Source organism: Roseofilum sp. Guam (genome assembly GCF_017746735.1).
In the GTDB taxonomy this organism is placed as follows: Bacteria; Cyanobacteriota; Cyanobacteriia; order Cyanobacteriales; family Desertifilaceae; genus Roseofilum; species Roseofilum reptotaenium.
In genome coordinates, this window is the sequence record NZ_JAGHZN010000008.1 from 57,672 (window position 1) to 113,431 (window position 55,760).

Here is a 55,760-nt window from a genome sequence, read left to right on the forward strand (position 1 = left end):
AGATGGTTTCTGGATCTACTCCAGCAACAGCATGAGCCTCTGAAATAACTGCTGCTTGACCTTCTATGCTAGGTGCGGTGTAGCCGACTTTTAAGGAGCCATCGTTATTAATTGACGATCCTTTGATTATGGCCTGGATAGAATCTCCGTCGGCGATCGCCTCATTAAGGCGCTTGAGAAGTATAATGCCCACACCATCACCGGGTATTGTACCTTTGGCTTTCGCATCAAATGTTCGACAGTGCCCATCAGGAGAGAAGATCATCCCCTCTCGATATAAATGTCCAGCTTTCTGCGGAACCTGGATAGAGACACCACCAGCAAGAGCGAGATCGCATTCCCCATTGAGCAAGCTTTGACAAGCCATGTGGACTGCAACCAATGAAGTTGAGCAAGCTGTTTGAACGTTGATTGCAGGGCCTCTTAAATTTAGCTTGTAAGCGACACGAGTGGCCAGGAAATCCTTATCACTGTTAATCATTAACTGATAAGAGTTTGATGGATTATTAGAATCGTGGTTTGGATAAAGATTCTTTAATAAGTAGTGGTTCATGCCAATACCAGCATAAACTCCAATTAAACCTTCATAGGTCTCTGGATTGTAACCTCCCCTTTCTATCGTTTCCCAAGCACATTCAAGAAACAAACGCTGTTGCGGGTCTATGTATTCAGCTTCCTTGCGACTGTAGCTAAAGAAATTAGCATCAAACATATCGATGTCTGACATCATAGCACGAGCTTTTACATAGTTAGGATCGTCGAGTAATTCAGCTTTAATACCAGACTTTAGTAATTCTTGATCTGAGAAAAAAGAAATAGATTCAACACCATCCTTAAGATTCTGCCAAAATTGATTGAGGTCTTGAGCTTTTGGAAAACGACCGGACAGGGCAATAATGGCTATACCTAGATCATCTACTGAATTGGCTTCATCTTGTAGATTCATTTCTGGCTCCTCACTTGTCTTACTAATTTCAATCCATTCATCAACACTGCGTGTTCAATACTTGCATTAATCCTTAGACTGAGGTCGAGAACGATGCTTTTGTCTCCGTTCTAGTCTTTGTTTCATCATATTTTTACCTTCTTTTAAGTTGGTATTACGAATATTGCGGGCTTTCTTCGAGTCATAATCGCTAATACTTTCACCTTTTATATACTGACTCAAATGATAAATTGTTGGATATTTTAAAAGATCGACTACTTGGAGTTTGGTCTTAAATATTTCTTGAAGTATAGCACTTACTTGTATCAATAGCAAGGAATTTCCTCCCACTTCAAAAAAATTATCATAAATTCCTACTTTTTCCAGTTGAAGCACATCTTGCCAAACTTTAGCAATCTGTTGTTCTATTTCCGATTTAGGGACGACATATTCAGTATAAGACCGATTGTTTATCTTGGAGCTGGGGAATTTTTTACGGTCTACTTTGCCGTTGGGGGTCAAGGGCAGAGACTCTAACAGTACAAAAGCTGAGGGAACCATATACTGAGGTAGAAGCTTTTCCAGAAAAGTTCGTAGTTTAGGAACGAGCTGCTGAGATAAATTCTGTTGTAAAGGATTGTTGCCGTAAAGTGTCCAAGATTTTGGCTCGCACTTTTCTCTCGGTATGGACGGGAATCGATTCTCAATTAGTGCTGATAATTTTTTCCAACATATAACATCATAGCAATCAGGGGTCTCAAGATCTGACCACGTAATGTAGATGCGATAATCTAACTCATCACTCAAGCTCCAAAAATCTTCAGGATCTATTCCTGTTTCTAGAGTGTTTTTTTCTAAGGTTTTTCGGAGTTCTCCGACCTTAATCAATTGATCTTTTCTGGTCAAGAGTTGCTTGAGCTTGATTGGAAATTGGAGGCGTGCATTGGGAACATTTTTGACGATCAGCATCTCTGGCTGCTTTTGTGCCAAAATATGCTCGATAGAGGGTAAGGTTAGTTGCTCCTGTTGCCAATTGAGCAATTGAGGGCTGCTACTGGAGGACAAAACGTCCTTTTCTATATGAAGAATCACATCATAGCGAAACGTGGTCATTTCATTATGGGTGCGACCGCGCTTGAGTTGAATCTCTACCTGACTAATCTGGGGTAAATGCTGCTGTAGCGCTTGGAAAAAGGTTGGATCGATTACCAATTCCTCTTCTTCTTTTAATTTTTTTTGTACTCGATCCCATAAATCTTCTAGGGTTAGATCGTCAGCAGCTTGGCTCAATAATATATCAGTATGGAAGGTTTCTAGTAGTCGTAGACTTCGCACATCTCCGATAAAGATTTGACCCCCAGGTTCGACTAATTTGATTGCATTTTCTAATACTTCTACTAAGTATTCAATACTGGGAAAATATTGGATAACTGAGTTAAGGATTACAGCATCGAAGGATTCTTGCTCCACGGATTGAAAATCATGGGCAGGTTGGTTGTAGAGTTTAACATGAGACCCATTGCCCTCTAGGGTTTCCAAGTGCTGTTCAATATAAGAAATCGCTTTGTCGGAAATATCGGTAGCACAATAGTTGGAAGTGTGGGGAGCAATCTTAAAGAGCAACAGACCCGTACCACAACCGATCTCTAGGATGCGATCGGGTTTGAAATCGAGGATGCGCTCAATGGTATAATTTAACCATTGAGACATCTCTTGTTCAGGGATGGGCTGACCAGTATAACTATCTCTCCAAATCAGAGGGTTGAAATTTGAGGCTCCATCAATGGTGGTCTGTTGATAGATATTATTCCTGAGTTGTTGCCATTGTAATATGCGATCGCGGTGAGCTTGATTGATAGAGTCACGAGAACTTGGGTCTTGACCTTGGAAGTTGGGAACAATATAGGCGATCAAGGGCTTGTCACTCAAGCGATCGCGATCGGTAATGACGACTGCTTCTTGCACCTCTGGGTGCTGAGTCAAGGTTGATTCAATTTCTCCGAGTTCAATACGGAACCCTCGAATCTTGACTTGGTTATCTATTCGACCTAGATAATCAATAGTGCCATCCGGTAAATATCGAGCTAAATCGCCGGTTTTATACAATCTTGAGCTTTGATTGTGAATGTGCAAACCCTCAAAAGGGTTAGGAATAAATTTCTCTTGAGTTAATTCGGGGCGGTTAAGATAGCCACGAGCCAAACCGACTCCACCGATATGGAGTTCCCCCGGTACACCAATAGGGGTAGGTTGGTGATAACTGTCTAGGATATAAATTTCGGTATTACCAATGGGACAACCAATGGGTGTAATCACCGAACTCTCTTCTGTTGGCTTTAGCCGATCGCCTACCTTATAAATGGTTGACCAGATTGTCGTTTCCGTAGGACCATAAAGATTCCAGACTTCCTTAGCTATCTCTCGAAGTTGATCCGCCAATTGGGCAGGTAAAGCTTCACCTCCAGACAATAATTTCGCGTCCAGCTTGTGATTGGCTAAACCTGCCATTAATAGCATTTTCCAAGTAGCAGGGGTTGCCTGCATCACTGTGGCTCCAGATTCTAATAACTGGGGTAAGAGCCTGTTGCCATCTATGGCAATTTCACGGGGAACTAATACGACTGATGCGCCTACGATGAGGGGCAGATAAAGTTCTAATGCTGCAATATCAAATGAGATGGTTGTAATGGCGTTAAACGTATCGACTCTTGTCAATTCCAGATAATGGTTCATGGATACGAGGAAATTGACGAGAGACTGATGACAGATTTGAACTCCTTTAGGTTTACCTGTCGAGCCAGAAGTATAAATAACATAAGCTCGATTCTCTGGAGCCACTGCGCTGGTGGGATTTTGCTCAGGATATGATGCGATCGCCGGCCAATCCCGATCCAAGCAGACCATTTTAGCCTGATGTTCTGGTATAAGCTCTAACAATGACTCAGTGGTGAGCAAGACCGGCACAGCAGAATCTTCTAACATATAAGCTAACCGTTGCTGCGGATAACTCGGATCGATGGGGACATAAGCGCCTCCAGCCTTCAGTATCCCCAAAAGTCCCACTAACATTTCTATAGAGCGATCGATACATAAACCGATCAGCACTTCTGCTCTTACGTCCAAACTTTGCAGATAATGGGCTAACTGATTCGCACGTTCATTCAAATCTTGATAAGTCAACCGGCGATCGCCAAAAATCACTGCCACAGCATCCGGAGTGCGCTTAACCTGCTCTTCAAACAACTGATGAATACAGCGATCCTGTGGATATTCCGTAGCCGTGTTATTCCATTGCTCAAGTAACAGGTGCTGTTGTGCCTCCGGCAACAAAGGCAGTTGCCCCACATTTTGCTCGGGATGATGAACAATTCCAGCTAACAACGCCTGATAATGGCTAGCCATCCTCACAATCGTTTGCTCATCAAATAGATCTGTATTGTATTTGAAGAATCCCATCATAGATGAATCTTCCTCAATCATTTCTAAAGTCAAATCAAACAGACTTTCATACTGAGCCAATGCAAACGGCTCCACTTTCCATTTTCCCCAATTGACTACAGTTTTCTTTCGGCTAGATAACAGCTTTTGTACCGTTTGAGCGCCTTGAAAATTTTGCAGCATAAAGTAAGCTTGAAAAAGAGGGGAGCGACTCGAATCTTGCTCTACATTTAATCGCTGGACTAACAAAGAAAAAGGATAATCTTGATGAGCTAAGGCCTCAATAACCGTTTGGCGCACCTGAGACAGGAAGTCTTTGAAACAAGGATTTCCGGAAAGACTTCCCCTCATCACAACTTGATCGACAAAGTACCCAACAATCGGTACAAACTCAGGTTTAGACCGACCAAAAGTAGGAGAGCCGACCAAAATATCTTCTTGACTGGTGTAACGAGATAGAAGAATTTGAAAAGCCGCCAAGAGAACCATATAAAGAGTCGCCCCTTCCTCCTGAGCGAGTGCTTTCAGGTTTTCAGTCAGTTCTTGAGGCAAATTGAAAGGATAAGCAGCACCGTTATAGGTTTGTATGGGAGGTCGCGGTTTATCGGTCAGTAAATTCAAGACCGGCAAATCCCCTCCCAGTTTTTGTTGCCAATAACTCCAAAGACGCTCTCCTTCAGTTCCGGCTAATAAATCCCTTTGCCAACTCACATAATCTTGGTAAGAGTTATCTATTGAAGGCAGAGATATTTCAACACCCGCCTGTTGAGCTTCGTACAGTTCTGGTAGCTCTTTGACAATAGAGCTCATTGACCAACCATCCCAAGCAATATGATGTATGGTCAACAACAGGATAGAGTCTTGTGGCGAGTGGCTAAACCACCTGATTCGCATGACGGGTTTGGTCTCCAGATCGAAGGGTTGACGATGAGTTTGAAGAACGTTTGCATACAACTCATCGTCATTCCAACTCGAAGCATCAATCTCCAAGAAATCTAAGGATTGATTGTGATGGACTTGTCGAACCATGTCTTGAGCCAATTTGGGGAACGTACTTTGCAGCATGGGATGGCGGTGTCTTAATCCCTCAAAAGTTTGCTGCAAAATAGCCAGATCTACCGGAGAATAAATACGAACCGCAAATGACAAATTGTAAGTATAGCTTTGTGGGGCAAGTTCCCATAAAAATCTGAGACCTCTTTGACCATAGGATAGAGGATAGACCTGCAATAAATCGGGCTGTTCCCGCAATAACTGCACAATTTGAGTTTTGTACTGCTTCAGTTGAGCAATAACATCAGGGGTTAATACCTCTTGGGAACCTCCAGTACGCAGTTTGTCACCAGCACACCATAACTTGACCCCTTTGAGAGATAGATCTTGTAAAAAATCCACTAAGTTCATAGTTCCACCTCTATCCAATTACTCTCTTTATTTTCATCCGGTTGCTCTTCCTTACTCGATTCAATCCTTGGCTGGTTATCTGTTTGAATCCGTTGTTGCTGAATCTCAGTTGCTAGAAGCTCAATCGTAATTCCTTCCATAAATCGGGTCGCTGGAATATCGACTAAAAGCTCAGTTTGAACCTGATTTCGCAATTCCACAGCCATCAATGAATCAAGTCCCATCATAGTTAGAGATTTTTGTAACTCTATTTGAGAAACCGTCATCCCCATAATATGAGCAATTTTGGTTTGGAGATAAGTGGTCAATACTGTTTCTTGTTCACGATCAGAAGCAAGATCGAGCTGTTCTAAAATCCGAGAGTTCTGATCCGGTTCTCCTGATTTTGTGGTAAACGCTTCTAAAAATGGGAGTTTTGCCAATCCTGGCATCTGTCTAAAAAACTCCTGCCAATTCACCGGAAACACCCCGACTTGGCTTTGAGATCCTGACAACAATGAACCCAATGCTTGCATTCCTAATTCGGGTTTAATTGCCACTACTCCGCTACTGTGCATTCGATTTTGATGTTCCCTGGCCAAACGAGCCGCCATTCCTGCTGTTGCCCAGGCTCCCCAGTTAATACTCAATCCGGGTAAACCCTGACCTTGGCGATAGTGAGCGATTGCATCCATAAAACCATTAGCCGCAGCATAATTGCCTTGGCCAAAATTGCCCAACATCGAAGCCATTGACGAGAAACACACAAAGAAATCTAAAGGTAAATTCTGAGTCAGTTGATGTAAATACCAGGTTCCTGACACCTTGGGAGCCATCGCGTTCATAAATTTCTCCCAGCTCATCTTTTGTAATACCCCATCATCCAACACTCCAGCAGCATGAATCACTCCTTTGAGCGGAGGTAGCGAAGTCGATATTTCTTCTAAGATGTTCATTACAGACTCTTGAGTAGAAATATCCCCTAATAAAACACTGACCGATGCTCCTGCTGCTTCTAACTGCTCGATCGCGTTTTGTGCCGTTTCATTCGGACTTCTTCGCCCCGTTAATACGATATGCTTGGCTCCTTCGGATACCATCCATTGGGCGACTTCCAAACCTAAAGCCCCTAAACCTCCTGTAATTAGATAACTTGCGTCTGGTTTGATCGATTTTTGGTCTTCTCCAGTTTCTGGCAGAGAAACGACCACTTTCCCGATATGCTTGCCCTGTTGCATGTATCGGAAAGCCGCTCGCACTTCTGTACTTGGGAATACTTTATAAGACAATGGCTTCAGTGTTCCTGATGAACATTGTTGGTTCAATGCTTCTGAAAATTCCGCAATTAAACTGGGTTGTTGTTGGATCGTCACTCCAATATCAAAAGGCAAGTATTCAGCATCTGGCCGCGTCTCCATTACCTTTTGTTTGTCCCAAATTCCGATTTTGCCAATTTCTACAAATCGTCCTTTGTTCCCTAAAACCGCAAAACTCCGATCAATGAAGTCTGCATTCAGACTATTTAAGACGATATCTACACCTTTCCCCCCAGTAAGACTCATTATTTCATCGGCAAACTCTAAAGTCCGGGAATTCATGATGTGTTTGACCCCCATAGACTTGAGAAACTCCCACTTTAGAGGACTCGCTGTAGCAAAGACTTCCGCTCCTACTTGGAGTGCAATTTGAACTGCCGCTTGCCCTACCCCTCCAGCCGCAGCATGAATTAATACGCGATCGCCGGGCTGAATTTTAGCTAAGTATTGTAATCCATAGTAAGCTGTAGCAAAAGTTAAGGGTAAGGTGGCTGCTTCCGTAAAGCTCAGATGTTTCGGTTTAGCCATCACTAACTCAGCAGGAGTAGTAACAAAACTACTAAAGCCATTGTGAACGATCGCCATGACTTCATCTCCAACCTGCCACTGAGACACATTGTCTCCCACAGAGGTAATAACACCGACACATTCTAAGCCAAAGTTAAGTTGAGCTACGTCAGTAATCCCCAATACCTGAGCATAATAGTCTTTCAGTAAACCCAAAGAATTGAGTACATCTCGGAAGTTTAAACCGGCTGCTTTGACTTCAATTTCAACTTCATTCTCTTGTGGAGTCCGACGTTGCATGACGTGCCAGTTGAGGTTGTCTATCAGTCCATATTCAGACAACTTCAACTCTAGGGGTTGACGTTGTAATCCTAAGTTTTCTTCTGAGCTAATTTGTGGTTTTTGTTGTCGGATTAAGCGAGCTACATAACGAACTCCCTGACGAATTGCGATCTGGTCTTCATTACTCTTAGCCAAGAGTTCATCGACTAAACTAGGGAGCATTTCAGAAAGACTCGATTTGGGATCTAAATCTATTCGGCAACATTTTAATTCTGGGTGTTCTAGACGAATCACACGCCCTAGTCCCCATAAACTTCCTTGTTGGGGTTGGACTACTTCTGTTTCATCCCATATCTTCTGAGTCCCTTGAGTCACTAACCACATTGGTGTTGCATGACTGAGTCCAGCTTCCGTTAAAGCTTGCACTAAATGTAGAGCTGTTGCACAACCGAGTTCTTGAGCTATTTGTAAATCCTCAGTTTCATTGATACCCCATAAGTGCAAAATACCTTTAATGTCAGAATTCTCTTGCAGCAGTTTGCGGAAGTGTTCGGCAACAGTGGGATTAATTTGATAATGTTGAGCATCTAGCTGCTGATAATCTGAGCCTGGGGATATCCCGATATAGTTCTGTCCTCTTGCTTGTAAATACTGCCCAATAGACTCTGTAAATTCATCAGTCAATGCAAAGACTAACCATTGACCAGCATTTTCACTAGATTGTGCAGTTTCGGTTAAAGGTTGAGCTTCCCAGCTAATTTCATAATACCAATCACTTAAATCGGAATCTAGACTCTTGAGTAAGGTTTCCGGTGTTGCTTTCCTACCCTCAAAACCATTGACTTCAGCTACTAATTTCCCCGTTTGGTCAAATAATTGTATTTCGGCTTTGAGCAGTTTATCCTCTGATTCTCCTTCTTTCAATCCACAGGTATAACACCAAAGCGAACCGTTCTCAGGACGCTGATAAAACGTAAATCTCTTGATATTGAACGGAACAAACGTTTCAGTTTGATCCTCAGAAAGACTGAGGTTAAGTGCAGCCACTGACTGAAAGCAGGAGTCAATTAATGCGGGATGTATTTGATAATCTTTTGCATCTAAGATCGTCTCTGGTACTTTCATTTGGCACAGGATTTCCCCTTCTCCTAACCAGACTCGATCGATCCATCTAAAACGCTCCCTTAATTGAACCTGTCTATCCCATAGATTCTGGTAAATTTCTCTGCTTTCAATGTTTTGAGGACAACGAGCTTGAATTTCGGCGATGGTTTCTATAGACTGCTGCGACTCAATATGGGTCGGATGGATTTTTCCGGTAGCATGAACAGCCCAAGAATTACTCTCCTTAGAGCTATCCAAACTAATCACTTGAAATGAATAGTCGCTCTCCTGTGGAGTTAAGGCGACCTGAACCGTTCGGATTCCTTCTTCGGGAATCGCTAAGGCTTGGGGGAACAGAATATCCTCCAGTTGACATCTAGTTGCAGCAAAGGTTAGAGAGGCACTTCCTAACAATAGGGAAATGTGACTGGCACCAGGAACGACCACTTTTTCATATATTCGGTGGTCTGATAAAAAGGGTAGAGCCTGGGTGCTAAACTCTGATTCAAAAAAGATATCTTTTGATAACGGAGATTGAAATTTTCGATCGATTAGAGGATGAAGTTTAGGTGTAGAGATAGCTTGAGAATTTCCGGTTTCTACCCAATATCTTTCCTGCTGAAATGGATAAGTTGGCAAGATTACTTTCTGGTAGCGATAATCTGGGTTAAACCCTGACCAGTCTACTTGAGTCCCCCGTACATATAACTGCCCTAAACTTGAGAGGAGCTGTTGCCATTCATCCACTCCAGGACGTAGAGAAGGTAACCAGACTCCTACATCTTCTGGTAAACATTGACGACCCATTCCCAGTAATATGGGTTTAGGGCCAATTTCTAGGAATAATTCATACCCTTGCTCCTTTAGAGTGTTCATACTCTGGGCAAATTTTACGGGTTGTCGGACATGATTGACCCAATATTGAGCTGTAGCCATGTCTGAACCTACTTTTTGACCGGTGACATTGGAGATGATGGGTATCCGAGGCTGACTATAGGTGACTTCCTGAGCGACTGCTTCAAACTCTGCTAACATTGGCTCCATCAATGGGGAATGGAAAGCATGGGATACTTGTAACGGCTTGGTTTTAATACCTTGTGATTCTAATTTATTACAGATGGTGGCGATCGCCCCACTCTCCCCGGAAATTACTATACTCTCCGGCCCATTGATAGCTGCAATGGTCACCTGGGAATCAGACTCATCAATAGCTTCTCTGACTTGAGATTCTGATGCTAACAAAGACACCATTTCACCACCCGGAGGTAACTGTTGCATCAACCTTCCCCGCATAGCAATTAATTTGAGACCCTCTTCTAAACTGAATACTCCTGCTACAGTTGCTGCCACATATTCGCCCACACTATGACCCATGAGCGCATTGGGTTTAATTCCCCAAGATTCCCATAACTTGGCTAGGGCGTATTCTATAGAAAACAAAGCCGGTTGAGTATAAGCGGTTTGGTCTAATACCGTTGAGTTTTGTGCATCTTTAGGGTAGAGAATTTCTAATAGAGGGACTTCTAGATAGGCGTGTAAAATTTGGTCGCATCGGTCTAAAGCTTGACGGAAACTTGGCTGAGTTTCATACAGTTTCCTTCCCATATTCACATATTGGGAACCTTGACCTGTGAAGAGGAACGCTATTTTTGGACTTTGGCTACTTCCATCGAGTTGTCCAGAATATACCCCTACGACTTCTTTCTTCGTTTTCCAGTCCACCAGTTTTTCTGTTAATTCCTTTGGCTCAGAAGCAATAACACCGAGTCGATGATTAAAATGCGCTCTGCCTGCATTAGCTGTATAACAAATATCTGCTAGGGGTAACTCTGGATGATTTTCTAAATAGTTGTGATAACGACTGACTACATCTTCTAACGCTTGTTCTGTTTTAGCTGAGAGAGTTAAGAGATGAACCGAACCTTTCAAGTCATCTTCACTCTTGCCTTGGTCACTGAGAGGGGTCGAAGTGTGCCTGTCTTCTTTGGGTGCTTCTTCTAAAATAATATGAGCATTGGTACCACTAATTGCAAAAGAACTTACGCCTGCTACTCTTTTCTCCCCTGATGAGAGCCAAGGGGTCAGTTGAGTTGGAACTTTTAAAGGTATATTCTCCCAATCAATATAGGGACTAGGATTAGTAAAATGCAGATTAGGGGCAATTTTTTGATGTTGCAGTTGCAAAACCACCTTGATTGCACCAGCAATTCCAGCCGCAGCTTCTAGATGACCGATATTGGTTTTAACTGAAGCAATGTGCAATGGATTTTGGCGATCGCGTCCCGGCCCAAACACGCTACTTAATGCTCTCACTTCCATCGGGTCTCCCAGGGACGTTCCCGTACCATGAGCTTCTACATAGCTCACGCGATCCGGTTCTACTTTAGCTGCTTTCAGAGCTTGCTGAATCAGTTTTTCCTGAGCCAGTTTATTCGGTACAGTCAGTCCGCTACTTGGCCCATCATGATTAACGGCTGAACCCCGAATGACTGCCTGGATATTGTCCCCATCCTTGAGTGCATCCGACAAACGCTTCAGCACCATGATGCCACATCCCTCTCCCCGACCATAACCATCAGCAGCAGCATCAAACGTTTTGCACTTGCCATCGGGTGATAGAGCCTTTAATTTTGAGAGTGCAGTGGTCACTTGAGGAGAGAGAATCAGTTGAACCCCTCCAGCTAAAGCTAGATTAGACTCACCCTGACGCAGACTCTGACAAGCTTCATGTATAGCGACCAAAGAGGATGAACACGCTGTATCTATTGCCATGGAGGGGCCTTGCAACCCTAAAAAGTAAGATAACCGACCGGCTGCAAAACAAAATCCATTTCCGGTGGCATCGTAAGGGCTAATATTCTCGACTTGGCTCAACCCCAAGTTCGCATAATCATTTTGACCGATCCCCATAAACACTCCAGTCTGAGTGTTTTCTAAGTCCTGGGGATTAATACCCGCTCTTTCTAGAGCTTCCCAAGTTACTTCTAAAATAAAACGTTGCTGTGGGTCAAGGCTGTGTGCTTCTTTGCCAGAGATACCAAAAAATTGCGGATCGAACCGATCCACCTGCTCCACGAATGCTGCGTGCCGGATATACATTTTCCCTGGAGTATCAGGGTTGGGGTCGTAGTAAGACTCTATATCCCAACGTTCTAAGGGAATCTCTCTAACCGCGTCTTGACCCTTTGATAACAAGTCCCAGAATAGCTCTGGTGTGTTGGCATTTCCTGGAAACCGACAACCGATACCGATAATCGCGATCGCTTCATTTTTTGAGCGCTCCATCCTCTCCAATTTAGCTTCAGCTTGTTTTAAAGCTAAAAACATCTGTTTGGATAATGAGAGTTGCTCTTTTTTCGTAGTCGGTTCCATAAAATTTTAGCCTTAACGTATAGGGTTAACTTTAGAGCATATTTTTTAGGTTTTCGAGTTGTTGAGCAGCTAGGGCTTCAAAATCCTCTTCTGAAATCTCTTCGAGATCTGGAAATACATCGTCTTCCGAAGCCTCCATTTGACTCTGTCCACCAGAAACCTTCTCCTGTTCTTTTGCCTGCCATTCCATTAACTCCTCTACATATAAGGACAGTTTTGCGATCGTTGGATATTCCATTGCTATGGTCTCAGGTAAATGGGTTTCCAGTTGAGTTTGCAGTCGATTTTTTAATTCCACTGCCATTAAAGAATCCATGCCCATTTCCATAAACCCTACATTCATTTCTAGTAAGTGGGATGAACTTAAACCTAGCACCTGAACAACTTGCCCTCGAATGTGTTCAATTAAAATTTCTTGACGTTCCTCTGGTGATGCTGCCTCTAACTTAACTAAAATATTGGCTTTGACGTTCTGCTTCAGTGTCTCCTGTTCTGCACATTCCTCTTTCTCTAATAATTCTCGTAGTAACGAACTGTTTTGAATCCCACTCCAATGCTCTGCTAATATCGACCACTGTATGGGGATTACGCCCACCCGATCGATAGAAGATAGATTGCCTAACAGTACCTCCAAGGCATACATTCCTTCTTTTGGGCTAATCTCACTGATGCCACTGCTTTGAATTCGGTTTTGATATTCCACTGCTAAACGAGCCGCCATTCCCTCTGATGCCCAGGCTCCCCAATTAATCGCTAGTCCGGATAATCCTATGCTCCGACGATAACCCGCGAAAGCATCCATAAATGCATTGGCCGCCGCATAATTTCCTTGACCGGGGGAACCGATTAAGGAAGCTATTGAGGAGAAACAGACAAAGAAATCTAAGGGCAGATTTTGAGTTAATTGATGTAAGTTCCAAGTTCCTGTCACCTTGGGCGACATGACTTTGGCAAAACGTTCCCAATTCATCTGTTGTAGGGTTCCATCATCCAGCACTCCTGCTGTATGAATAATTCCTTTAAGTCTTGGCATTGAGGTCTGAATCTGCTCCAGAATTTGGGCGATCTGTTCTTCAATAGAAACATCTCCTAATAACACCTTGACTTGGCATCCTGCTTGTTCTAACTGTTGTATGGATTCTTGGACTTTTTCTGAAGGAGGGCGGCGACCAGTTAAGATAATATTTTTAGCTCCCTTTTCTACCAACCATTCTGCGGTATGTAGTCCTAAAGCTCCTAACCCTCCGGTTATTAGGTAACTCCCATTTGATGATAAGGATAGGGATTGAGGAAATTCTGGAGGCTCTTGGTTTGCTAGACGAGCTACATAGCTCTGTTCTCCCCGTAAGGCTAAATTATCTTCTTCTTGCTCATTCCCTAATAATTGCCACAGCATTTCTATTTCGTCTTCTGCTGAAGCTTGTGGGTCTAGATCTACTAATCCTCCCCATAATTGGGGATGTTCTAGGGATATGGCTCTACCTAATCCCCACAGAGGCGAGGTGGCTAATCCTGGTATATTTTTCTCTTGAGATAATACGCACTGAGAGCCACGAGTTACTAACCACAGTGGGGAGAGGCTGGCGTTTTTAAGCAAAGTTTGTACCAGGTGCATCACGCTGCCACATCCCCATAATTGGGTTTCTTGTAAAGCATCAAGGGTTAAGTCTTTAGATTCTGGAGCGTCTAAACTCCACAAATGAATTAACCTTGACAAGGGCAGTTGATTCCCGTCTTGAATTTCTTGATACAGTTGATCAAATTCTTCAGGAATGGAAGGATTGAGTTGATATTTTCCGGCGGCTTGTTTTTGATAACTCTTTCCCCGATAAACTAAGCTGTATTGATGGCCCTGTTGTTGTAATTTTTGGGCGAATTTTTCAGCTATGCCTGTGCGATCGGCAAAAATCAACCAATGACTCGGTTGCATATTGTTTGGAGAGCCAGATCGATTTAAAGGTTTCCATTGAATTTCATAGAACCAATTTGCGATCGCTGCTGCGGCTAATTGTTCCTGATGTTGTTTAGCTAATGCCTCTAAGAGTTCGGGTAAAAGTTTAAGCTGTTCGGGTGAAAAGTTTACGGATCTTTCCAGTTGTTGAGCAATCGCCTCTGTTTTTCCTTGACTGAGTAATTTTACCATTGGAGTCTCGGTGATTCCCCCGGATGTTTGAGGTTCCTTCTGTTTATTTATTTCTACCCAGCAGCGTTCTCTTTGGAATGGATAGGTGGGCAATGCTACTTTCTGACGAGTATAGTCTTGGTCAAACCCTGACCAATTCACGGTTATGCCTTTGACATACAACTGTCCTAAGCTGGATAGCATTGGTTGCCATTCTTCTACACCAGGACGTAATGATGGCAACCATACTCCTACATCTGCTAAACATCGAGACCCCATGCCGAGCAAAATGGGTTTCGGCCCTATTTCCAAGAAGAGTTCATTTCCCTGATCGTGCAACGTTTTTATACTTTGATAAAACTGTACGGGTTGTCGGATATGATTGACCCAATATTCTGCTTTAGTGACTTCATTTCCCGCTTTTTGTCCAGTTACATTGGATACGAACTTTATTTTCGGTTGACGATAAGTTACTTCCTGAGCAACTGCTGCAAACTCGGCCAGCATTGGCTCCATCAGGGGGGAATGGAAAGCATGGGATACCTGTAGAGGTTTGGTTTTAATACCCATTGCTTCTAATTTACGGCAAATGGTGGCGATCGCCGCACTCTCTCCAGAAATCACTATACTTTCCGGCCCATTGATCGCGGCTAGGGTTACTTGGGAGCTATATTCTGCGATCGCCTCTTGCACTAGAGATTCTGATGCCATCACTGCCACCATCCCTCCACCAGAGGGTAACTGTTGCATCAACCTTCCCCGGGCAGCAATTAACTTCAGACCCTCTTCTAAACTGAACACTCCTGCCACAGTTGCTGCCACATATTCTCCGACACTGTGACCCATGACTACAGTCGGTTTAATTCCCCAAGATTCCCATAACTTGAACAAAGCGTATTCAACCGAAAACAAAGCCGGTTGCGTATAACCGGTTTGGTCTAACAAACTAGAGCTTGACTTTTGTTCTTCTTTCGGGTAAAGAACTTCTAATAAAGGATAGTCTAGATAGGGCTGTAAACTTTGGTCGCATCGATCTAAAGCTTGGCGAAAAGTTGGCTGACTTTCATACAATTGCTTACCCATATTCACATACTGGGAACCTTGCCCGGTAAATAGGAAAGCTATTTTAGAGCTTGCGCTACCGCGATCGAATTCTCCACAAGAGAGGCCAACAACTTCCTGTCCTCTTTTCCAACCCAGTAGCTTTTCTGCTAATTCCTTTGGGTCAGAAGCAATCACGGCTAGTCGATGCTGAAAATGTTGCCTTCCTGTATTGGCCGTATAACAGACATCTGCTATTGCCAAATCTGGATCGGTTTCTAAATGCTTTTGATAACGACTAACTAAATCTTCTAAAGCTTTTTCTGTTTTACCTGAGAGCGTCAAGATGTGCAGCGAACGTTCTAAGTCATCTTCACTGTTGCCTCGGTCACTGAGCGCAGTCGAAGTGTGCCTATTGCCTTCTCTTGGTGCTTCTTCCAAAACGATATGAGCATTAGTACCACCCATCCCAAAGGAACTCACCCCTGCTATTCTGGGTTTTCCCTCGTCAGACCAAGGCATTAATGAAGTCGGAATTTTGATGGGTAATCGATCCCAATCTACATGGGGATTCGGTTCTTTCAAATGCAAATGAGCAGGGATTTCCTGATGTTGAAGAGCTAAAATCACCTTCATCAAAGATGATACACCGGCTGCTGCTTCCAAATGCCCAAGATTCGTCTTGACTGACCCCACAATTAGAGGGTCATCTGCTGGACGTTTTTTGCCATATACTTCTGCCAGGGCTTCTATCTCAATGGGGTCTCCTAAAGACGTTCCTGTACCGTGAGCTTCCAAATAGCTAATTTGATCGGGTTCTAACTTGGCATTGCTCAAAGCTTGTTGAATCACCTTTTTCTGAGCCATTCTATTGGGAACGGTCATCCCACTACTGGGCCCATCATGATTAACCGCAGAACCTCGAATCACGGCTGAAATTAGATCCCCATCCCTCACTGCATTAGACAAGCGTTTCAAAACCAGGACACCACATCCTTCTCCCTGACCATAACCATTGGCAGAAGCATCAAATGTCTTGCACCGACCATCCGGGGCTAGTGCCCTCAGTTGGCAACGACCAATCGTGCTGAAGGGCGATAAGATTAAATTCACTCCACCGACTAAGGCTAAGTTGGATTCTCCCGATCGCAAACTCTGACAAGCTAAATGGGCCGCCACTAAAGAACTCGAACAAGCGGTATCGACCTGTATATTAGACCCTTGCAAACCCAAGAGATGAGAAATACGACCGACTCCAATACTTCTATTACTTCCCAGAGTCGGGTAACTTTTGGCTTCGTTGAAAATGACGGAAGAATAGTCATCGGTGGAGATGCCCATGAAGACACTGGTCTGACTATTCTTCAGGTTTGTCCAGGTTTGCCCAGAATTTTCCAGTGCTTCCCAAGTGACTTCTAAAAGTAATCTGTACTGAGGGTCTAAACTCACGGCTTCTCTGGGAGAGATGCCAAAAAATAGGGGGTCAAACTGGTCAACTTGCTCAATAAATCCACCCTGTTTTGTGTAGGCTTTTCCTGAAACTTCTGGATCGGGATCGTAATAAGCACTGACATCCCAGCGATCGCCAGGAACGGGGGTGATAGCATCTATGCCATCATGCAACAAACTCCAGTATTTTGAGGGGTCAGTCGCTCCTCCAGGAAATCGGCAGGCCATTCCCACAATGGCGATCGGTTCAGTTTTGGCTTTATTGACCGCTTCAAGCTTACCCCGCATTTCCTTCAAAGTTTGAAGCACTTCTTTGGATATGCTCATTTTAGCTTTCCTCCTTCAGTAAAGCTTGAATTTCTTCTAACTCTGAAGCAAGCTCACTATCAATTTCTCCTTCCAACTCCGTTTCTATCTTCTGGGGAGGAGCGATATTGTCAATCTCTTCAACCCCAATTTCTTCCTCTGGCTCTTCAGAGAAAATTTCTTCAATCAAGTATTCAGCTAAGTCTTTAATATTAGACTTTTCAAACAAGGTGGCTGTGCTGATCGAGAAACTAAAAGTAGCCGTCAACCGATTTCTTAACTCAACCGCCATCAAGGAATCCATCCCCATTCGGAAAAATCCTAATTCGGGATCGGGAAGTTTGAATTTCGATAACCCTATAATCTTAGCGACATCAGTTTGCAGATGCTCGATCAGTATTTCGAGCCGTTCGCTTTCTGGAACTTCATAAAGTTGTTGTAACACTTCGGATTTCTGTTCCGAAGAGCGTTCTCTATCTGTTGCTTCTGAGTCCAGGGAAATTTCGGACAGAAATGACCGTTTACCTCCGAGTTCATAGAGATCCTTAAATAAATCCCAATTGATATCTGCGACTACGGTTTGAGGACTATTACTGGCTAAGACTTTCTCCAAAGCGGCGATCGCTCTTTCTGGCTCTAGAGGTTTTACGCCCATTTGGTTTAACCAATCCATGGACTCTCCTGCTGCCATTCCGCCTCCTGACCAAGGCCCCCAATTGATGCTATAGGTTGGTAATCCCAGAGATTGCCGATAATCCGTTAATCCATCCAGAAAATGGTTAGCTGCTGCATAATGAGCTTGGCCTTTAGAACCCCATACTGAGGCAATGGAGGAGAAATTCACAAAAAAGTCTAGCTCAAGCTTCTGAGTTAATTGATGTAGTACCCATCCTCCTACTACTTTGGGACGCAATATGGCTTCAAGTTGAGAAATTTCCATCTCCTTAAGCAGGTTAAATCCTACAAGTCCTGCTGCATGAATTACTCCTTTGAGAGGTGGCATTGTTTCTTTCACTTGCTTGAATACCTTCTCCATATCTTTTTGCACAGATACATCGGCTTGAGTTACAACTACCTCTGCTCCTTGCTTGCGTAAACTCTCAATTCTCAATTGTGCTTGCTCTGATGGCTGAGAGCGACTGATTAACACTAGATGTTGGCATCCCTTCTCTACCAGCCATTGACCTACACTCAATCCTAATGCGCCTGTGCCCCCAGTAATTAAATAACTTCCTTCCTCACTCAAGGATACGGGTTTAGACTCTGCTAAAAGTTGTCTTTCTAAACGAGCTACATAGATTTCTCCATTCCGAATCGCCAGTTGATCTTCTTCTGCTTCATCTTCTATAACTTGTAGTAGGATTTCTGCTTCACTTGTGGAAGATTGGCGATCTAAGTCTATTAATCCTCCCCATAATTGAGGATGTTCCAAAGATAAGACTTTTCCGAGTCCCCAAAGTGGGGTTTGGGCTATTGCCACTTCTTCGGAAGGCAGGATTGACTGGGAACCTTTAGTCATTAACCACAGTTGAGGTGAGGATGAGTTCCAGTGTTTTTCCATAGCTTGCACCAGATGCAAGACGCTACCACAACCATTCTTTTGTCTTGACTCTAAAGCTGACTGCGTGAGTTGTTGAGAAGGTGTAGTTTCCAGACTCCACAAGTGAATGATTCTCGGACTTTCCCCAACCTTTGCCTCTTGGCAAAAACGCTCAAAATCGGCTGGATTAGATGGGTTTAGCTCCCAACTTCCGGTTTCCTTTGGCTTGTAGGTTTCCCCCATAAATACCGTCAAACAGCGATCGCCTCTTTCTTCCAAGCTATTTTTCAGTTTTTCCCCTACACCCTCTTGATCGTGGTCACTGAGCGAAGCCGAAGTGCTGAAGATAATCCAAGTTCTTGGCTGTGGTCTTTTTTTCCGCTGTTGCCGAGCGCCTACCTTTTGCCATTCTATGCCATAGAAAAATTGTTGTAATGAAACATCAGAGTAACGTAGGGGATTTTGGAGAATTTCTTGGTTCCACTGGTAAATTTCGTCTACTGACAATGAGTCTTGCTTTTGGGCTGTCATGACTACATAGCTGACTAGCCCCTTACGCAACATCTTGTAGAGGTTGTCATAAGATTGCAGCCCGACTCTGGCATTCTCGTTTAAATTACTTTTTCTACATACATAGTCGAGATTCTCTGGGAAATTAGGATCGTCTAAACCATTAGCCATCTCATGACTAATATCTACATAACGGACGATTTTGATATGACTTTCTGATAATAGATACAGCCACTCTTGTTGAGTGATCAGATAAGATGAGTGAGCATCATAATCAATGTTAAATGAGGCATTAGAGATAAAGTCTGATATCACGAAATGTCCCTGGTCATTTAAGTGATTTTTGATATTGACAAAGAGTTCCTTTTTCTTCTTGATGTGACAAATTACTTCAAATCCATATATCAAATCGTAACGATCTGGAAACTCATCCTGAGAACTATCTCCCTTAACAATTCTTGCCCGTTCTTCTAGGCTTAATTCACGGATTTTTTTGTTTCCTAATTCTACTTGCCCTTCTGATATGGTATAGCCACAAAGCTCTAAGTGATTATACTTCTGACCTAAAGTCATTAAATCAGTTCCATGGCCACAACCAATATCTAGAACTTTACGACAAGCAGAAAAATCGACTTTCTGCCAAGCTATATTTCTAATCTCTTGCTGGGCGGTTGATGCTAATTTGTGATATTTTTCTTGTATTTTTAATTTGGCGAAAAATAGAACCCATGAAAATCCTTTGATAATCCCTGGCAAAGGAATGTAGTTCAAAATTGCTTCTTCATCTGTCAACGAAGCTAACTCATCATAAAAATCACCCACTACATCACCCTGTTCTTGCAGATGCTTTTGATACTTAGCTTTCAAAACACTTAACAATTTCGGTAATACTTTTTCTTCATCTTCTGTTAATTCTTCCGATAACTTCAGCTCTTGAATTAATTCCTCTGAATCCCCTCGACTAATGAGTTCAAGAAGTGGATTTGAACTTTGATCAGTCATATTCCGATCTTGATTTTCAGAAGTATCTATCCAATATCTTTCTCGCTGGAATGGATAAGTTGGTAATGCTACTTTCTGACTGGTATAATCTTGATTAAACCCAGACCAATCCACCTTGAAACCTTTGACATACAATTGTCCTAAGCTTAATAGCATTTGCTGCCATTCTTCTACTCCAGGACGTAACGAGGGCAACCATACTCCCACATTTTCTGGTAAACATTGTCTTCCCATTCCTAACAATATGGGTTTGGGACCAATTTCTAAGAAAACTTTATACCCTTCTTCATGGAGAGTTTTCATACTCTGGGCAAATTTCACAGGTTGTCGGACATGATTGACCCAATATTGAGCAGTAGTCATGTCTGCATCAACTTTTTGACCGGTGACATTGGAGATGACGGGTATCCGAGGCTGACTATAGGTGACTTCCTGAGCGACTGCTTCAAACTCTGCTAACATTGGCTCCATTAGTGGGGAATGGAAAGCATGGGATACTTGTAAAGGCTTGGTTTTAACTTCTTGTGATTCTAATTTACTAGAGAGGGTTGCGATCGCCCCACTCTCCCCAGAAATCACGATACTTTCCGGCCCATTTATGGCTGCTATTGTTACTTGGGAACTATATTCAGCGATCGCCTCCCTAACTTGAGATTCTGATGCCATCACTGCCACCATCTCTCCACCACGGGGTAACTGTTGCATCAACCTTCCCCGCATGGCGATTAATTTTAGACCCTCTTCTAAACTAAAAACGCCTGCCACTGTTGCTGCCACATATTCTCCCACACTATGTCCCATGACTACATTGGGTTTAATCCCCCAAGATTCCCATAACTTAGCTAGGGCGTATTCCAGAGAAAATAAAGCGGGTTGCGTATAAGCCGTTTGATCTAATAAAGAAGCGCTTGACTGAGAATATATAACTTCTAATAGAGGGATTTCTAGATATTCTTTTAGAATTTCATTGCATTGGTCGAGAATTTTCTGAAACGTGGGTTGAGTTTCATAGAGTTGTCGTCCCATATCCACATATTGAGACCCCTGCCCAGTAAACAGAAAAGCAATCTCTTTCTCCTGGCTTTCTGCCTTTCCTCTTACCACACCAGTTCTTTCATGATTCTGAAGGAAATCGGCTATTTTCTCCTGTAAATCGCTGTTTGAATCTGCTACTATGGCTAATTTTTCTGCAAAATGTGTCCGCCCCGTATTGGCACTGAAGCAGATGCTTTGTAGTAATTCTTCAGGCTTTAATTCTAAATGAGTTTGGTATTTTGTTGCCAGCTCTCTCAGGGCTGGCTCTGTCTGTGCTGATAAGGACAAAATCTGTTTTGGACGTTCGAGATGGCTATCAACTTTGACTGCTTCTCGGTATTCTTCCAATACAACATGAGCATTAACGCCACCGATCCCAAAAGAACTTAAGCCAGCACGTATCGGGATCTCTTCTCCCGATTCATTTTTTAATCGCTTCCACGCTTGATTTTCCTCTAGCATATAGAACGGAGTATCTTTAAGGTTAATGCGTGGATTTAAGGCTTTGAAGTTCACTATGCGGGGCAGTTTTTTGTGCTTCATTGCTAATAGGACTTTGATTAATCCCGCAATTCCTGCTGCTCCTTCTAAATGCCCAATATTGCTTTTTACTGCTCCTATCCCACAGTAGGGTTTCTCCGTTTTTTCGACTCCATACTGTTGATAAAGTTGTCTGTAGGCTCTTTTCAGGGCATTAATTTCGATCGGGTCTCCCAATGGTGTTCCTGTTCCATGAGATTCTATGTAAGATATTGTATGAGGAGAAATATTGGCTCTGCTATAGGCTGAACGAATGACTTGAGCTTGGGCATAGACATTGGGGGATGTGATCGTTCTGGCTTGTCCTCCGTGATTAATCGCACTTCCTTGAATGACACCATAAATGCGATCGCCATCTTCTATAGCTTTGGTGAGAGGTTTTAATAAAACGACTCCAGCTCCTTCTCCCCTAACATAACCATCCGCATCACTACTAAATGTTCTACATTGTCCTGTGGGCGATAACATGCCCAGTTGACTCATCTGGATGTAGGTTGTTGAAGTAAATAACACGCTCAGTCCACCGACCAATGCCATGTCACATTCTGATTCTTTGAGAGATTTGAGGGCGTAATGAAGAGCAACCAGTGAGCTTGAACAGGCTGTATCTATCGGAATACTTGGGCCGTGTAGGTTAAAAAATGAAGAGATACGGTTGGGAATCATACAAGTCCAAGTGCCTGTTCCACTATGACCTTCTACATTCTCTTGATTTTGGTTCATCAACAAAATAGAGTCATAGTTACATGCCCCGATAAAAACACCGATATCTTTTCCTGAAACTTGAGAGAGTGAGTAACCTGCATCTTCGATACAAGACCAGGTCAATTCCAACATAATTCTATGTTGTGGGTCTACTTTTCCTGCTTCTCGGGGAGAGATGCTAAAAAACTCGGCATCAAACTCATCTATCCCTTCGACTAATCCGCCCCACTTACTGATCGTCTTATTCGGTTGATTAGGAATAGGAGAATAATGCTTTTTTACGTCCCACCTTTGGGGCGGAATTTCACTGATACTATTGACTCCTTTTTCCAAATTTTCCCAATATTGGTTGTAGTCATCAGCTCCAGGAAACCGACAAGCCATACCAATAATTGCAATATCAGCACCATTCTTCTGTTCAATGGAATATTTCATAAACTCAACTGATTCCTGATGCACTGGAAAAACGTTTTGATTTAATTTTCGATCCACATTAGAAGAGCCAACAATACAATGATAACTATAGGATAGCTTCGCTATGGAGTTGCAATTGTATTCTGGATCTTGAGCCACTCTAGCACAAGAACCCCTTTCTCTTCACCTCTTAACAAAAATTAACAATTGATTGTCAAGAAGTATTGACAGAAACTAGAGATTACTTAATTTCAAGGCTAACATGGAATATTTGGGATTAACTTTAGGGCACTGAAGTTACTGCAAATCCCTTGATAATGCTGTCTCCTTTTGATTTAGAGGAACTAACTGTGAGTCCAGAAACTTTAACCCCGACCGATGCCCCCCCAGTTTCAGAAAAAGCTTATGATCCATCAGAGTTTAATCAGTATGTAATGTCTACTTATGGGCGGTTTCCGATCGCCCTAAAACAAGGGAAAGGTTGCCTGGTTTGGGATACTCAAGGTCGAGAGTATTTAGATTTTGTGGCGGGAATTGCCACCTGCACCCTCGGTCATGCTCATCCAGCTTTAGTGGAAACAGTAGTACAACAGATTAGCAAGTTGCACCATGTCTCGAATCTGTACTATATTCCTGAACAAGGGGCATTAGCCCAATGGTTAGTCGAGCATTCTTGTGCCGATCGCGCTTTTTTCTGTAATTCTGGTGCGGAAGCCAATGAAGGTGCGATTAAATTAGCGCGCAAATATGCCCATACGGTATTGCAGATTGAAGATCCGATTATCCTGACAGCAAAAGCGAGTTTTCATGGTCGTACCCTAGCTACTGTTACCGCAACCGGTCAAGCCAAATATCAAAAAGGGTTTAGTCCCCTGGTTCCTGGATTTGCCTATGTGCCCTATAACGATTTTGAAGCCGTAAAAGAAGCGATCTCCTCCCTGGATGCCCCAGAACGGCGTGTAGCTGCCATTTTACTGGAACCTTTGCAAGGTGAAGGAGGGGTGCGTCCTGGAGAATTGGAGTATTTCCTGCGCTTGCGCCAGTTGTGCGATCAGACCGGAATTTTGCTGATTCTGGATGAGGTGCAAGTGGGAATGGGACGTACGGGAAAACTGTGGGGATATGAGAATTTGGGTATCGAACCGGATATCTTTACCTTAGCCAAGGGGTTAGCCGGTGGTATTCCCATTGGTGCTCTGCTCTGTAAGCAGTTCTGCGATGTGTTTGAACCGGGAAACCATGCCAGTACGTTTGGCGGTAACCCCTTTGCTTGTGCCGCAGCACTAACAGTCTGCCAAACTCTGGAGCAAGATCGGTTAATTCAAAATGTGCAAGAGCGGGGTGAGCAACTGCGGAAAGGCTTAAGAGCGATCGCTGCTAAATATCCCCAACTCATTGCAGAGGTGCGCGGATGGGGCTTAATTAACGGCATGGAACTGCAAGCGGAAAGTCCTTTAACCTCGATTGAAATTGTCAAAACAGCTATGGAACAAGGCGTTTTATTGGTTCCCGCAGGGCCGAAAGTAGTGCGCTTTGTGCCTCCGTTAATTGTGTCTGCGGAGGAAGTAGATCGGGCAGTTGCTGAGGTAGACAAAGCGATCGCCAGCCTTGCATAAGCGGAATTTCCTGTAGGGACTTTCTGGCTGGAAAGCCCCTACAACATGCGCATTATCTATAATTGGGTTAGATCTTTTGCATAAGTGGGCAGAAAATCAGTTGTAATACAGTCTAATGCTCATGCACCCATGTATTGCAACCTATCTGCTCTATTCTCTAGCGCGAAGCGCTGTATCCTGTAAGAAGTTCTCTTGTAGATGTCCGAGTCTTCTGTTATGTCACAACAATCTACACGCATTTGTATCCTCGGTGGTGGTTTTGGCGGGTTGTATACTGCCCTACGTTTGAGTGAGTTGTCTTGGGAGGGACAGGAAAAACCAGAGATCGTTTTGATCGATCGCCAAGACCGATTTTTGTTTATGCCCCTATTGTATGAATTGATTACGGGCGAAATGCAGACTTGGGAAATTGCTCCCCCTTATGCAGAGCTGTTGGCAGACACTGGAGTCAGGTTCATCCAAGCAGAGGTCAGTCAAATTAATTTGGAGACTCAAGACGTTACCCTAGACTCAGGACAGTTTCTGCACGGCGATCGCATTGTGTTAGCGTTGGGCGGAGAAACCCCCCTAACTTGGGTTCCTGGATGTCAGGAATATGCCATTCCCTTTCGGACGCTCGAAGATGTCTATCGCCTAGAAGCCTGTTTGGGTACTTTGATCGCATCGGAAGAAGAGGTCATTCGGGTAGCGATCGCGGGCGGGGGCTACAGTGGCGTAGAATTAGCTTGTAAATTAGCCGATCGCTTGGGTGAGCGCGGACGTATTCGTTTAATCGAAAAAGGGGATTGCATTTTAGCCAACTCTCCAGAGTTTAACCGCAAAGCAGCCGAAGCCGCCCTAAAACAAAAAGGAGTGTGGATTGATTTAGAAACCACCATTGAAGCGATCGCCCCTGATTCCATTTCTCTATTGTATAAAGGTCAAGAAGATACGATTCCCGTGAATATGGTGTTATGGACAGTGGGAACCCAAATTCCGCCGAGTATCCAAGGTCTAGAGCTGAAAAAGAATCCTCGCGGCCAGATTACCACGACAGCCACCCTACAGGCGATCGACTATCCCCATTATTTTATTCTGGGTGACCTTTCCGACTGCTGCGATGCTGAGGGTCAAGTCTTACCGAAAACTGCCCAAGCAGCCATTCAACAGGCAGATTATTGTGCCTGGAATATATGGGCCTCTTTATGCGATCGGCCCCTGCTCCCAGTCCGCTATTCTCACCTCGGTGAAATGATGGCTCTTGGTATCGATAATGCCACCTTAACCGGTTTAGGACTTCAGCTCGATGGCCCCCTGGCCCATGTTGCCCGTCGTCTCGTTTATCTCTATCGTCTGCCCACCCTAAACCATCAATTAAAAGTCGCCTTTAACTGGCTTACCCAACCCTTACAAGAGATAATGTTAAATTAGATCATCAAAGGCATCACTATGTCAAAACCAAAGGTTATCTTTTTAGATGCTGTGGGTACGCTCTTTGGAGTACGCGGCAGTGTAGGAGAAATTTATAGCCAATTCGCACAAGGATTTGGAGTTCAAGTTTCTGCCGATCTGATCGATCACACGTTTTTCGAGAGTTTTAAAAAGGCTCCACCAGCCGCCTTTCCAGACATCGATCGTCAAGAGCTACAGTCCCATGAGTTCGACTGGTGGAAGGCGATCGCCTTTGCCACCTTTGAACAATCTGAGGTCATAGATCAGTTTACTGATTTTGATCGGTTTTTCAATGAACTCTATCATTATTTCTCTACCTTCTATCCCTGGTTTGTTTATCCGGATGTGAAAATTGCCCTCTTAAGCTGGAAAAATCAAAATATTGAATTGGGGGTGATTTCTAACTTTGATTCTCGTTTACATAAGGTTCTCAATGCTCTAGGTCTACAGCATTTCTTTCAATCGATTACCATTTCTACAGAGGTTAGTGTAGCTAAACCGAACTCCAAAATTTTCCATACTGCCCTCGCTAAACATGGTTATAAACCGCACCAAGCTTGGCATATTGGCGATAGTTACGAAGATGATTATCTGGGTGCAATTGAAGCGGGTTTTTCCCCCATTTGGCTGCAACGTCAATCCCAACATCCAGAATTATTTAAGGTGGCGAAAGGCAAGGTTTGGTCAGGGTTACAAGCTACGGCTTTCTCTTAGAGATAAATCCGACATTAAGGGAGTTTCTATCTCTTCTTCTTCACTGAAAATATAATCGGAGTCAAAGATAAAAGCATTGTGATGACGAATGACAGAAAATCCTAAGTTCGTGACTGTTTCAGTCTTAAATGTTGCCATAACTAACTCCCATGCTTTCTTATCTGAAACTTCTGGCTTTTGGACAAAAAAGTTCCGCTTGGCAAAAAATAGACGTTCATCTTTGGGCGTAATAATATGGTTGATTTTATGGGTATATTGAATTGGTTTAATATACGTCTGAAGGAACCACTCTTGATTGATTTGCATCAAATAAAGTCGTTCATGCTGTAGCCAACTCATGCGAAATATCATCAACAAAAGTTCAAATCCAAGAGTGTAAGTGAATACATTCTTCTTTTCCTGTGGATCGACAACCAGTTGCAATACAGATTCGAGAAATATTTGCGGTTCACACCGCAAATCGTGAGCAGAATGAATATAAAATTGCCGGATATAAATCCTTAATTGTTTTTCATTCAAGACTCTAGGAATTTGAAAGATCTGTAAATAATGTTCAACTTTTTCTTTGGTTTTTTGATCTTGAACTAATTTAGCGACAATACCATCAGCCGTATATTCATCTAAAAATTCGGCTTGCACTTCTGATGGGGCAGATAGTAATAGATGACACAGAGATAATACATATCTTCTCTGTTGCCAAGACAAGCCTTCAGTCCATTGCCGGGCTTCTGAAGGCAATTGGGAAAGAATTGATTGCATCATGGGTAGGGGCGCGATCATCATATTGAGGAAGAATCTGAGAGAATTCAAGATACAGCGCTTTATGCTGTAAGTAAGTTATACTTAATAGAATCCCGTAAAGGAGTAGGGGAATACCCCCTCAGCTACAGCAGGATTGTTTCCTTCCCCATCTCGTCTTCATCTTCCTTATCTCTCTATCTCTCCATCCCAGGACGATCGCGAAATTTGTTGTAACTCTAGAATATTGCCATCCGGATCTTGGGTAAATAGGGCGGATCGTCCGGATGAACTCAGTTTAAAGTTACACCCATAGGCGATTAATTGTTGCTTCACTTCCTCTAGGGAATCAATTTCAAAGGCAATATGGGCATTGCGCCCCCATTTTTCCGGATTCCATCGGGTAATTTCTACGTCAGGGTGCATCATTAAGTGCAGTTGATAGTGTCCAATCTGATACCAAATACCGGGGAATTTCAGTTGCCGATCGATTTTGGTTAAACCGAGAACGCTACTATAAAAATGTTCGGCTTTGTCTAAGTCAGATACTAAAATAGCGGTATGCAAAGATTGTATAATTTTCATTGATTACCCCAATTGCACAATAGAGACAGCAATTTCGGCGACAAGAGATCTCCCAACCTCACTTTTTTGAGTTGGCGATCGCCAGAAAAAGGGAGATTTAGGGGGATCGAAAGGTACATCATAGCAGAAGAAAGTGCTGTAATTCTAACCGAGTTGGCGTTGAATCCAACGGCGGAAATCTTGGATGAGGTCTAAATATGCTTGGTTACCCACTTGGGCTAAAAATTGGCTGATTTCAGTCATATCAATACCAGGAAAGGCTAAACTTTCTTGGGTTAACTGATACTGGCGATCGCTCAATACATAAATCTCAAAGGACTCACCATCATAACGCCAAATCTCGGAGACTCCTAATTGAGCATAAATGGGTAGACGGTTCATGGAACTGCTGGTGATGTCAATTTCAATGACTAAATCTGGCGGAGGATCGATCGCCAAATCAATCCGATTTTTCCCCTCGATAGTGCTTAAGTTTTGGATATAAAAGCACTCATCTGGTTCTGCACCACTAACATCTGGGTGTTTTAAGGTGATTGAACCCAGGGGTTCGATGTTCAGGGTTAACTCTTCGGCTAGAGTTTCTACAAACCTGCCGATAACTCGTTTGTACCGTTCATGTTCGAGGGAAGGAGCCATGATTTGCAATCTGCCGTGATAGTATGTTAGCCGTAAACGGCGATCGCTCAATTCTTGCAGTAAGCGATCGTAAGTCTGCCAACTAATACCGGACAAGTGAATTAATTCTCTAGGGGGAGCCAGGGAAGTCATATCAATTAAAAATTCAATTAAAAATTAAAAAAGGGTCTGGGTCGTTGGTGGGCAGGAGAAGAAGCCATATTATTCAACGTCTAAAACCCTTACCCTGCGCACCCTACAATGATTGACTTAGTTGTTAGTCGGTGTTGTCCACCAGGCGATCGCATAGGGTTGCGCTGCCTCATTCACCTGCTGACGATAGTAGACGCGAATTTTATACTTGCCTGCGTGGGGAATGCGATAAAATACATGTTCTACACTATCAACCTCACTGATCGAAGACCAAATACTATCGCGTACATCCGTAGACTCAGCGGGCATCAGAAATACATCTAAATTATTCAGTCCCCGGTCTTCAAAGGTTTCTCCAATATCATACGCCTCATTTTGATTGTGGTCTTGAAGTTCTACTAAACGATTCCAAGCGAGGGTAACACTGAGCATACTCCCCTGTTGTAAGGGTTCTTGCAAAATATAATCCTGATAGCTGCCAGCGTTCTCAATTTGGTCATAATTCCAACCCATTGCCGGAACTGGATTCTCTGGAGTCCACTGACCGGCACTAAACTGTTCATAAGCACGACTGGCATTTAAATGACCTGCCCCCATTTGAATATCCAGGGGAATGCGGGCATCATGATAGGCTTCTGAAGTGAGCCAAGACTGATGCTGTTGATTGTACAAGGTGCGTGACATGCCCAGATTGAAGCCATTGCCCAAATCTTGAATCTTATCGGCACTATTGAGTAATACGGCTTTCATGACCTCTTGCTGACGAGCGTCGATTGTCCATGGGGGACTAAGCTCGGATTTTAAGGGATCGGCTTTCACCTGAGCCAATTGGCGATCGCCATATTCTTGTAATAATGCTACCGTTGCTGTTGCATGGGGAGCGGCAAAACTCGTGCCACTCGAATACCCTACTGTACCATCTAAATTAATTAAAGGAACCTGATGACCTGGAGCAACCAAACCAATGGAGCGCCGATTATTCGTATTGGTTTCGTAGCCAATAATCCGACTGGGATTACCCAAACTTGGATCGCCAATATTGGCAAAATCAATTTTAGAATAGCGATCGTTGTAAAGCTTCGAGAATGCCACCGTCACCCCATTGTAGGTATCCGTAGGAATGGAAATGCCTCCTCGACCCTGATTCCCGGCAATCACATAAAACACATTATGCACCCGTGCCGACCAATCAATACATTGGGTTAACAGTGCATTCCCATCCAGTAGAGGATTCGGCCGGGGGTCTTGATTCAAAGATTCTCCAAAACTAAAATTAATTGCCCGCAAATCGCCACTATTTTGCATCGCCAGATGTTGAGAAGCGAGGCATTCCTCTGCTTGGCCGCTGCGTCGTAAAGAACCGACAGCCGTGGAATACAGCCGCGCATCCGGAGCTACTCCAGGATACTGTTTATTCGAGCTAATCATCACACTGGCTACATTTTGGGCATGGGGGTCAACATGCTTATTGTGTTCGGCAAAGGCATCTCGAAAAAACACCCGCATGGGGCTGATGGGCTGATTCGAGTCAATTTTCTTATCGATGCCAAACATCCCAGGACGACCGATTTCCACTTGACCAATGGCGATCTTTTTCCCCGTTAAGTTATACGGTAAATCATGCAAGTTTTGAGCCTCAATTCCTGCATCTCCCACTGAGGAGCGCAGCAGGGGAAAAGCAAAGACCGGAATGCCCAACCCAGAAATCGCTAGGGTAAATAGTACGAATCTTAGCTTGTGGATCATCGGTTATGACTCCTATGGATGGGTAGTGTGGCTTTTTTGATGGTTAATCCCTAATTTACCAATTGATTTTGGCGATCGCACTTTTGTCTGCCCTCCACAACTCGCTTACCCCCTTAGCAGGTGACTCATACCCATGGACTGACTTCTGCCAGGAACCAAATCAGTCACAAAAATCAGCTTCTGGACTCGCTCGATCCGGATTTTTCCGTCTGCCAGTGAAGAAAAGAACTAAGTATCTAGGCCTAGGTTAGGGAGCGTGAGAGAATAGGGCAAACCTAAACCGGGCAGAAAAAGCGCTTTTAAGATTACGGGTTATCTATGACCCATAAGCAGAGCAAAAGCGCCTATGATATTCTCCAATGATAGTGTGTTGTGTGGAGTGTTCTTAAAAATGGTTCAATCTTTATCCAAACCTCAAACGCCGATCGCCAGTAGTCCAGAAATTTCACCCCTCAATCCCCTCTGGAACCCGCTCAATTTACCTCCTTCTCGCCTATTTGGGACGGATGGCATTCGGGGAAAAGCTGGGGACTTGCTCAATGCTCCCTTTGCACTTCAGTTGGGATTTTGGGCGGGACACGTTTTGCGTCCTCAAGGGATCAGTTCTGGCATTGTGATTTTAGGCCAAGATTCACGGAATTCTAGTGATATGTTGGCCATGTCCCTGTCCGCCGGATTGACGGCAGCAGGGCTAGAGGTCTGGAATGTTGGATTGTGTCCGACTCCTTGTGTTGCCTATCTGACGGCAGAGACAGAGGCGATCGCCGGTATTATGATCTCAGCCAGCCATAATCCCCCCGAAGACAACGGTATCAAGTTTTTTGGCTCAGATGGTACAAAATTATCTCAAACGGTTCAGGGACACATTGAGGCGGCGCTCAGAGGACAATCACACCCCCATACCAGCACTCCTCACTGGGGACAACATTATCATCGCCCTGAATTGCTCAAACAGTATGCAACTGCTTTACATCAACCGTTGGTCAACACCCTGGATTTACAGGGAATGCGAGTCGTTTTAGATTTAGCGTGGGGGGCTGCGGTTCCCGTTGCGCCTGGGGTATTTGAAGATTTGGGAGCAGAGGTGATCTGTTTACACAACCGAGCAGACGGCGATCGCATTAATGTTAACTGTGGTTCGACTCATCTGGCTTCCCTGCAAGCAGCGGTTCAAGAACATAACGCTGACCTGGGATTTGCCTTTGATGGGGATGCTGACCGGGTGATTGCCGTAGACTCCGAGGGCAGACCGGTAGACGGCGATTATATTCTCTATCTCTGGGGATGTACTCTGCATCATGCCCAACAACTCCCCAACCAAACCATTATCTCCACTGTGATGGCGAATTTAGGCTTTGAAAATGCTTGGGCAAAACTGGGGGGTAAACTCGTACGGACTGCGGTGGGAGATCAGCATGTTCATGCAGAAATGGTAAAAAGTGGGGCCATGCTCGGTGGCGAACAATCCGGTCATATTCTTTGCCACCATTACAGTTTAACCGGAGATGGTCTACAAACCGCCCTGCACCTATCTGCCATTGTCCGTCAGTCGGGAACGAGCCTCACTGACTTGGTCAACCAAAGTTTCCAACCCTATCCCCAACTGCTTAAAAATGTACGGGTGGAAGACCGCCATACTCGTTTGAATTGGCATACGTGCCAACCCCTGCAAGAGGCGATCGCCCACGCGACTGAAGCCCTGGGAAACCAAGGCCGAATCCTGGTTCGAGCCTCCGGGACTGAACCCGTCGTTCGGGTAATGGTGGAAGCGATTCAAGATAATTTAGCCCTCCATTGGACAGACAACTTGGTGCAAGCCGTACAGCGCCATTTAGTATAGAAAAAAAGGGAGTCTGATGCTCATATCATTTCCCTATGAGCCTGCACTTCATCGCCAGACTCCCTAAATCTTCTCCTGCTGTATACTCTGAAATCGTTAGGATGGAAATTAGTTGATTTTTTTACGATATTGATCGGGGGGAATCCCATGGGTTTTCCGAAAACTATTTGTGAAATGAGCTTGATTAGAAAAACCCGTCTCTTGAGCAATATCGACTAATGGTTTCTTAGAATTTTTCAATAAGCTCTTTGCTCTCTCAAGTCTTTGCTCAATGACAAACTGATGAACAGATTGACCAACAGACTGCTTGAACATCAGACATAAATGATTAATACTGACATTACAAGCAGAAGCAATCGCCGCTAAACGCAAGTCTTCACCCAAGTTATCTTGAATAAAATCAATCGCACAAGAAACATAGGCATTGTCAGGTTTCAGAAGTGTTGTCGTTTCTCTAAGCTTTGCACTTGAGTGATGCATCACTAAATACATCGCCAAACTATGAGTTAAGGTATCAATATAGGTTCTGGCATAAGGTGAACCGGATTCTAACTCTGCCAACAATTCTGTTACTACCGAAGAGAGAAAAGGTATACTCAATACTTTATGTTCAATCAAATAGACAGAATCTGGATCGCCTTTCACAAGATCTTGGCTGCATTCCTTGATTAATGAAGGAGGAATAAATAGATTGGCTGCGGAAAAAAGACTCAGCCATCGCCAATGGCGTGAATAACCTGCGGGCGTAATTGCAATATCACCTTGGTATAAAACCCGTTGCCTAGGATAGTTGTCCTGCCGGCTTTCATACTGAATCTTGGGACATAAACTCATAAAGAGAATATTCTCAGCTAATCCAGGTACATCGACTTCTCCTCCGGGTGGTAAAGAAAATTTGAGCAAAGTAATGTCTTGCCAACCTGCTAATTCACTATTTTGAGCTGGAGTGTGAGGAACTTGGTGGATAAATTGCTGAATTGAGATCAAGTCGGATGCTGACATGGTAGGCATTTACAAAAACTCACTATGATTGTCGTGCTTTTTTGAAAGACAAAGATTTTTCTTAATCGTAAGTTTGTATTTGACATAGATATCACTCATTTCTTAGAGAGATCCCTAAGTATGACTATCCATAACGCTTTTGCCGAACCGTTGACCCCTGATAATGCGGCAATGATCTTGATTGATCATCAAGTCGGTCTTTTCCAGTTTCTGCCTTCGGTGGAGCCACTTAAGCTAAAAAATAATATTATTGCACTTGCTAAAGTTGCCAAGCGTTTTAGCTTACCCACCTTGTTAACCACCAGTTGGCCTCAAGGCCCTAACGGTCCAACTATGCCAGAGTTGGTTGACCTATTTCCAGATCAGGAAATTATCGATCGCGATACGGTAAAATTTTGGGATCATGCTCCTTCTGTTGCTGCCATTGAAAAGATGAATCGTCAGAAGTTAATTATTGCAGCCCTAGATACGACCACTTGTCTTGCTTTTGCAGCCATTTATGGTGTGCAACAAGGTTACGATGTCTATGCTGTAGTGGATGCATCTTCAACCTTTGATCTGTTAAATCAACAGGCGGCGATGATGCGGATGTCTGCTGCCGGTGTAGTCGTCACCACTTGGGTTCCGGTGTTAGCTGAACTGGCGAATAACACCGTTAAGAATGGTTTTCATATTGCTGATTTACTGGCGGAACATACTGGCAGCTACCAGGGTGCTTGGAATAACTTTGTTACAACTTCTAAAACAGCCGATCTAGTGCAATCGCAGTTAGATGAAGCACGGAATACGGCCAGATAAGATCCGATCGAACCGAATGAGAATGTAATAGATAAAACACCAGCCCATAAATTCAGAGGCTGTTTTTAATGCTCAATCAATGCCCATCAATAATTGTCTACCTGTGAAGTGACCCTTGATATCATGTTTATTGATTTGCTCTCCCCGTTCCAACTGGGTCAATATACCCTCAATAATCGAATGGTGATGGCTCCCATGACTCGTCTACGGGCTATCAACTCAATTCCAACACCTTTGATGGCAGAGTATTATGCCCAAAGAGCTTCGGCTGGTTTAATTGTCACTGAATGCACGATGGTTTCTCCATTGAGCAATGGATACATCAATTGTCCTGGCATCTATTCTTTACAGCAAGTTGAAGCTTGGAAACAAATTACAGAAGCTGTTCATGCCAAAGGAGGTCAAATATTTCTACAGTTATGGCATAGTGGACGAGTCGCTCATCCCTCGCTATTAAACGGAGAAACACCGATTGCCCCCAGCGCTATCGCCGCCAGAGGAACACTCCATACCCCCATTGGCAAGGTTGCTTTTGAAAAACCACGGGCGCTTAAAACAGAAGAAATTTCTAACCTTATCGAACAATTTCGCCAGGGAGCTGAATACGCTCAACAAGCGGGATTTGATGGGGTTGAACTTCATGCTGCATTTGGTTATTTGATCGATCAATTCTTACAAGATGGCTCTAACCAACGGAGTGATCAATATGGGGGATCGATCGAAAATCGTGCCCGTTTTCTCTTAGAAGTAGTTGATGCAACGACAAAAGTCTGGGGAGATAATAAGGTAGGGATTAAACTCTCACCAAGCAACACATTCTATGGAATGTTAGATTCCGATCCAAAGCGTACTTTTACTCATGTCTTAGAGGCTCTTAACGACTATGCCCTAGCTTATGTTCATTTGATGGAGCCAAATGAGGTTGATTTGCAAACTCGCGAGGTTTTAAATCCTGTTCTACCTATGTTTCGGCCAGTGTATAAAGGCTATTTAATCACGAATGGGGGCTATACTAAAGAGTCTGGTGATGCGGTCATTAAGTCTAACCAGGCGGACTTAGTTTCGTTTGGCAAATTATTTATTGCTAATCCTGATTTGCCCTATCGCTTTAAACATGATGCTGATTTGAATGAACCCGATCCTAAAACATTCTATGGTCGGGGAGTTGATGGGGCTGAAATTGGCTATATTGACTATCCAGCGGCTCCCTAGAGCGCTTTGCTTAAATCCAATCTACGCTAAAATTCACCTTCAAGGATGAATTTTTCCTGCTCTGAATTTTCAAGCATGAAATCTCGAATAGCTTCTAGCATGGTAATAAATCACTTATTATCGCCATGCTTATCGGATTTTTTTAGGAGTTGTATTTGACGATCTATCTTGTCAATGTCATCTCTAGTTAATATAAGCACATCTCCAGGCGAATATGAGGTACAGCTTGAAGCCTTAGAACCTAAGCCATACAAGCTATTGCAAAGCAAGCCTATTGCCTAGCGCGAAGCGCCTATACATCTAAGTATCTATGAGGCAGCACGGGCAAGATAACTCCGGTATTGCAGGTGTCATTCAATAACTACCAGATACCACTCTAGAGAATAGATCGGATTAATTATAATCTTGTACCATCTGTTCCAGAAACTCCATGACTTCATCGCACCATTCCACCCATTCTCGCTCGTAACGGATACCTCGGCGTAAGGTAAGATAGCGGAAGCGATCGCCGACAGAAGGATTCTGGCAATCTTGATAGAGGATTTCTTTTTCTAAATAATGTTTTAATTGAAGCTCGTGAATCTCCTTGCGATGCTTTATTTCACGGATAAGTAATTTGCGATTACCATAAGGTCCAGCTAACACTTTCACCAGTAAATCTTCTCGAATGGGTGTCGGAGTCGTCGGTTCTGCAAACCAGCGTAATAACTGCACTTTCCCTTCAGCCGTGAGGTGATACACTTTCTTATCCGGTTTTCCAGGTTGGATAATAGTTTCATAATTAACCCAACCTTGATCCTCCATTTTGCTCAGTTCCCGATAAATTTGCTGTTGACTGGCTTTCCAAAAACAACTCACTTGCTCGTCAAATTGTTTACTGATGTCGTAACCACTTTGAGGAGCATGGGCAAGCACGGTCAAAATTGTGTGAGCAAGGGCCATAAATTTCGCATTGACATATCCAATAAGTTGAGTATAACCTGAAAGAGAATAGGCAACAAGTTGAATATCACTTTGTTGTACAGAAGAGGATGGGAGGCGAACATGAGTGCTGATTTTTCCGATTCATCGAAGAGCTTATCAGAGTCAGTTGTATTAATAACGGCTGAACACAATAAAGATTCTGAGGATGGTATCGCCACAGTAGATCGCCCACCACCCAAGCGGTGGCGATGGTTAATCGTCTTGTTACTCTTGCCTTTGGGGGTGTTTTTAGGGCGATCGCTCTTAAATCGTTCTCCAGTCAGCCAGGCAGAACCGATCATTGAAGAAAAACAATCACTACCTGTACAAACCGAAAGTGCAGAACTGATTTCTAGCTATACTATTAAACGAAGTTATACCGGTGAAATTGTCGCCCGTCGCCGGAGTGAATTGGGTTTTGAGCGATCGGGAACGGTAATTAACCTGTTTGTTGATGAAGGCGATCGCATCAGTACTGGTCAAGAAATAGCCCAGTTAGATATCCGTACCCTAGAAGCCGAGCGTCAACAACTCCTGGCTCAGAAAGCGGAAGCCAGCGCTACTCTGCAAGAACTTCGCAACGGTGCGCGACCGGAAGATATTGCTGCTGCCCGCGCTGCTGTGTCTGAAATTGAACAACAACTGTTCCTCGCCCAACGTAAAACCGAACGACGTAGAGAACTATATTTAGAAGGGGCAATTTCCCGGGAAGATTTCGATTTAGAAGAGTCTAATGCTTCAGCTTTAAGCTATCGCCTCAATCAAGCGCAAAGCGATCTAGATGCTCTGTTAGCTGGAACTCGGACAGAACAAATAGCCGCTCAAGTGGCGCGAGTGCAACAGTTAGAAGCCAGTTTGCAAAGTTTAGAGGTAGAGGTGAGTAAAAGTGTGATTCGCGCTCCCTTTGATGGACGAGTGAGCGATCGCTTCATGGACGAAGGAAGCGTAGTTAGTCCCGGAACTCCGGTTATTGCACTGATTGAACAAGGTAGCTTAGAAGCGCGCATTGGGGTTCCCAGCAACACCGCCAATGAACTCAGAATTGGTGCAAACTATCCCATTCAAGTCGCGAACCAATCCTATCCTGCCACCCTCACCACCCTACTTCCAGAACTCGATAGCGCCAGTCGCACAGCTACTGCGGTTCTCGAATTTTCCCCCAATTTTGACCTTAGAGTAGGCGAAACTGCCCAATTGCTCTGGAATGAAACCCAACCCATACAAGGCTTTTGGGTTCCTTCCACTGCACTGCTGCCTGGCGATCGCGGATTATGGTCAATTTACGTCCTTGGTGAATCGCAAGGAAATAATCTTTACAGGGTGGCTCGTCGAGATATCGAAGTTCTGCATACGGAAGGCGATCGCACCCTTGTTCGCGGAACCCTGCAAAGCGGAGATCGAATCATCACCAGTGGAACCCATCGCATCGTCTCCGGACAAAAAGTGAGTATCAATTAAGAATTCGGGGAACAGGCAATAGGCAATAGGCTTTCTGTTGTTCAACATCCCATCCCCGTGTCTGGAGTGTCCCCGCGTCTGCCCCATTCCCCATTCCCTCCCCCACTTCCCCATGATTTTCTATCGCAATAAACAACTCCTCATCCTCTCCTTAATCCTCATCATTGTCTGGGGAATTTCTTCCTTCTTTACCTTACCGCGAATGGAAGACCCTCAACTTGTTCAACGGTTTGGATCGGTGACCACTTTCTTGCCCGGAGCTACACCCCAAAGAGTTGAATCCTTAGTCACTGAAAAAATAGAACAGGAACTGCAAGAAATTGAAGAAATTGATATTTTAGAATCCACATCAACTACCGGTTTATCCTTTATCAATATTGACCTTAAAGAAAATATTATCGATGTCGATCCCGTTTGGTCAAAAGTACGGAGTAAACTAGAAGATGTTTCTGTGGAGTTACCAGCAGGGGCGAGCGATCCAGAATATCAAGATACCGATCCTTCTGCTAATGCCTTAATTTTGGGATTAACCTGGGAACTTGAGACCGAACCGAATTATACAATTTTACGTCGCCTAGCTGAAGGACTAGAAGACGAATTACGGACTATTCCGGGAACGGATACAGTGGATATTTTCGGTGTGGCCGAAGAAGAAATTCAGGTGGATGTTAATGCAGTAGACTTGACACAATTGGGCTTGACTCCTCAAGAATTAGCTCAACAAATTCTAGCCAGTGATGCGAAGGTTTCAGCCGGACAATTTCGCAGCAGTGAAACAGAATTATTATTTGAAGTCGATAGTGAATTAGACTCCTTAGAACGGATTCGGCAAATTCCCATTCAATTGGGCAATCAAGGGCAAATTACCCGACTTGGAGATCTTGCCCAAGTGACCAAAGGATTAGAAGATCCGCCCACAGAATTAGCGATCATTAATGGTTATCCTGGAGTTTCTGTGGCGGCAAAAGTGGAATCTGATTATCGTGTCGATCTTTGGACAGAAGATGCTCTGACTCGGTTGCAAAGTTATCAGGATAACCTATCCGATGGCATCGGTTGGGTGACCATTTTGGATCAAAGTAAATACGTGCAACAGCGCTTAGATGGTGTGATCCGTAACTTGATCCTCGGATCTTCTCTGGTTATTCTTGTCTCTCTGGCGATCTTGGGTTGGAAATCAGCCTTAATTGTTGGTTCAGCTTTACCCCTGGCGACATTAATGGTGTTTGGGTGTATGAAGATTTTAGAGATTCCCTTACATCAGATGTCCATAACCGGGATTATCATTGCCTTGGGGTTGCTGATTGATAATGCGATTGTGGTGGTAGATGAGGTACAGATCCGCTTGCAGGAAGGAAAAGCACCCGGTAAAGCTGTGCAAGAAACGGTGAACCATTTGTTTATTCCTCTGCTGGCTTCTACTCTGACGACGGTGTTAGCGTTTGTACCCATCGCGACTTCTCCGGGGGGGACAGGGGAGTTTATTGGGGCAATCGGCATGACCGTAATTTTAGCGATTATTAGTTCTCTCTTTTTATCTTTAACAGCGATCGTAACTCTGGTGGGGCGGTTGCACTATTGGCAGCCTCTCCCCCAAAACTGGGGTTGGTTGCAACATGGGTTTAGCCATCCATGGTTGGATAAGGTTTATACGATAACTTTAAATCAACTGTTTCGCTTCCCCTGGTTGACGATTGGTTTGGCGATGATTTTGCCCATTTGGGGCTTTTCCCACTTTGCGACGTTAGAGCAGCAATTTTTTCCCCCGACGAACCGTAATCAGTTCCATATTGAGTTTGAGTTACCTTCGCAAACGGCGATCGCCGAAACTCATCGGCAAATTCTGAGAGCGCGAGATTTAATTTTGACCTATCCTCAAATTGATGAGGTGCAATGGTTTCTCGGTAAAAGCGCCCCAACTTTTTTCTATAATGTGGTTGCCAATCGGGAAAATGCGTCCCAGTATGCCCAAGGGATTGTACAGTTAAACTCGACGGAAAATTTACGGCAAACGATTCAACAGTTGCAACAGGATCTCGATGCCACGTTTCCAGAAGCACAGGTGCTCGTGAAACAATTAGAACAGGGACCGCCCTTTGATGCGCCGATCGAGTTGCGCTTGTATGGCTCAGATTTAGGGGAGTTGAGACGGTTGGGGAATCAATTGCGGGCGGAGTTAAGCCAAATTGAAGATGTAATTCATACCAGTGCAGATTTAACGGAAGCCTTACCCAAATTGGCGCTAACCGTGGATGAAGTGCAAGCGCGTCGGGTAGGCTTGGATAATCAGGCGATCGCCCAACAACTCGATAGCAATTTGCAGGGTTCTGTCGGCGGTTCGATCCTGGAAGCAACGGAGGATATTCCGGTACGGGTACGGGTATCCAATAGCACTAGAGGAAATCTGGATCGGGTGTCGGCGTTGAATTTGGTGGCTCCTCAAACGGGTGAAACCCTTCCCCTCGATAGTTTGGCGACAGTGAACTTTGTGCCAGATGTAGCCACGATTGCCCGTTACAATGGGGAACGGATTAACACAGTGCAAGGGTTTATTACGGCTGGAGCCTTACCTGATACTGTATTACAGCGATTTGAAAACCATCTGAAGGAGATTAACTTTCAACTTCCTCCTGGGTATCGAATCAGCTATGGAGGCGAAGCCGATGCACGGGGAACCGCGATCGCCAATTTATTCTCAACAGTAGGCGTTTTGGCAATTCTGATGTCAGCCACCCTGATATTATCCTTTAACTCCTTTCGGTTAGCCCTCGTCATTGGAACCGTGGCGATCGCTGCGGTAGGATTAGCCCTATCTGCACTCTGGGCATTTAATGCCCTATTTGGGTTTACCGCAATTTTAGGTACATTAGGATTAATTGGTCTTGCGATTAATGATTCGATTGTCGTTTTAGCCGCCTTGAGAGAACATCCAGAAGCTCGCTATGGTAATCGTAAAGCCACGGTTTCAGTCGTCTTCAAAGCCACACGCCATGTGATTGCCACCACGTTAACGACCATAGTGGGATTCATACCCCTGTTACTCGATCCTACTGGATTTTGGCCGCCCTTAGCGATCGCGATCGCCGGGGGATTAGGCGGTGCAACCCTACTCGCCTTATACTATATTCCCTCAGTCCATCTCTTACTCTATCGCTCCCGATCCAAAATTCCCCATCTTATCGCGCGAAGCGCTGGGGAATAGGGAATGGGGAACAGGGGCATATAGAGCGAAGCACTAATTCCCTAACATTAACACTTCCAAGTTAAAGTATTCGGATCGAACTGACACACTTTAGGAAATTCAGTCTCCATAGAAATAGAAGGCAACGTCGAACCATCCGGAAGAATAGGGAGACGAGAAGGGCAATGATCCAGAGTTTGCTCAATCCGATTAGTTTGAGTTTGAGCAATCCTGGCAATATCCACCCAAGTATTGAGAAAATTCACCACTTGATTGGCTGAAGAAGGCAATGTAGGAGTATACGAATTATTTCTGTTTAAAGCATTAACCTGAGCTTGAATTTGGGGAATCTGATCGATCCATTGGCCTAAATAATTAGCATAGTCTTGGGGATTATCAGAAGTCGGTGGACAAGTCCGGGTGAAAACCTCTGTCGTTTGCAGCAAGATATTGAACACAGGACAAATTTGGTTATCCCGACAGGAAAACCCTAGGGTTTGCGCTGAGGCTGAAGGGTTAAAGATTAGGCTGCTTAAGGTTAGACTGCCGAGGGTAAGAAACCAAGCCGGTTTGGGTATGGGCAACATTTGAGTATTCTCCAAATTAAATCCATCACTGTTAGGTATAATGACACATCCTTTTTAATTGATACTTTGATTTTAACGGGTACAGATGGCGATCGGGTAAAATAGAGTTGGATCTTTTTATTCAGATATATGATTAATATATACGCTTACGCAGGTAAATCCGAAAATATTAAAGTTTTTGTTCGATGAATATTAAGCAAGTTTTAGTTATTGGCTTTGGAATCATTCTCAGTACTGTTGGGGTTAGCACTATTGCCTCAGTTTATATGCAAGGGTTTTTACGGGATACTGAGGATTGGGTCGTCCATACTTACGATGTTCAACTGCGACTAAAAGGGATTGAGAAAAATCTCGTCGATGCAGAAACTGGTCAAAGGGGATTTATCTATACTGATGACGAAACTTTTTTAGAACCCTACAAACTGGCCACTCAAACGTTAAGCACAAACTTTGATATCTTAGAAGATCTGATTTCTGACAACTCAGAGCAAGTCATTAATCTACACAATATCAGAAATATCTCTCAAGAAAAACTAGATGAACTAGCGCAAACCATTCAACTCAAAAGAGACGATCAAGAAGAGGAACTGTTGCGTTTAGTGAAATCAAAAAAAGGCAAAATAATTATGGATTTAATCCGAGCGGATCTAGAGAATATGATCGATATTGAAAATCAAATTCTTGATGAAAGGTTAAAACAGTTATCTATTGCTTATCAACTTATTGATTTACTCCATGTAGGAACTTTAGTTATTGTCCTACTGATGGGGGTTGCGACTATTATTTGGATGAATAAAATTGCAGTAGATCCGATCAGTAAAATATCGAATAATATTGCCAATTCTTCAAGTCAAATTTATAGGAGTATTGAAGAACAGGAGAAAATTGCTCAACAACGAGCGATTTTTATCAATGACACAACTACAACTGCTAATGAATTGGGGGTATCTTACACTCAGTCAGCAGAGCAGTCAGAGCTGGAAAATACGTCAGCTCAAGAAACACTCACCATATTAGAAACAGGTAAAAATGCTGTGGAGAACATTCGCCTAGAAGTGATAAATGTTCAGGAACAGGTGGAACTGATGGCCAATAAAATCATGGAATTGACTAAGCAAATCGATCAAATTGGCGAGGTTTCGGATGTGGTTCGCAGTATTGCCGATCAAACGAATATGTTGGCGTTAAATGCTTCTGTGGAAGCGGTAAGAGCTGGAGATAGTGGGAAGGGCTTTTCCGTCATTGCTGTCGAAATTCGTAAGCTGGCCGATCAAAGTCGAGAATCTACGGTCAACATCAATGATTTGGTTATAGAAATTCAAAAAGCTATTCATGGAACAACTCAAATTACTCAACAAGGTAAAGAGAGTGTGAAAAGTTGTTTTAGAATTGCTCAGGACACAACCCAGACGTTTGAACATGTGAACAATTCAGTTACAAATGTAGTTCATAGTAACCAGCAAATTACCTTGAACTTAAAACAACAGCTAATTGCCGTCGAACAGCTTATTGAGTCGATTACTAGCATCAATGCTGGGGCAAAGGATAATGCCAATTCTATGACACAGATCAGTGAGGGTATCCAACAGTTGAATGGTGTGGCATTGGAGTTGAAGAAAATTGTTTAAACGGACTGCTTCGTAAGCTATGGCTAGAGTGCGAAGTGCCATATCACTTTTAGAACGAACAGAGGAAATTATGGGGGGATCTCGACTAGATTGACGTGATCGCTATTTACCCTAGGCAAAGAGTATGTTATCTGTAGTATAATTAAGCCATATTAAAGGGTTGTCAGGTTATGGTAAGAATACTCCTAACCCTAGCGGTTCTAGGGACGTTGGTGGCACTTCTCGCGTCCATCGTCATTGGCTCATATAATTCTTTAGTTAAGTTACGCAATCGATATAAGAATGCTTTTGCCCAGATTGATGTGCAGTTGCGCCGCCGTTATGATTTGATTCCCAATTTGGTGGAAGCGGTGAAGGGGTACATGAAGCACGAGCGGGAAACCTTAGACGCTGTGATTCAAGCTAGAAACGCGGCGGTAAGTGCCACGTCCCAAGCTTCTCAAGCACCAGGCGATCCGACTGCGATGCAGACGTTGGGCAATGCAGAGGCAACACTGACGGGATCGTTGGGGCGGTTGTTTGCCCTAGCCGAAGCCTACCCAGATCTGAAGGCAGATCAAAATATGGCTCAGTTGATGGAAGAGTTGCGATCGACGGAAAATAAAATTGCCTTTGCTCGCCAGGCGTTTAACGATGGGGTGACGCTCTACAATACCAAGCGTGAGGAGTTCCCCAGTAATACGATCGCCAATTTGTTTAATTTTCGGGCAGCACAGTTGCTGAAAGAAACCGATCCCAATGTAAAAAATGCGCCGACTATTTCGTTTTAGAAAACGATAGGTTTTATTGTGTTGTTTTGTTGGTTGGTTACTATGTCTTCCAAGTATTCAAGAAAAAGAAGAGATGATTTAGCCAGACATTGCCACCAAATGTTAATGGAAAATAAGACTAAAGAAGAAGTTTTAACTTACCTCAAGGAAATAGGTTGCTCGCTCTCTTTTTCATTTTCAATTTGGGGAAAAGCTAATAATCTATCTTTTGATGAAGCACGAACACAAGTATTAGGAAGTAAAACTTGGGAAAATGAAAGAAGTGATGCTATAGACTTTCACAATCAAGCTATGGATATGCTGGATACATTATGCGCCCTAGAAAACGATGAACTTTTTTGAACATCAAGAGCAGGCACAGCGGAAAACCGTTTATCTAATTTTCTTGTTTGCGATCGCCATTATCAGCATGATTTTGGCAATCTATGCTGTGGTAGCGATCGTTATCTATATAGAATCGCAAACCGGGCAATGGCTCTTTTCTCCAGAGATCTTATCAATCGTTGCCTTCAATGTATTGCTCATTGTCGGGTTGGGTAGTGGCACAAAAATCCTTCAGTTGCGAGGTGGAGGTAAAGTCGTTGCCTCTAGTCTGGGTGCGCGTTTGGTTCATCCGGGCACTCACGATAAATTGGAGCGACAACTACTCAATGTCGTCGAAGAAATGGCGATCGCCTCCGGAAACTCCATTCCTCCCGTCTACATCATGGATCGTGAATCCGGTATCAACGCCTTTGCTGCCGGGTTTACCGTTAATGATGCCATCATTGGCGTAACCAAAGGCTGCTTAACAGAACTGGAGCGGGATGAACTTCAAGGCGTAATTGCCCATGAATTTAGCCATATTATTTATGGCGATATGCGCCTCAATTTATATCTGATAGGAGTCCTCCAGGGGATTTTATTGATTCACATTATAGGGCGACAAATATTATACATGATTTCTAATGGCCCTAGAGTGAATCGAAAAAAGCAAGGTCTCATCATTATTGCCAGTATCGCCATTTTAGCTATTGGATATATCGGCTTTATCTGCGGACGAATGATTAAAAGCGCCATCTCTCGTCAGCGAGAATTTTTAGCCGATGCTTCTGCCGTCCAATTAACCCGCAATCCCCAGGGACTTGCCAACGCTCTGCGTAAAATTGGAGACTTAAGAGATGGCTCCCAAATCAGGACTCCCAGAGCCGAAGAAGCCAGTCATTTATTTTTTGGAGAAGCCATCAGCAGCTTTGATAGCCGCCTCTTTGCCACCCATCCCCCCCTAACCGAGCGGATTGAACGCTTGGAAAATTTGCCCACTGGCACATTACAAGGGGATGCTCCCCCACCCGCACAGGAACGAACCGCCGCTCTAGAATCACCAGAGACTCCAGGAATTAGTGGATTGCAAGGTGGATTACAAAGTGGATTGCAAAGTGGATTGCAAGAGACAACCATCCATGTCGATCTAGCATCAATTGTAGAGGAGATTGGCAACACGGACAGCGCCCATCTCAACTATGCCCAATCCTTGGTGGGGCAACTGCCAGAACGGATCAAAACAGCACTCACAGGCGAGCGCGGTTGTCAGGCGATAATTTATGGACTATTCTTAAACTCACAAAACAGAGAGATTAGGCAGAAACAAATTGCCCACCTAAAAGCCACCGAACCCTCAGAAATCCTCAATCGTCTTTGGAAGATTGTCGTCTGTTTTGAAGACTTAAATCCTCGCTACCGTTTACCCTTAATTGATTTAACCATTCCCGTACTCAGACAGCTCTCCACTGACCATTATCAACATTTGAGTCAACAACTGCAAACCCTGATTAATACGGGCGGAAAACTATCCTTATCAGAATACACTCTACAAGCCGTTTTATTCCATCGTCTCGCGCCCTATTTCCATCCTCACCATCCCTCAAAACCCCCATCTACTCATGAAACTTGGAATGATTGCCTGGTCGTTTTGTCAGGATTAGCTAAAGTGGGGTATAAGGATAAGCAACAAGCTATTGAGGCATTTCAATCTGGATTGCAGCGACTCCGTGGTGCGTCTAACCAAACGCTTCCCGATCAACTGAGTCCGGTTAATCTGAGCAGTATTCGCAGAAGTCTTAAAAGGCTGATAAACACTACTCCAAAAGTAAAACAGCGCATTGTAGATGCTTGCGCTCATACCGTTTTATACGATCGCAAAGTCAATCTGAAACAAGCTGAATTGTTACGCACGATTATCATTCTCTTAGATTGCCCCATTCCTCCATTTTTAGAGACTCTTGAATAAGATTGAACCGTACATTAACCTATAATTAACCATACCTTAACTTGACATTGGACCATTTTTTGAAATGATGAAAAGCGGATATCCAACGGTAGAGTGGGGGAATTATGCAATTTTTTATTAAAACAGTTAAACCCTTCCTAGGGTTCTTTATATTAGCTCTAGCTGCTACCTCCTTATTAAATGGGTGTCAATCCTCTAACCCTCAATCTTATCAACCCATTAATATTGATGGTTCAAGTACGGTTTATCCGATTACTAAAACGGCTGCCGATCGCTTTAACGAAACCCAGAGTGTTCCCGTAGACGTAACTGTAGGATTTTCGGGGACAGGGGGAGGCTTTAGGAAATTTTGTGCAGGAGAAACAGAAGTTAATAATGCCTCTAGACCCATTAGTTTATCGGAAATGGAAGCTTGCAAACAGGCAAAAGTCTCTTATATTGAGCTTCCTATCGCTTTTGATGCCATTACTGTTGTGGTTAATCCCCAAAATAATTGGCTTCAAAACATTACGATTGATGAATTACGAAAGATTTGGCAACCGGAAGCCCAACAGAAAATTACTCGGTGGAATCAAATTCGATCGTCTTGGCCGAATGCTCCTTTGAAATTGTATGGGCCGGGGACAGATTCGGGAACCTATGATTATTTCACTGAAGCAGTCACGGGGAGTGCTGGATCGAGCCGCAGTGATTATATTGCTAGTGAAGATGATAGGTTGCTTGAGCAACAAGTTAGTTCAGATGTCAATAGTTTGGGCTATTTTGGATTAGCGTATTACGAACAAAATAAAGATGAGTTAAAAGCCCTGAGTGTCGATAGTGGTCAGGGCCCAGTTTTTCCATCTAGGGAAACAGTGGAGAAAAGTGAATATCAGCCTCTAGCTCGTCCTTTGTTTATCTATATTAATCTGACGGCAGCTCAAAACAACCCAGCCATGAGAGAGTTTGTATACTACTTTTTAGAACAAGCCCCAGGAATTGCTGAGGAAGTGGGTTATGTGCCTCTACCAGAAGAAGCTTATCATATTAATGAAGTGACCTATAATCAAGGGGAAGTAGGCACGGTTTTTGAAGGCCAATCTCAGTTTGGCCTCTCTATTTCCGAGCTTATGCGTAAGCAAGCTAAGTATTAATTGAAGATGACCAAAATAACCCCTTATTGGCGGGAATCGTTAACTGAAGGATTAGGCACATTTATTCTTGTTTTTGCTGGCACAGGTGCAGTTATGGTTAATGACATAACTGGGGGTACGTTAACCCATTTAGGGGTTAGTTTTGTCTTCGGTGCAGTGGTTGCGGCAATGATTTATGCCACGGGCCATATTAGTGAGGCCCATATTAATCCAGCGGTGACTTTGGGCTTTTGGACAATGGGATCGTTTCCGGGAAAAAAGGTCTTACCCTATGTCATCAGTCAATGTTTGGGGGCGATCGCCGCATCTTGTGTATTACGCTATACTATCGGTCTCGTTGCCGATCTGGGAGCCACACAACCGCTCAACGGTAATGCAATGCAATCACTGGTCTTAGAAACCATTCTCACTTTTATCTTGATGTTCGTTATCTTAGGTTCCGGTTTAGACCGCCGCGCTCATCCGGGATTTGCAGGATTGGCGATCGGCTTAACTGTGGGGTTAGAAGCCGCGTTTATGGGGCCAATTACGGGTGCAAGCATGAATCCCGCGCGATCGCTCGGCCCCGCTTTTGTTTCCGGTCTCTGGGACTACCAAGGAATCTACTGGATCGCTCCCATTGTTGGGGCCCAACTTGCGGTCATTGTCTATCGAACACTCTCTCCCAAATATCCTTAACCCAGATTAACTGCTCTAAAAACCCTGTTATTTTTAATTAAACTTGAGGAGATTTGAGTACTCCAGACATCAAGATCCACCAGGGAACATAGATATTGGGAACCCAAGTAGAATAATCGCGTAATTGGGGGAGAATCATCGGTAAAATAAACTGTAAAGACCGCAAAGATGCGGGTTGATTGCCCTCTCGATCTACTACACCATAGCGTCGGGCTTGTTCAGCAACAATTTGTACTTTTCCCGTGCGTTTTATGATCTGAGAATCGGCAGCTAAACCGGCAATCACGCGGCCAGTTAATAAGGGAGTTTCCCAGTTAAAACCATCGGCAAACGGATTACCTCTTTCTGGTAGTATTTCGCTTGATGCTTGCTCTTGGGCAAATTGGGTGAATTTTTCTGTACCCACAATTCCTGGCCAAATGGAGAGGGAGGTAATGTTATGGGGTTTAAGTTCTAAAGCTAATTCTAGCGCCAGGCGATCGCACGCCATTTTACCCACCCCATACAGCACCCCAAATATCGGCAACAATCCCCCCCAAGAGGACAGGGTACAGATAAGTCCCTGTTTCCGAGGAACCATCATCCTTGCCGCATACACGCTGGCGATATAATGTCCCCGCAATCCCACTTGGTTCACCCGATCCCACAAATTGGGTTCTAACTCCCAAAAGGGTTCACCATAGGTTTCCTTAAGCATAGAGACAGCAGAATAAGCATTGTTCACCAATAGATCCAACTGTCCGTTTTGTTCATCAGCGATACGCTCAAATAACAGGCGCACCTGCTCATCTTCACCATGATCCACTTGTACGGGAATACCTAACCCACCTGCTGCCTCAAGTTCTTTTTGGGTTTCTTCTAAACTCCCCATGCCTTCCTCAGAAGTATGCAGAGTTCTGCCAGTAATATAAACCGTTGCGCCAGCTTCGGCTAATCCGATGGCAATACCTTTTCCTAATCCACGAGATGCTCCCGTAACTAGGGCAATTTTCCCCTCAAGTGGTTTGGATGTCATTGTTTAGAGAACCTCTCAATAATTAATAATTAATAGTTAATAATTAAATACTTTTTTTCCACCAATAGCCAATAGGGAAACTGTGGGCTATCCTAAAAATCTTAATCCTTGTTGCCACTTTTGCCCAGAGAATCGGAACGTGATAAAGTGAAATATTCTACCCTTACCCTTCAGCCCGTGCCCCAGATCCATGTTTTGTGATTATCTTGTCCAAATTCTCACCGCTCGCGTGTATGATGTTGCCCAAGAAACGCCCCTAGAAGTGGCGAACAACCTTTCTCGGCGATTGGGGAATCGCTTGCTGCTGAAACGGGAAGATATGCAATCCGTATTTTCGTTTAAGCTGCGGGGGGCTTATAACCGAATGGCAAAACTGCCCCCAGAGCAGTTAGCGCAAGGGGTGATTGCTTCTTCTGCGGGGAATCATGCTCAAGGGGTTGCCCTGGCTGCACGACATTTGGGAACTCGTGCGTTAATTGTGATGCCGGTGACTACGCCCCAGGTGAAAGTGGACGCAGTGCGATCGCACGGTGGAGAAGTAGTATTATACGGTGAAACCTACGATGAAGCCTATGGCCATGCCCGCGAACTCGAAGCCCAGAAAGGGTTAACGTTTATTCATCCCTTTAACGATCCGGATGTGATTGCTGGACAAGGAACCATTGGCATGGAAATTTTACGCCAATATCAGCAACCGATTCATGCGATTTTTGTGGCGATTGGTGGCGGTGGTCTCATTTCTGGCATTGGCGCTTACGTGAAACGCCTGCATCCAGAAACTAAAATTATTGGGGTAGAACCGGTGGATTCCGATGCTATGAATCAATCTTTGAAAGCTGGGAAGCGTGTGAGATTGCCCCAAGTGGGCTTATTTGCCGATGGGGTAGCGGTGCGGGAAGTGGGAGAAGAAACCTTCCGCCTCTGTCAAGAATATGTGGATGAAATTATTGTGGTGGAAACCGATGATACTTGTGCCGCCATCAAAGATATGTTTGAAGATACCCGCTCTATTGTAGAACCAGCGGGAGCATTGGCGATCGCCGGCGCTAAAGCCTATGTAGAACGCGAAAATATCCAAGGACAAACCCTCGTTGCTGTTGCCTGTGGTGCCAATATGAACTTCGATCGCCTGCGGTTTGTTGCCGAGCGAGCTGAGTTTGGAGAACGCCGAGAAGCCATTTTTGCCGTCACTATTCCCGAAAAACCCGGAAGTTTGCGCCGCTTCTGTGACTGTTTAGGTACACGTAACCTAACTGAATTTAACTATCGCATCGCCGATCGCACTTCTGCCCATATCTTTGTCGGCGTGCAAATCAAAGACCGTGAAGATGCTGCTAAAATCGCCAAAACCTTTCAAGAGACAGGGTTTAAAACCCTAGAATTAACCGATGATGAACTGGCAAAAATGCATCTGCGGCATATGGTTGGTGGGCGCTCTGCCCTAGCGGAACATGAATTATTATACCGCTTTGAATTTCCCGAACGCCCTGGCGCACTGATGAAATTTGTCGCCTCGATGAGTCCCAACTGGAATATTAGCCTCTTCCACTATCGCAATAACGGCGCAGACTACGGGCGCATTGTCGTGGGAATGCAAGTCCCACCCCAAGAAATGGCAGAATGGCAAGCGTTTTTAGACACTTTAGGCTATCACTATTGGGACGAAAACAATAATCCTGCCTATAAATTATTCTTAGCTTGATGAAGTTATAGCGCTGCGGGCTAGGGAATGGGGAATAGGGAATGGGGAATAGGGAATAGGTTTCAGTATGGAACGCTGTCCTAACCGACTCTTTCTCTGCTCTAGCGCTTTATTCAGGGTTCATTCAACCTTGAGAAATTTTCTGCGTTAATCGCTGAGTAAGCCACTCTAATAGGGCGGGTGAATAGCGCTTAATTACATGAATCGCTTTAGCCGTTGGATCGGGAAAAACTGCGGCTCGATTCTTGAGAATTCCTTTGAGAACATTGGCAATCACCATTGCTGGATTCGTAGCTTCACTTTCGGGGAAACCAGGAACTGTTGTCGCTAGAGTGCCATAGCGGGGCGATCGCAGAATTGGAGTTCGGCTAAAATAGGGATATACCGCCGTAACCTTGATATTGTAGGGTTTCAACTCATCTCGCAGACCCTCACTAAAGCCGCGCAAGCCAAATTTACTGGTGGCATAATGGGTTAACCCCCCTGGCGCACACCAACCGGCAACCGAGGAAATATTGACAATATGCCCGGTTTTGCGTTCAATCATTTCCGGTAAAAATTGGGTCGTTAAGCGCATGGGAGTAATCAAATTCAACTCCATCAGTTGTTCCCATTTTTGGGTCGGGATTTCATCAATGCGCCCAAATAGCGCAATACCCGCATTATTAATCAGAATATCAATCGGCTGATTGAGCGCTTTGACCTGTTGATAAAGATCCTCACATCCCGCCCTAGAGGTAAGATCGGTCTCTAGAGTAGCAAGAATTCGATCGCTCGATTGAAGATCCAGGGTTTCCAGTGTTTTGGCGATCGCCTTTTGATCAATATCTGTTAGAATTAATCGGCTTTCTGCCTTCACCAGTTGTTTGATAAACTCCTGACCAAATCCTCCCGATGCACCAGTCAGTAATATCGTTGCGTTTTTCAGTTCAGTCATGTTTGGAAGAGAGGGAATAGGGAATAGGGAATAGGGAAAACCCAGTTTTACTCAATCAATTATTAATTGACCTAGGCTTTAGAAACTAAAAGTCCACCGACAATCACTAAAATTGCGCCCACACTGAGTTTAAGTGGATCGACTGTTTTCCATTCCAGAAAGATGATTAAAGCTAACACTACCGTAATTAAAGTATTCATGTTGTAGAGGGGAACCAGCTTAGACAGGGGAGCTTGATATTTGATTAACCCCAGGGCTACAAACCCCGTTCCTAAGCCCCACAGTAGGCCAAGCATGGAGGATGAAATCATTGCACCAGTTGACGGTAGGGGGGCAGGTAAGACTTGCTGCATGATGGCTCCCACCAGACTCACCATGACACCAATGCAGATCAAATGAGCGCCTACAGGCATTCCCGCACTGGTGCTGACTTTAGCAAATATGCCGGCAACACCATACAAGAGTGCCGGAACGAGTCCACCAATAATTAATCCGAGTTGTTGGGGTGACATATAGGGTAGGGTGAGCGCAATTATTCTTCTAGTTGATTACGATAGAGCGATCGCACCAAATTATCTAGCTTCTCATCTGAGCAACACTCAATCACGGCAGCAAACCCATCCACTAACTTAGCCGCCGTCTCACCCAACGTGGGACTCATATCCCAAACATCCCTCGCCCAATCTTCAGGAATTTGATCGTCAAAAATCAAGCGCTCTAATAGTTGTCGGTTCTCAGATTTAGGCACTTTCATGGATATAGCACTACACGCTGGTAATCAATAATAAGATTATGGTAGCAGCGCATACCCATTTTTAATTGTTTAATTTTTAATTGGGATCGTTTCCTTCTCCCACTAAGGTAAAAGCCGCCCAAGCGTTAGGATTAGGAAATGTTTCCATGGTGGTTAACATGGCTTGACGCAAAGCTGCCGCTCGATTATTCGTTTTCGGTAGTTCCCGATAAAAAGCTTGCATCAACTCGGAGGTGGGAGCATCGGGAACTGCCCACAAGGAGACCAATACGCTAGGAGTTCCAGCCACAATTAAAGAGCGCGATAAGCCAATAATCCCATCTCCAGTAATCTCTCCTCGTCCCGTATTACAAGCACTGAGAACGACCAACTGAGCGGTTAAATTCAGATCCAGGATTTCCTCGGAGGTGAGCCATCCATCCGTCGCACGAGTGTTTCCAGTAGAGGTAAAGGCTAAGGCTCCAGGAGTCCGAAATCCTAACACTTCCAGTTCATCCAATAACCCATGGGTGGCTAAATGAATTAAAGAGGCTTTTTCCATCTGCTCGGTAATCTTCTCCTCGGTTGCTTCGGTTCCAATGAGGGCTTCAGTGCCCAGTAAATCGGCGATGACAAGGGCTTCGGCTTCGGCTCCGGGGAGGGGGGAAAGGGGTTCTGGTTCGGCTTCTAGAGACTCGGCTAGGCTGGGCATTTGCGGGTTGCCGACGACTAATGCACGGGTGAGATCTGAAGATAACTGCCTAGCCCGTTGGCGAGCGAGTCCCAAGACTTGAATGGAAGGAGCAGTGAGTAAGGTATGCTTCTCGATTAGATATACGCCCTGTTCATCTTGTAATGCGGGAAAGGGAACTAAAAATAAACTGCCGTGCGGTATGAAAATAACTGGTTCTTGGGGAGTGCTGGGCAGTAAGTCCACAATGGGTTTAATCAGGAGTTCGTAGCTTTTCTTTAAACGACGATTGACCCGCCGTTTCTGGGTGTGGGTACTCGGTTCTAGCTGGTTGTCTTGGACTCCGGAGCGGGTGGCTTGTACCCACTGATTCACTCCCCGTTGAATGCCGCGACTTCTTCCGGTGACTGCGGCAACGCGGGTACGTTCGGCGGCATCTTCTAGGGTAATGCCTAGTTCTTCTAAGTCTTGCGATCGCAACTCAATCAGTCCATTGGGCTTAATTACCCATATATATAGAGTGTCTCCCACAATAGAATATTGCACGAGCGTAGCTTGCTGTTCCTGAGCAATGCGGCGGATTTCCGCTAATGAGGGTGGATCGGGAGTATCAAAGATTTCTGAAGGCTTGCCGCTTAATCGAGCGGCGAGTAATTCCACAAATGCTCTGGCTCTGGATTGTTCAGCAATTTCTAGAGCAGCTTCAGCTTGCTCTTCAGCAATTAGTGCTTGTTGTAATTGTTCATAAGTGGTCACTTGGGTTTCAAACAGAGACACTTTATCCCCATCCCGTAACCCAGGGCGCAGAGATTCCCAAAGGGTAATTGCTTCTTGCAGTGGGGGAATAGCACGGCGATAATCATCTTGACTGATATAGAGTGCGCCAATTTGATTGAGAATTATACCCGATCCGGCGCGATCGCCAATTTGTTTCCGTATTTCTAACGCCTGGCGATAATAGTCTAAAGCTGTTGGCATTTCTCCTTGAGAGCTAGCAACTTCACCCAAATGGGTTAAGCTATTGGCTATGACCGCGCGATCGCCCCTTTGTTGTCCTAACTCAAGCGCCTGATTGAGAAAAGATTGAGCCTCTTGCACCTGTCCCAAATAGCTATAGGTAATACCCATTTGATCGAAGGTATTACCCAGTCCAAAGTCTTTCCCCTCATAGCCATCCGGGAGCAAGTTGTAATATTTTAAGGCCGTCTGTGCAGACTTCAGCGCTTCTTGATGCTCTCCCATCTTATTCTGCACCCGCGCCAAAGCGTTATACAATTCGCCTTGATCCTTGGGCAGCTCATAGAGTCCTCCTTCCAGGGGAATACCCCCCTGTTCCTGCTCTTTCATATTCTCCAGCGCTGCTTGCAAAGCCGATCGCGCTTGGGGATATTGTCCTAATTTCTCATAACTATCGGCTAAACTGGTCAGGGATGCTCCAATTCCCGGTAAATCTTGCAAAGACTGACGAATAGTTAACGCTTGGCGACGGATGGTAATGGACTTAGCATATTCGCTCAGTTGGCTATAGATATCCCCCATACGATTCAGACTATCGGCTTCCTTGCGGCGATCGCCACTCTCTTGATAAACTTCCCTAGCCTGGGCAAACGTCACCAACGCTTCCTCAAAGTTCCCCTGTTGATACGCTTGTTCCGCTTGAGCAAAAACATCCAACGCATCATTACTGAATAAACACACCGTCGCTGGAGTAACCGGGCACTTTTTCTCCACCAACGGGTTATTTTGCAGATCTAAGGCCGTCAATTGGCGTAAATTCGGGAAAGATGGGGGGAGATTGCGGATTTGGTTGCGATCGAGAATTACATAACTGAGATTCACTAAACTCCCTAAAGGTGAAATATTCTCAATTTTATTCCCCGACAATAATAAAAAACTGAGCTGACTTAAATTTCCTAAAGGCGTAATATCTCGAATCTGATTAAAACTCAAATTCAGCCCCTTCAAATGCGTCAAACTCGACAATGGGGCAATATCCTCGATCTCTCGATTTCCTAAATCCAGATTAACCAACTCCCCTAAAACCTGCTGCGCTTCCCCACATTCCGAAGTTTCCGCCATCTTCAATAACACCGAAACTGTATACTTTTGAGCATTAGAAATACTCCGATCCTTGCACCAATCCTCAAAAGAACGAACCCGACCTACGGAAGGGCTACTGACTAGAATGTCGCTCCAGATATAAGTGCCCAGAACCGTAGATAATAGAACTAAAAAAACTTTTTTGAACGTATAACCCATAATCATCCTCTCTATTGATGTCAATTCTCCATAAATACCGCAAGATTTACCCCATCTTCAAAATAGCTTTGCTCAAAATTCAGTCAAAATCTGAAGGGATGAAACAGATGCTAATCAAGCGCTAATTCCCTTGAAAGTCGCGATCGCAGCAACCTTTCGTCCATTAAGCATGAATACTGAGCCACATAGAATCTTCATAATTGAGAGGCTCAAAATTCAGTTAAGCTCCCGAAGACAAACCCTTACAGCGCTTCGCGCTGTAATGAGGTACAATATAAGGTGAAGAAATAGGAGAGGTAGGAAGAGGCAATGAAA

Annotated in this window: 32 protein-coding genes (1 of these 32 only partly in view); 15 read left to right on the top strand and 17 right to left on the bottom strand. The window is 44.2% G+C overall.

The window, feature by feature from the left end:
• The 5 genes from J7529_RS04135 to J7529_RS04155 form a co-directional block, all read right to left on the bottom strand.
• A protein-coding gene (locus J7529_RS04135) for a type I polyketide synthase (protein ID WP_318727947.1) crosses the window boundary here: on the bottom strand, window positions 1-946 show its 5' portion. It extends 4,829 nt beyond the left edge of the window; the window shows 946 of its 5,775 coding nt (coding positions 1-946); the start codon lies at window positions 944-946; its stop codon lies beyond the left edge, outside the window.
• Between the two features lie 66 nt (window positions 947-1,012).
• Window positions 1,013-5,767, bottom strand: coding sequence for a non-ribosomal peptide synthetase (locus J7529_RS04140; RefSeq protein WP_318727948.1), 4,755 nt, complete (start codon window positions 5,765-5,767; stop codon window positions 1,013-1,015).
• Window positions 5,764-12,327 carry an SDR family NAD(P)-dependent oxidoreductase gene (locus J7529_RS04145; protein WP_318727949.1) on the bottom strand — a complete coding sequence of 2,188 codons (6,564 nt, stop codon included), beginning with the start codon at window positions 12,325-12,327 and terminating at the stop codon, window positions 5,764-5,766. The genes J7529_RS04140 and J7529_RS04145 overlap by 4 nt, the downstream gene beginning before the upstream one ends.
• A 31-nt stretch (window positions 12,328-12,358) precedes the next feature.
• Complete coding sequence (locus J7529_RS04150; RefSeq protein WP_318727950.1) at window positions 12,359-17,266, bottom strand: type I polyketide synthase; 4,908 nt, start codon at window positions 17,264-17,266, stop codon at window positions 12,359-12,361.
• 1 nt (window position 17,267) lies between these two features.
• The gene (locus J7529_RS04155; protein WP_318727951.1) at window positions 17,268-23,012 is read right to left on the bottom strand and encodes a type I polyketide synthase; all 5,745 of its coding nucleotides are present in this window, start codon (window positions 23,010-23,012) and stop codon (window positions 17,268-17,270) included.
• Window positions 23,013-23,341: 329 nt separating this feature from the next.
• Here J7529_RS04155 and J7529_RS04160 point away from each other — a divergent pair, with 329 nt between their 5' ends.
• The 3 genes from J7529_RS04160 (at window position 23,342) to J7529_RS04170 (ending at window position 26,752) form a co-directional block, all read left to right on the top strand.
• Window positions 23,342-24,607: an aspartate aminotransferase family protein gene (locus tag J7529_RS04160; protein WP_318727952.1), complete on the top strand. Its 1,266-nt coding sequence runs from the start codon at window positions 23,342-23,344 to the stop codon at window positions 24,605-24,607.
• A gap of 216 nt (window positions 24,608-24,823) precedes the next feature.
• A complete protein-coding gene (locus J7529_RS04165; protein ID WP_318727953.1) occupies window positions 24,824-26,017 on the top strand; it encodes an NAD(P)/FAD-dependent oxidoreductase in 1,194 nt (397 codons plus the stop codon).
• An 18-nt stretch (window positions 26,018-26,035) separates the two neighbouring features.
• Window positions 26,036-26,752, top strand: a complete 717-nt coding sequence (locus tag J7529_RS04170) for an HAD-IA family hydrolase (protein ID WP_271939369.1) — start codon at window positions 26,036-26,038, stop codon at window positions 26,750-26,752.
• On the opposite strand, the gene J7529_RS04175 is transcribed toward J7529_RS04170, so the two are convergent.
• The 4 genes from J7529_RS04175 to J7529_RS04190 all read right to left on the bottom strand — a co-directional run bounded on the left by J7529_RS04175 (window position 26,729) and on the right by J7529_RS04190 (window position 30,589).
• Window positions 26,729-27,514, bottom strand: a complete 786-nt coding sequence (locus J7529_RS04175; protein ID WP_271939366.1) for a cobyrinic acid a,c-diamide synthase — start codon at window positions 27,512-27,514, stop codon at window positions 26,729-26,731. The two genes, J7529_RS04170 and J7529_RS04175, sit on opposite strands and share 24 nt — an antisense overlap.
• A gap of 165 nt (window positions 27,515-27,679) precedes the next feature.
• Window positions 27,680-28,075 carry a VOC family protein gene (locus tag J7529_RS04180; protein ID WP_318727954.1) on the bottom strand — a complete coding sequence of 132 codons (396 nt, stop codon included), beginning with the start codon at window positions 28,073-28,075 and terminating at the stop codon, window positions 27,680-27,682.
• A 144-nt stretch (window positions 28,076-28,219) separates the two neighbouring features.
• Window positions 28,220-28,843: a Uma2 family endonuclease gene (locus J7529_RS04185; RefSeq protein WP_271939364.1), complete on the bottom strand. Its 624-nt coding sequence runs from the start codon at window positions 28,841-28,843 to the stop codon at window positions 28,220-28,222.
• A gap of 117 nt (window positions 28,844-28,960) precedes the next feature.
• Window positions 28,961-30,589: a S8 family serine peptidase gene (locus J7529_RS04190; protein ID WP_318727955.1), complete on the bottom strand. Its 1,629-nt coding sequence runs from the start codon at window positions 30,587-30,589 to the stop codon at window positions 28,961-28,963.
• Between the two features lie 391 nt (window positions 30,590-30,980).
• Between J7529_RS04190 and glmM the strand changes: the two genes are divergently transcribed.
• Window positions 30,981-32,429: a phosphoglucosamine mutase gene (gene glmM, locus J7529_RS04195; protein WP_271939361.1), complete on the top strand. Its 1,449-nt coding sequence runs from the start codon at window positions 30,981-30,983 to the stop codon at window positions 32,427-32,429.
• A gap of 108 nt (window positions 32,430-32,537) precedes the next feature.
• Here the strand turns inward: glmM and J7529_RS04200 are convergent, their stop codons facing one another.
• Window positions 32,538-33,431: an AraC family transcriptional regulator gene (locus J7529_RS04200; RefSeq protein ID WP_318727956.1), complete on the bottom strand. Its 894-nt coding sequence runs from the start codon at window positions 33,429-33,431 to the stop codon at window positions 32,538-32,540.
• Window positions 33,432-33,551: 120 nt separating this feature from the next.
• Here J7529_RS04200 and J7529_RS04205 point away from each other — a divergent pair, with 120 nt between their 5' ends.
• Both J7529_RS04205 and J7529_RS04210 read left to right on the top strand, forming a co-directional pair.
• Window positions 33,552-34,229 (top strand): isochorismatase family protein, encoded by a 678-nt coding sequence (locus J7529_RS04205; protein ID WP_271939357.1) that lies wholly within the window; start codon window positions 33,552-33,554, stop codon window positions 34,227-34,229.
• A gap of 123 nt (window positions 34,230-34,352) precedes the next feature.
• Window positions 34,353-35,441: an alkene reductase gene (locus J7529_RS04210; RefSeq protein ID WP_318727957.1), complete on the top strand. Its 1,089-nt coding sequence runs from the start codon at window positions 34,353-34,355 to the stop codon at window positions 35,439-35,441.
• 393 nt (window positions 35,442-35,834) lie between these two features.
• Here J7529_RS04210 and J7529_RS04215 read toward each other — a convergent pair whose 3' ends face one another.
• On the bottom strand, window positions 35,835-36,383 hold the full coding sequence (locus J7529_RS04215) for a PadR family transcriptional regulator (RefSeq protein WP_271939352.1): 549 nt from the start codon (window positions 36,381-36,383) through the stop codon (window positions 35,835-35,837).
• A gap of 102 nt (window positions 36,384-36,485) precedes the next feature.
• Here J7529_RS04215 and J7529_RS04220 point away from each other — a divergent pair, with 102 nt between their 5' ends.
• Both J7529_RS04220 and J7529_RS04225 read left to right on the top strand, forming a co-directional pair.
• The gene (locus J7529_RS04220; protein ID WP_318727958.1) at window positions 36,486-37,862 is read left to right on the top strand and encodes an efflux RND transporter periplasmic adaptor subunit; all 1,377 of its coding nucleotides are present in this window, start codon (window positions 36,486-36,488) and stop codon (window positions 37,860-37,862) included.
• 112 nt (window positions 37,863-37,974) lie between these two features.
• On the top strand, window positions 37,975-41,064 hold the full coding sequence (locus J7529_RS04225; RefSeq protein WP_318727959.1) for an efflux RND transporter permease subunit: 3,090 nt from the start codon (window positions 37,975-37,977) through the stop codon (window positions 41,062-41,064).
• Window positions 41,065-41,111: 47 nt separating this feature from the next.
• Here J7529_RS04225 and J7529_RS04230 read toward each other — a convergent pair whose 3' ends face one another.
• The gene (locus J7529_RS04230; protein WP_318727960.1) at window positions 41,112-41,630 is read right to left on the bottom strand and encodes a hypothetical protein; all 519 of its coding nucleotides are present in this window, start codon (window positions 41,628-41,630) and stop codon (window positions 41,112-41,114) included.
• A 185-nt stretch (window positions 41,631-41,815) separates the two neighbouring features.
• Between J7529_RS04230 and J7529_RS04235 the strand changes: the two genes are divergently transcribed.
• The 6 genes from J7529_RS04235 to J7529_RS04260 all read left to right on the top strand — a co-directional run bounded on the left by J7529_RS04235 (window position 41,816) and on the right by J7529_RS04260 (window position 48,108).
• A complete protein-coding gene (locus J7529_RS04235) occupies window positions 41,816-43,258 on the top strand; it encodes a CHASE3 domain-containing protein (protein ID WP_318727961.1) in 1,443 nt (480 codons plus the stop codon).
• Window positions 43,259-43,428: 170 nt separating this feature from the next.
• Window positions 43,429-44,028: a LemA family protein gene (locus J7529_RS04240; protein ID WP_318727962.1), complete on the top strand. Its 600-nt coding sequence runs from the start codon at window positions 43,429-43,431 to the stop codon at window positions 44,026-44,028.
• A 42-nt stretch (window positions 44,029-44,070) separates the two neighbouring features.
• Entirely contained in the window at window positions 44,071-44,370 is a 300-nt protein-coding gene (locus tag J7529_RS04245) for a hypothetical protein (protein WP_318727963.1), read from the top strand.
• The gene (locus J7529_RS04250) at window positions 44,357-46,297 is read left to right on the top strand and encodes a M48 family metallopeptidase (protein ID WP_318727964.1); all 1,941 of its coding nucleotides are present in this window, start codon (window positions 44,357-44,359) and stop codon (window positions 46,295-46,297) included. The genes J7529_RS04245 and J7529_RS04250 overlap by 14 nt, the downstream gene beginning before the upstream one ends.
• 104 nt (window positions 46,298-46,401) lie before the next feature.
• The gene (locus J7529_RS04255) at window positions 46,402-47,430 is read left to right on the top strand and encodes a PstS family phosphate ABC transporter substrate-binding protein (RefSeq protein ID WP_318727965.1); all 1,029 of its coding nucleotides are present in this window, start codon (window positions 46,402-46,404) and stop codon (window positions 47,428-47,430) included.
• Window positions 47,431-47,436: 6 nt separating this feature from the next.
• Entirely contained in the window at window positions 47,437-48,108 is a 672-nt protein-coding gene (locus J7529_RS04260; RefSeq protein ID WP_318727966.1) for an MIP/aquaporin family protein, read from the top strand.
• A 37-nt stretch (window positions 48,109-48,145) separates the two neighbouring features.
• Here J7529_RS04260 and J7529_RS04265 read toward each other — a convergent pair whose 3' ends face one another.
• Window positions 48,146-49,123: an SDR family NAD(P)-dependent oxidoreductase gene (locus tag J7529_RS04265; protein ID WP_318727967.1), complete on the bottom strand. Its 978-nt coding sequence runs from the start codon at window positions 49,121-49,123 to the stop codon at window positions 48,146-48,148.
• Between the two features lie 190 nt (window positions 49,124-49,313).
• On the opposite strand from J7529_RS04265, the gene ilvA reads away from it, so the two are divergent.
• Window positions 49,314-50,825 carry a threonine ammonia-lyase, biosynthetic gene (gene ilvA / locus J7529_RS04270; RefSeq protein WP_318727968.1) on the top strand — a complete coding sequence of 504 codons (1,512 nt, stop codon included), beginning with the start codon at window positions 49,314-49,316 and terminating at the stop codon, window positions 50,823-50,825.
• Window positions 50,826-50,949: 124 nt separating this feature from the next.
• Here the strand turns inward: ilvA and J7529_RS04275 are convergent, their stop codons facing one another.
• From J7529_RS04275 to J7529_RS04290, 4 genes are all read right to left on the bottom strand, one after another.
• Window positions 50,950-51,762 carry an SDR family oxidoreductase gene (locus J7529_RS04275; protein WP_318727969.1) on the bottom strand — a complete coding sequence of 271 codons (813 nt, stop codon included), beginning with the start codon at window positions 51,760-51,762 and terminating at the stop codon, window positions 50,950-50,952.
• Between the two features lie 71 nt (window positions 51,763-51,833).
• Entirely contained in the window at window positions 51,834-52,274 is a 441-nt protein-coding gene (locus J7529_RS04280; RefSeq protein ID WP_318727970.1) for a hypothetical protein, read from the bottom strand.
• A 20-nt stretch (window positions 52,275-52,294) separates the two neighbouring features.
• On the bottom strand, window positions 52,295-52,516 hold the full coding sequence (locus tag J7529_RS04285; protein ID WP_271939329.1) for a hypothetical protein: 222 nt from the start codon (window positions 52,514-52,516) through the stop codon (window positions 52,295-52,297).
• 76 nt (window positions 52,517-52,592) lie between these two features.
• Window positions 52,593-55,445 carry a CHAT domain-containing protein gene (locus J7529_RS04290; protein WP_318727971.1) on the bottom strand — a complete coding sequence of 951 codons (2,853 nt, stop codon included), beginning with the start codon at window positions 55,443-55,445 and terminating at the stop codon, window positions 52,593-52,595.
• Window positions 55,446-55,760: the final 315 nt, after the last annotated feature.

Excerpts from the sequence above, each read along its gene's own strand:
- J7529_RS04140 (WP_318727948.1), bottom strand. The coding sequence starts at position 5,767 with ATGAACTTAGTGGATTTTTTACAAGATCTATCTCTCAAAGGGGTCAAG.
- J7529_RS04145 (WP_318727949.1), bottom strand. The coding sequence starts at position 12,327 with ATGGAACCGACTACGAAAAAAGAGCAACTCTCATTATCCAAACAGATG.
- J7529_RS04150 (WP_318727950.1), bottom strand. The coding sequence starts at position 17,266 with ATGAGCATATCCAAAGAAGTGCTTCAAACTTTGAAGGAAATGCGGGGT.
- J7529_RS04155 (WP_318727951.1), bottom strand. The coding sequence starts at position 23,012 with ATGAAATATTCCATTGAACAGAAGAATGGTGCTGATATTGCAATTATT.
- J7529_RS04165 (WP_318727953.1), top strand. The coding sequence starts at position 24,824 with ATGTCACAACAATCTACACGCATTTGTATCCTCGGTGGTGGTTTTGGC.
- J7529_RS04170 (WP_271939369.1), top strand. The coding sequence starts at position 26,036 with ATGTCAAAACCAAAGGTTATCTTTTTAGATGCTGTGGGTACGCTCTTT.
- J7529_RS04175 (WP_271939366.1), bottom strand. The coding sequence starts at position 27,514 with ATGATGCAATCAATTCTTTCCCAATTGCCTTCAGAAGCCCGGCAATGG.
- J7529_RS04180 (WP_318727954.1), bottom strand. The coding sequence starts at position 28,075 with ATGAAAATTATACAATCTTTGCATACCGCTATTTTAGTATCTGACTTA.
- J7529_RS04185 (WP_271939364.1), bottom strand. The coding sequence starts at position 28,843 with ATGACTTCCCTGGCTCCCCCTAGAGAATTAATTCACTTGTCCGGTATT.
- J7529_RS04190 (WP_318727955.1), bottom strand. The coding sequence starts at position 30,589 with ATGATCCACAAGCTAAGATTCGTACTATTTACCCTAGCGATTTCTGGG.
- glmM (WP_271939361.1), top strand. The coding sequence starts at position 30,981 with ATGGTTCAATCTTTATCCAAACCTCAAACGCCGATCGCCAGTAGTCCA.
- J7529_RS04200 (WP_318727956.1), bottom strand. The coding sequence starts at position 33,431 with ATGTCAGCATCCGACTTGATCTCAATTCAGCAATTTATCCACCAAGTT.
- J7529_RS04205 (WP_271939357.1), top strand. The coding sequence starts at position 33,552 with ATGACTATCCATAACGCTTTTGCCGAACCGTTGACCCCTGATAATGCG.
- J7529_RS04210 (WP_318727957.1), top strand. The coding sequence starts at position 34,353 with ATGTTTATTGATTTGCTCTCCCCGTTCCAACTGGGTCAATATACCCTC.
- J7529_RS04215 (WP_271939352.1), bottom strand. The coding sequence starts at position 36,383 with ATGGCCCTTGCTCACACAATTTTGACCGTGCTTGCCCATGCTCCTCAA.
- J7529_RS04220 (WP_318727958.1), top strand. The coding sequence starts at position 36,486 with ATGAGTGCTGATTTTTCCGATTCATCGAAGAGCTTATCAGAGTCAGTT.
- J7529_RS04225 (WP_318727959.1), top strand. The coding sequence starts at position 37,975 with ATGATTTTCTATCGCAATAAACAACTCCTCATCCTCTCCTTAATCCTC.
- J7529_RS04230 (WP_318727960.1), bottom strand. The coding sequence starts at position 41,630 with ATGTTGCCCATACCCAAACCGGCTTGGTTTCTTACCCTCGGCAGTCTA.
- J7529_RS04235 (WP_318727961.1), top strand. The coding sequence starts at position 41,816 with ATGAATATTAAGCAAGTTTTAGTTATTGGCTTTGGAATCATTCTCAGT.
- J7529_RS04240 (WP_318727962.1), top strand. The coding sequence starts at position 43,429 with ATGGTAAGAATACTCCTAACCCTAGCGGTTCTAGGGACGTTGGTGGCA.
- J7529_RS04245 (WP_318727963.1), top strand. The coding sequence starts at position 44,071 with ATGTCTTCCAAGTATTCAAGAAAAAGAAGAGATGATTTAGCCAGACAT.
- J7529_RS04250 (WP_318727964.1), top strand. The coding sequence starts at position 44,357 with ATGAACTTTTTTGAACATCAAGAGCAGGCACAGCGGAAAACCGTTTAT.
- J7529_RS04255 (WP_318727965.1), top strand. The coding sequence starts at position 46,402 with ATGCAATTTTTTATTAAAACAGTTAAACCCTTCCTAGGGTTCTTTATA.
- J7529_RS04260 (WP_318727966.1), top strand. The coding sequence starts at position 47,437 with ATGACCAAAATAACCCCTTATTGGCGGGAATCGTTAACTGAAGGATTA.
- J7529_RS04265 (WP_318727967.1), bottom strand. The coding sequence starts at position 49,123 with ATGACATCCAAACCACTTGAGGGGAAAATTGCCCTAGTTACGGGAGCA.
- ilvA (WP_318727968.1), top strand. The coding sequence starts at position 49,314 with ATGTTTTGTGATTATCTTGTCCAAATTCTCACCGCTCGCGTGTATGAT.
- J7529_RS04275 (WP_318727969.1), bottom strand. The coding sequence starts at position 51,762 with ATGACTGAACTGAAAAACGCAACGATATTACTGACTGGTGCATCGGGA.
- J7529_RS04280 (WP_318727970.1), bottom strand. The coding sequence starts at position 52,274 with ATGTCACCCCAACAACTCGGATTAATTATTGGTGGACTCGTTCCGGCA.
- J7529_RS04285 (WP_271939329.1), bottom strand. The coding sequence starts at position 52,516 with ATGAAAGTGCCTAAATCTGAGAACCGACAACTATTAGAGCGCTTGATT.
- J7529_RS04290 (WP_318727971.1), bottom strand. The coding sequence starts at position 55,445 with ATGGGTTATACGTTCAAAAAAGTTTTTTTAGTTCTATTATCTACGGTT.